This is a genomic window from Legionella shakespearei DSM 23087 (assembly GCF_000373765.1).
In the GTDB taxonomy this organism is placed as follows: domain Bacteria; phylum Pseudomonadota; class Gammaproteobacteria; order Legionellales; family Legionellaceae; genus Legionella; species Legionella shakespearei.
The window spans coordinates 4,806-62,476 of the sequence record NZ_KB892383.1 but is presented as its reverse complement, the minus strand read 5'-3'; the positions used below and the strand labels follow the sequence as shown (position 1 = coordinate 62,476).

Genomic DNA, 57,671 nt, shown 5'->3' with positions numbered 1-57,671 from the left:
TGTCTCTGCTTAACTCGATTTGATGTGTATTCAAATCCATACGCGTCCTTGTAAGACCATCCAGATATTGCCCCACAGTATCAATGTCTTTAACGCTCTTATTTCCAAGTTGAGCCACTGCGGTAAGATAGGCTTGCCGAACCGCTTCAAACCTGGTTCTGCCAGATTCTTCAGACAACTCCGCCTTGCTGAAGGATAAAGTCTTCTGGATATAACGTACCATAAGATTCTCAGGGGTAAATAGTTCAGATAATCCTAAAATAGTTAATGCTTCTGTTAATGTCATAATAATTCCGAATTTAAATAAAATTCCCAGTTATACGATAGATAACCGGAATTGATAAAGTTATGTTATAACCTAAGGCTCTTATTTATTGCTGAAGGACAATGAGCTAGTACTGGCTGTCGCACCTTCAGGCGCTGCTGCGAAAAATCGAGCAGGTAAATGCCTCATTCTAACGCTATCCATATGAGATTGAATTGCAAGAATATCTTCTGGACTAAATCGCATGGTCACTTCCCCTGCTTCAGCAACATAGTGTTCGCCAGTCAGATGAGTTTCAATGTATTCAGTAATATCGCTGTTTAATTTTCTGCGAACGTCCTCGGAGGGCTCTCGTCTTTGTCTGTCTCTTAAGTCTTGCAAGGCCCGTAAATGTGTTGGACTAACGTCTGATAATCTATCTGTCGTGACCGAACTTAAATGAGGAACCAGAACAGAGATTCGTTCATTACAGTAAAAGACATTGATTAACTGTCTTGGAGTTATTCCTTCAAATGCATAACGTATAAAACCAGGGATCATCCGGGCATTAGGAATACGATTGTATGATGCATCAAACTGATATCCCGTTTGCAATGGTTGAAGAGCTGGTGCATATGCAGGACTTGATTGAGGTGGTATACCTCTGCTGGAAGTATCATTAGGATCGCTGGTAATAACCCAATATCTTGCTTTACTTGTTTGCTCTGTTACTAAATGGAAGTTTTTTGGATCCATACCTAAAGTATAATAATCAACATTTACCGGGATATGCAAAAATAACATGCAAGGTTCATCCAGTTTCTTTGTATCTGCTATCCTGCAGTTAAAACGGGAAAGGCTAAGATCCGCTGATTGATAATGCTCTAAAAAATTACTTGCAGTCCAATCCGCAGTAACTACATTAAACGCTTCTTCAATTTCTGCGCGAGCAGGATTGCTTGAATCAGTAATGTAAGGTTGAGCTAATGCAACATAAGCCTGCATAGTATCACGTTGACTTGATTCAGACGTTAAGCCTAATATTTTTAATGCTTGTTCTAAATTCATTGTAACTCCAGAATTAAGAGGGGAATTCCTCGGTGGCACATTATAAACCGGTTGATCATTTTTAAAACACATAATTGTGTAAAGATTATTTCAGAAAAGACAAAAAGTCCTGAGAATTGAAGGAAGTGTAGAGTAAAGCCTGATTACTGGGGTTACAGCTTTACCGGTTTGATTGGTGAGGATCAAAAGCATCCCGGACCGCATCAGCAAATAAGTTGATTGCAAGAACTAAAACAAACATAAATAAGAACGCTGCGAATATTGGCCACCAAACCAGTGGATCACGGGCAAGCTCCAAACGGGCGCCATTGATCATATTGCCCCAGCTGATTGTCATTGGAGATACCCCTACTCCAACATAGGACAAAACAGCCTCAGCCATGACCAGAAAACTGAAATCCAAAACCAGAGTAATAACAACAATATGCATGACATTAGGTAATAAATGTTTGCGCATGATGGTAAACCAACTGCTGCCCAGCGCTCTTGCAGCGAGCACGTAATCCACCTCACGTAACTTCAAAGCTTCAGCCCGCAAAAGACGGCATAAACTGGTCCAGCTGGTCACCCCCAGAATCAGGCACAGTGCCAACAATCGTGCATCCGCACTTTTGGCTAAAGTGGTAAATTGTTCGGGATGGCTGGCAATATAGGTTTGTAAAGAAAGAATGGATGCCGTAATTAAAAGAACACCCGGTATTGAACTTAACGTCGTATAAACATATTGGATGATGTCATCAATGACACCGCCAAAATACCCCGCTACTATTCCCAGAAATAACGCCAGCGGCAACATAAACAGCGTGGTCAGTAAACCAATAATCAAGCCCGTACGAATACTTTTCACACTGAAATAAAAGATATCCTGGCCGATTTGCCCTGTGCCCAGCACATGAAACGATCGAGACAACCAGTAACTTAATAAAACAAGAAAACTTAAGACCACTATAGTGACCAAAGCACTGACACCACTTGCACTTAAAGCGAAAGGCTTCCTGGAATGAAGTGCAAGTTTAATCAGAACAACCAGCAGCCAGCTACCAAGCATTATACCTGCACTGTAAAGAAAAGCTGACTTCAGTGCCGCGTTAATAATGACTGATTTATCTGAGTCTGTTTTAACACTAACGGGTGGATATTTTAAGCGAGGATAAATTTGGGTAGCCACCCCATCAGTTAATTTGGTTTCAGTCACAAAGAGATTCAATGACATAGGAGCGGAATAAGTTTTTTCATAATTACTGCCAATGGGAGACAAGATTTTGTCTAAAAGCGATTGCATGTTATCACTGTCATCCGCAGCAGATTTTAAATGGATTGAATCCAAAACCCCAACCGTAAGAAACAGTAACAAAACTATGCCTGCACTCACAGCCAAAGGCCTGTGCACAATAATAGAGAATGATTGCCTGATATGCTCTTTACGCAGACTGTTTAAAATAATAAGCGCCCCGATGATCAGGACAGTCAGAAAACATTTGTCAGTCCACAAGAAGTCAAAGGTCATAAGCAAACCTCATAGCACCCGCTGTAATAATGCCAGGCGACGCTCCGCCGTCCCGTGGCTTGACCGTGGGATCCAGGAATCCAGGCTCGCAGTAAGTTCTCTGGATCCCGCGGTCAAGCCGCGGGACGGTGGAATTGGCGATGAACCTCATAGTATCCTGTGATAAAATCATGATAGCCTTACCCTCGGATCTACTAACATATAAGAAAAGTCAGTTAAAATCAGCCCTACTATATATAAAATAGAACCCAAAAATACCATAGCCCTCACTATAGCAAAATCCTGCTGCTGGATGGCGTCAATAATGTAACTGCCCAAACCCGGCACACCAAAAAAGGATTCCAGGACAAGGCTCCCCATAAACAACGAAGGGATAATCACCACTATCCCGGTCAAAATAGGCAACATGGCATTTTTCAATACGTGACGAAACAAAACCTGTTGCTCCGATAAACCTTTGGCTCGTGCTGTTTTCACATAATCTTTATGAATCTCTTCCAGAAATAAAGTACGATACCATCTCGCCCCCGCCCCAAGATTGCCAAGTACCGCAACCAGTACTGGTAAAATTATAAATTTCAACGCTTCAAAACCGCCATCATAGCCAGAGATGGGGAAGAGGCGCAGTAATTTACCAAACAAATACTGGCCACCAATAATGTAAAACAAACTCGAAATAGACATAAGGATAATACAAACAACTACTCCGGTTAAATCAAGATAAGTACTACGGAAAAAGGCCATGCTCATGGCAAAGATCACATTGATTAATAAGCCCAAAAACAATACAGGCAAAGCAATAGCAAGGCTTGGCCACATTCTGTAACTGATGTCATTACTGATGTCGCGCCCTGCATCGGAAACACCAAATTCAAAGGTGAACAGCATCAGTGATTTTTGAAAAAATAAAGTTTCTTTTATGGTATTCAAACCGGTTTCTTTATCATTATAAAACAAGGGCAAATCATAACCATGTACTATCTTCCATTCATCAACCACCTTTTGGCTTACATGCTTATTGCCCAAATGCATGCGCGCAATATCATCGGGGGTATTGATCATAAAAAACAAAACAAAGGTTAAAAGATTGATCCCTATAAGAATTGGAATAGCGTAAATGAGCCGGCGCACTAAATACTTAAGCATTATATTTTCATCCTCGGTGCAGGTTGCTTTTCCTTTTTGCGGTAAGCAATAACCAAAGGAAGAGTTAATGCCAACACCAGCAAAATTAAAACTCCCAAAGGCCAGAAAATGGGTTGGTTCCATTCAATGCGCAATTTGTTGCGTTCAGGTACATTGATGGACACGTACTTCAACGTGCTCAGTGAAATGGTATTCGGTTTTATATTTGATACCCAATCCTGAGACAAAACAAAATCTTCAGGGTGCATTCCCCATACCCATGGGGCATCACGGCGCACTATTTCCAGCATTTTCTCGATTAATTTTCCTCTTTGTTCGTCATTGCCGCGATTTTTCATCGCTTCAAATAAACGATCGAAGGTCTTATTTTCATAATTTGATGCATTCTCACCACCAAATTTTACCTTTCCATTTTTACTGTACAGCTGGAAAAGGAAATTTTCAGGATCAGGATAATCTGCATTCCAGCCCCAGCTGTATATTTGGGCGTTTCCTGTCCGCATTTTTTCCTGAAAACGGTTATAAAGCGTGGCACGTACGTTTAATTCAATACCAATACTGGCAAACTGTTTACGCATCCAGTCCAGGCGCGACTTATCATCCGGGCTGCCCGTTGTTGTCACATCATAATGAAGAATCAGCGCTTTGCCTGTTTTGGGATCAATACCGTTGGGGTATCCTGCTTCAATCATCAATTGCCGGGCATCAGATAAAGGACGGCGCTTTCTGGCATTATTTTTCCATACATAAACGTAAGGATTAATGCCTGCCTCCCCTTCTTTAAAACCATAAATTCCCGGGGGTATGGGCCCTTGCGCTGCCAACCCGCGACCATTGAAAAATATGGCAATGCTTTCATCGAAATTTACTGCTATTGAAATAGCCTGCCTTAATTTACGCGCCTTCTCGCTGTAGCCTCCGACAACATGATCCATCATATTAAAACCCATATAAAAAATTGACGGTTCCAGCGTTTGGGTTAAATACATTTTTTTATCTTTCATCTCTTGGCTGAGAATTGCCTCTCCCTGCTTATTGATGTGTATGGCCTGATCAAAACTGTCAGCACTGATACCGGATGCATCATAATAGCCTTGCAAAAACTTGTTCCAACGCGGAATGGACTCTTTTTCCAGAGTATAAACTGCTTTATCCATCAAAGGTAAACGCTCACCCACATTATGGACATAGCCCTCTTGTTTATCCGTTTTAGATGCATCAGCAGGAAAAAAGACTTCGCGATAATTAGGATTTTTCTCAAGAAGCATGCTTTTATTAGGATTATTTTCAGTGAGCATAAAGGGACCGGTACCGACAGGGTACCAACCAAAAGATAAATTTTTATCATCCATACCCTTTTGGGAATAAAAGACGTCTGCTTCCCAGGGAATGGGCGAAAAAAAGGGCATGGCAAGCCAGAACAGAAACTGCGAATATTGCCCTTTCAAAGTGATTTCAAAAGTATAATCATCGAGTTTTTTCACACCCTGTAAAGGAAAATTACGTAAATCAACAAACTGGCTGTTTCCCAGGGCAAATTTGGGCAAGGTATCGCCGAACTCTTTAAACCCAAGAATATAATCACTCATTAAACCATAAACAGGAGAACTTACCGCCGGATTCGCCATACGCTTTATCTGATAAATGAAATCATCAACAAGTACTTCTCGCGTGCCCGTATATTTAAAATCAGACAATTGGCTGATGTCGTTATCATCCAGATAATCTTCATCCAGCTGATGATAACGGTATTCTCCTTTCTTGTTTTTGGCAAAAGCCGGATGCGGCTGGAATAAAATTCCTTTTTTTATATTCAGGGTATACACACTGTATGCTGGATTCGCAGCATCCACAGGTAATTCGTTTCCTTTGGTATCGAGATATCTTAATCGTGGTAATTCTGTAGTAATCAGCGGAACAAGCTGATAGGGGCGGATAAAATAATCGTATTCAAGCAGGGGCTCATAGATCTGGGCTATAAAAAGGTATTCATTAGATGAATAAGAACGTGCCGGATCCAGGGTTTTCGGTTGCTGGCTAAAAGAAGAATAATAGATATTTTCATTACTTTCGCTTTCAGGATAAGGATTATTTAATATCCAGGAACCGGCATACAGGTTTCCCAGCATCAATAGGAACAACACTCCTGTTAAGGTAAGTCGCCGCACTTATTTTTCCCGTGCAAATTATTTTTATTATTCAAGCAGTATATCCTTTTTTTTAGCCATTTTGCGAGCATCATTTCGTATACGTGATCTGCTCAGGTTTGTAGCCTGTATTAGCGAAGCGTAATACAGGATCGAAGTGGCAATTTCCCGTATTACGCTCCGCTAATACGGGCTACGGCTCTTGCCATTCCCCGTTCCACGTCGTCCTGAGCGCGTCTTTTTGCGCGAAGGTTCTCCTGAAAGCGGCATGGTGCCAATATTTGGAGACGTAGATTTGAGAGGGGTAAATCAATCGCTTATTCCTTTCATCATCCTGATAAACTCCTCTTCTTCCAAAACACTCACCCCCAACTCCGTAGCCTTGGTTAACTTGGATCCCGCCTCACTTCCAGCTATCAGATAATCTGTTTTGGCTGAAACACTGCCACTCACTTTTGCCCCTAGAGCCAATAAAGCAGCTTTTGCCTCTTCACGCCCCATAGTAGTTAAGGTACCGGTTAATACCACCGTTTTACCAAAGAAAGGATTTTCCTGATTAATCTGCTTTTTCTCGGATTTCGGCCATTCAATACCTGACTCCAACAGGCGATTAATCACCTCAAGATTATGCGGCTGTGCGAAAAAATGCACTACTGAAGAAGCGCCTACTGGCCCTATATCATTTAAACTCATCAGCTCTTCTGCTGTTGCCAGTTTAATCGCATCAATATCAGGATAATGCTCCGCCAATACGCGTGCACTTGACTCCCCTATTTCCCTGATACCCAAGGCATAGAGAAAACGATTCAAAGTAGTCTTCTTACTATCATTCAAGGCAGCCAACAGGTTTTCGGCTGATTTTTTACCCATTCTCGGCAGAGCAGACAAAGTTTCCAAATTCAGTTCATACAGATCTGGCAAGTGGCGCACTATACCTTCATCCACTAATTGCTCAATAAGCACACTGCCCAAACCCTCAATGTACATCGCTTTTCGAGAAGCAAAATGCCACATCATTCTTTTTAATTGCGCCTTGCAAAATAATCCTCCCGTACAACGCGCTACAGCCTCGCCCTCTTCCCTGACCACATCAGAGCCGCAAACAGGACAATGTAAAGGAAGTTCAATAGCAGCAGTCACCGCTGGGCGATTAGCCAAAACAACAGAAACCACTTCTGGAATCACATCACCGGCACGCCGAATAATAACCGTATCGCCAATACGTATGTCCTTACGCGCAATTTCATCCATATTATGCAGAGTTGCATTACTTACAGTAACCCCGCCGACACTGACTGGATTCAAACGGGCAACAGGAGTTAAAGCCCCTGTTCTGCCCACCTGAAAATCAACAGACACTAATTGAGTCATTTCCTCCGATGCGGGAAATTTATGGGCACAGGCAAAACGTGGAGCACGAGAAATAAATCCTAACTGCTGCTGCAAGGGAATACTGTCAATTTTATAAACCACCCCATCAATTTCGAAAGGAAGCGTGTCACGCTTGGCCAACATAGTATGGTAATAATCAAGGCAACCCTCCATGCCCTTTTCCTGTTTGGTTTCAGAAGACACCCTGAAACCAAATTCCTTCAATAAATTCAATTGTGCCATATGGCTATCAGGCAATTTATACCCTTCGCAAGCTCCTATAGAGTAACAATAAATGGCCAGTGGGCGATTGGCGGTAATGGCCGGATTTAACTGTCTTAAACTTCCAGCTGCCGCATTGCGTGGGTTGACGAAAGTCTTTTCACCCAGTTCCCGCGCTTTTTGGTTATACGCTTCAAAACCCGCTTTAGGGATGTACACTTCACCGCGAATTTCAATAAATTTAGGTGGCTTGTCGGTTCTTAATTTCAGAGGGACTGAACTGATGGTTTTAATATTCGCAGTAATATTTTCCCCTATCGTGCCATCACCTCGTGTCGCAGCATGAGTTAAAACGCCATCTTCATAAGTGATATTAACTGCCAGGCCATCCAGTTTAGGTTCACAGGTAAATATCAACTGTTGATTAGGTTCATCCAGCTTATCCGTTGCCCTTTTGATAAAGGCTTGTAGTTCTTCATCAGTAAAGACGTTGGATAAAGACAACATCGGTTGTTTATGGGCAACGGGCATGAATGCATCTGATGAAGTGCCCCCCACCCTCTGGGTGGGTGAATCAGAACTGAGAAATTCAGGGTATTCTGCTTCTAAACGCTGCAACTCTCTGAAACAACGATCATATTCCACATCAGGAACCAGGGGTTCATCAAGGACATAATAATGATGGTCGTATCTGTTAATTTGATCTTTAAGTGCTTCGATTTGTCCTTTTATCGCATCATTATTCATCAAAAACGTTCCTAAAATTAAAATGAGGAGTTTATCATTTTTATTGCTCTTTGCCGATGTCCTTTGTAGCCTGTATTAGCGAAGCGTAATACAGGATCGAAGCGGCACTTTCCCGTATTACGCCCCGCTAATACGACACTGAATTTTCTGGATCCTGCGGACAAGCCGCAGGACGTAGGTGATTATTACTACATTCTCTCACGGTCGCGGGTCGGATTTGATCACGATACACCTGAACAGGAACTTGAATCTCATCTGAAAATCATGTTATAGATACGTCTCTGATTTAAATGAGGCATGACAGAAATGGATCTTCAACGCATTTTAGCGGTACTCTTTTCCTTTGTTTTCTCAACCCTAATCCACGCTCTTCCAGACCCAGGCTCTAATCCGGGAATTGCTTTTGTCCATGGTACCCGGGATCACCGTGAAGACGCATACGGTGGCTATTGGAAAGTTGATTTTATTCAAAATGTTTCTCAAGGCTTAAGTAAGCCTGAAAATCACTTTGTCGCCCATTGTGACTTCAACCAGTACATGTGGCACAAGGATGCAGCACTCTGTGTTGCAGATCAGTTACTGGAATTTATTTCCGACAAAAACATAAGCTCCCTCACTGTATATACCCACTCTGATGGTGCTAACATTATCCGTTGGATTCTTTCCAATCCAACCTATGATGGCCGCTTTATGGCATTGAAACGTAAAATCACTCAGGTTATTGCCATTGCCCCTTCCAGTGCAGGAACACCATTGGCCGATGAAGTATTAAATGGTGGTATGTTTGAAACCAGTTTAGCCTGGCTGTTGGGTTATATCTCTGATGCCGTCAAACAACAACGGGTGGGTGACATGCTCATATTTAATGAAGAAGTGCTATTAGGTGGTAAAGGCCGCCCTTCACTGTCCATTCCCTTTAAAGTCATCGTAGGTACTGATGTATACGCATCACCCTTTTCGTCAGACAGTTATTGCAACGGTTACTTCCAAAACAGCGGGCTGAAAATTGCCAAACTTTATCTCGATAAATGCGCTGATGGATTTTTAAATTGTACCTCCCAGGCATCAGCGGGTGATCTGTGGTTTTATGACATTGATAAAACCGAGAGAAATGCACCTTTAAGCCATAATCAAAGCCGACACTCCTGTTTCGGTCTGGATAAACTATTGATAAGTGCCTTAACTGCACAAGGAGCTGTACAATGAAAATGACTCAAGTTGCATTACTGTCCGCATTTTGCTTGTCGCAGGTTCATGCCTTCACTTTGCCAAGACAACCCACCAAATCTTATGAGTGTGATGTGTGTAACCAGTTATCCCATGAAGTGTTGCAGGATAAATGGGAAATCACCAATGAGCCGCTGAATCAGGAAATCAGCAATGCCCAGAAAAGCTATGGTTACAAAGAGCGCATTTCTCTGGAGCAATTACGTGCAGGAGTTGTTATATCCACTCGTGCGCCAGGAGCTGTGATTCGTATCACTCCGCTGCAAAATAAAACAGCACCGAAATTGATGATTACAACACCTGCCAATCAATTAATGAGCCTGAAAGATGCGTCTTCATTGTATAGTCTGGATGAAGAATTTGGTAACCCGCTGGTTGCCGCAAAACATCAGACCATGCTGCAAATCAAGCCTGAATTAGGGGCTGGCAAATTTATTATCAAAGGCACCGACAGCAGTATCAAAGATGCCAATGCGTACATAATTAATGTATATGACAAATATTCTGCAACGTATTTACAGGTTGAAACAGATTCAGTGCATTATCAATTTGGTGATAAATTAACTGCCACCATTACCCTCAGTGATTATATAAACCATGATATTGATGAAGTGGACGCACGACTCATTGGTCCCTCTGGTCAAAGCGTTGCTCTGGAAATCAATAAAATACAACGCAATAAATTTGAGGTAAGCGCTGTTCTGACTTCAGAATTAAATGATCATGGTGAAAACTGGTATATAGAAGCAGATGTGCTCTCTGAATCAGGAAATGAAATAATAAGACGCGCAGGTCATGCTGCTTTTTCCTATTCAGTTCCATCCGCAAGCATGATTAATGTTAAAAAAATATCATCCAAACCTTTAACCTTTGTGGCCACTCTGGATGTAGCAACTGCCAGCCGATATGCGCTGCAAAGTGTGTTGTATCGCCGCGATGGCAAAGGTGAAGCAGTGCCCATTGAAACATCACAACGGGCGCAATGGCTTGAGCCAGGAAAGCAAGTGATACAATTTACCTTTGACAATTCCAATCAATTATCAGACGATAGTCTTTATCTAGGTTATTTACGTCTGATTGATTATGGGCAATTAAAAACTGTATACCAATACAATCAGGCAACGAAACTGACCCAATTAGTGGAATAATGCATGATTTTTTTTTCGTCCATCACCCTTCTTGAGGGCGTAGCTTTAGCTATAGCCCTCCAACTCTTGTTATTCATCTGGTTTTTAAGAAAGCAGGATCAACAAAAAATCTTAAGTGAAATACTGCATGAAAAGATTCAGGCAGTACTGACTACTCAGTTGCATCAGGTCCACATGGATTTAAACCAATCCTATCAAAACAGCCAGCACGCGATTAACGAAAAGATAGCTCAGGGGCAATTAACCACCCACCAGCTCATCAGTGAAACCATGCAAAAACAAATGACGGATGTGCGGGAGCAAATGAGTCATAGTTTCCAGCAACATGCCAGTTCTCTTACCTCCCATTTGCAATTGCTTACGGAAGAAATTCGAAATCACCTGCATAGCCTGACCCAACAGGTAAATCATAAGTTGACTGAGGGCTTTGAAAAAACTTCGTCAACGTTTATCGATGTGGTCAAACGCCTTACGATTATTGATGAAGCACAAAAGAAAATTACCGAATTATCCAATCATGTGGTGAGTTTACAAGATGTTTTGGTTGACAAAAAAGCACGCGGTGCTTTTGGTGAAGTGCAATTATCCACCTTAATCAGCAACATGATCCCATCCACCCATTATCAAATGCAATACACATTGAGCAATCAAAAAAGAGCTGACTGTATTTTATTTTTGCCAGACCCGACAGGAAATGTGGTCATTGATGCCAAATTTCCGCTGGAAACCTATCAGAGGTTAATTAATACCGATGCCAGTTCAGTCGAAAAGAAATCCCTGCAACAGCAATTTCGCCAGGACATACAAAAGCACATCAAAGACATTGCTGAAAAGTATATTGTCCCCCATGAAACAAGTGATGGTGCAATGATGTTTATTCCGGCTGAATCCATTTTTGCTGAAATTCATGCCAATTACCCTGATTTGATTGCCTTGTCGCAAAGAATGAAAGTCTGGTTAGTATCACCCAGTACCTTGATGGCAGTGCTCACCACCGCTAAGGCCGTATTAAAAGACGATGCCACCCGTAAACAGGTACATATTATTCAAAAGCATTTACACGCATTGGCGGATGATTTCCAACGCTTTGAAAAGCGTATGGATAAATTATCCAAACATATTGATCTGGCACATCAGGATGTTAATGAAGTAAATACCTCTGCTAAAAAAATCACATCCCGATTCCAGAAAATCGAATCTGTGGAAATAGAACTGGACGAACAGGAATTAAAAAAAGTCGAGTTAATTGAATCAGAATAAAAGATGTTCAGGAGCTGTTGACCTGTAAGTTGTCCCTTGCTTTCAAGGCCACTGTTATGCCCGAAGGAGCAAGAAAACCGAGCCGCGACCGTAAGGGAGCGGAACAGTTGCATTGATGCAAGGCTCTTTTTGCGCTTATATGACTAAAATTTCCGCTCCCTTACGGTCGCGGCTCGGTTTTCCTGCTTCGATTTGAGTACAGTAGCTGTCCTTGGCAAGGTTGCCCGAAAGGCGGGTGAGGTTCTTTAGACCTCATCATACTTATATTGTAACAGGGAGAACTACCAGTGCTAAAACGTGATATTTCAACAACCAATATTTTAATTGCCTCAGCTGGCGGTATGATAGGTTCTGGCTGGCTCTTTAGCCCCTATATCAGTGCGCAAATGGCAGGAAGTAATGCCCTGATCAGTTGGGTCATTGCTGCAGTCTTCATGCTCTTTATTGCCCTGCCCTTATGTGAGCTGGGCTCAATGTTCCCGGTTTCTGGCGGCATGTCCAACTACCCTACTTATACTCATGGCCAGGAAGTCGGCTTTTTATTCGCCTGGACCTCATGGCTGTCTTATGTGGTCATGACGCCTATTGAAATTCAGGCCATACTGCAATATTCAAGTCATTTTTTCCCAAGCCTGATTATGGATGATCCGACCACCCTTAAGCTGTCAGGTTCCGGATATGTGGTGGCAATCACCATCATGTTGTTTGTAGTCATCATTAATTCATATGGGATTAAAATGCTGGCTGAATGTAATAAATACGCAAGCATCATCAAATTCGCCCTCCCCACCATCGCCATCGTTGCCCTGCTTAATAGCTCCCCCACGTTCTCCAACATTAATATCAATCTCAGTGACAAACAAAGTTGGGTGAATATTTTCTCAGCCCTTTCCTCCGGAGGCGTTATTTTTGCTTTTACCGGATTTCAAAATGGTCTGGTTTTAGCAGGTGAGGTAAAAAATCCGCAGCGCAGCATTCCTATTGCTATTTTGGGTGCGGTGTTAATCGGTTTTATTTTGTATTTTATGCTGCAGTTAAGTTTTATTGCAGCGATTCCACAAAAATACCTGACTCATGGCTGGAGCGCTTTAAGTTATCCAGGTGATAATGGCCCGCTGGTTGGTTTGACTGTATTGCTGGGTCTTGGGATAATCGCCACCATGTTGATGATAGATGCAGCCTTTTCTCCTTTTGGAACGACGCTGGTTTATACAGCGGCAACCTCGCGCATAGTCTACGGCATGGCCTTAAATAATCATTTGCCCAAATTATTTTTGAAAGTAAACCGCCATAAAATTCCCTATGTTACGCTCTACGCCAATTTTCTGGTCGGCATATTGTCCTTCTTGCCCTTCCCCGGCTGGCAAAAGCTGGTTGCCTTCTTATCATCAGCCAGTATTCTTTCCTACAGCATTGGCCCTATTTGCCTTTTAGCCATGCGTAAACTGCAACCAACAACACACCGTCCTTTCAGATTGTCATGGAGCTTGTTGTGTGCTCACATCGCATTCTATTTTTGTAATTTAATGCTGTATTGGTGTGGCTTTTCCATTTTATGGAAACTGGATGTAGCTTTGCTTATTGGTCTGGCTGTTTGCCTGGCGTACCATAGGAAGGGGTTCCTGATTCATAATTACCCATTGTACTGGTTCATATTTTACATGGTTTCATTGCTTGTTGTTTCCTACCTCGGTTCATTCGGCGGAATAGGTTACTTACAATTCCCGGTTGATTTGGTGTGTCTGATACCATTGAGTATGATAGTGCTGCAGCTTTCGCAATTAGTATTGAATCCAGACGAACATAAAGAAATTAACTGTGATATAGACGCCTATCCGGCGTAAATAAGTCCCTCCCGAACTACGCCCGATCCACGTCGTCCTGAGCGCGTCTTTTGGCGCGAAGGATCTCCTGAAAGCGGCATGGTGCCAGTATTTGGAGATCCTTCGCGCCAAAAGACGCGCTCAGGACGACGTGGATCGGGCTACGGTTGGGAATGCTCACCAAGAGTTTCTCAAACAGGTTCACAAACTTTAATATAGGGGTATAATAACATCCCTTCTCAGCATTGATGTTAAATCTCATGGCCACACACACTCTACTCTGCCAACCCACACAGGGCAAAGCAATTTGGGGACAACTTTATGGCAGCAGTCTGGCTCTTGCTCTGGCTGAGTATTGTCAGACTACCCCCGGCATAAAACTGCTCATCGCACGCGACAACCTCAGTGCCAGTCAATTGCAGGATGAGTTGCAGTTTTTCCTTGATCCCAAAGCCCCACATCAAGAGCTTTTATTTTTCCCGGACTGGGAAACTCTGCCCTATGATCAGTTCTCACCTCATCAGGATATTATTTCCGAACGGCTCTATACCTTAAGCCGGATGAAACAGGTATCTAATGCAATAGTCATCACGTCCGCCAGCACGTTGATGCATAAACTCTGTCCACCTGAGTTCCTTAACCAATTTGCCTTAATGCTTAAAGAGGGGCAAAAGCTGGATCTGGATTCGTTTCGTAACCAATTACAACAAGCCGGATACCATTGCGTTAACAAAGTGCTTGAGCACGGTGAATTCGCCTTGCGTGGTTCCATCATTGATGTATACCCAATGGGAAGCAAACGCCCTTTTCGTATTGAACTCTTCGATGATGAAATTGAAAGCCTGAGAGAGTTTGATACGGAAACACAGCGCACTATAGAAAAGATAAAGGAAATTAACCTGCTGCCAGCACGGGAATTCCCGCTTAATGAACAAAGCCAGGTCCTGTTCCGCAGAGCATTCCGGGAACTTTTTCCAGGCAACCCCAGCCAATGCCCTATTTATGAAGCCGTATCCAATGGACAATTCCCGGCGGGAATAGAATATTATCTGCCTCTGTTTTTTGATAAAACAGTAACCTTTTTTGATTATTTGCCGGAAAATGCCAAAGTATGCCTGATTGAAGACATCCAGGAAAATGCTGAGCAATTCTGGAAAGAATTAAACGAACGCTATGAACAAAGACGTTATGACATCAGCCGTCCTATATTACCCCCGACTGATTGTTTTATTAATCCTCTTGAACTGTTGACTAAAGCCAATACTTACCAACAGTTACGTTTGTTTCATAAACCCTCTGAAAAGAAATCCGCCCTTAATTTTGATATTGCCAAAGCGCCTCAACTACCTATAGACAGAAAAAGTCAGGAACCACTTCTGCATTTACGAGAGTACTGTACCATTCCCAATCGCCGTTACCTGATTGTGGTCGAAAGTGCTGGCCGACGCGAAGTCGTACTCGATTTGCTGAAAGTGAGCGGCATAACTCCCAAAGTGCAAGCCTCATGGTGTGATTTTATTAATGACAATTCCCTGATTAACATCACTACAGGCCCACTGATTTACGGCTGTGAATTAGTTGCAAATAACATTGCCCTGGTTGTTGAATCGCAACTCTTTGGAGAACAAAGCACACCGCAACGCAGGAGTTCTCAAAAAGCAGTTGATCCTGATTTAATTATCCGTGACATGGCTGAGTTAAGAATAGGCGCACCGGTTGTTCATCTGCAATTTGGTGTAGGACGATATCAGGGGCTGCAATACATCACTACCAATGACAGTTCCAGCGAATTTCTGGTTTTAGCCTATGCAGGTGAAGATAAAATCTATGTGCCTGTTACCTCATTGCATTTGATAAGCCGCTACACGGGAGTAGACAGCGAACATGCACCACTGCATAAACTTGGTTCAGATCTTTGGCAAAGGGAAAAGAAAAAAGCTGCCGAAAAGATTCATGACGTAGCCATTGAACTGCTCGATCTTTATGCTAAAAGAGAAGCACAACCTGGACATCAATATGAATTTAATCAAAGCGAATACATTAAATTCGCCAGCGGTTTTCCTTTCACTGAAACCGCTGATCAGCTCCAGGCTATAGAACAAATTGTCAAAGACATGGAATCCACCCGTCCTATGGACAGATTAATCTGTGGTGATGTGGGTTTTGGTAAAACCGAAGTAGCCATGCGAGCGGCATTTCTGGCCGTACAAAATGGCAAGCAAGTCTGTGTTTTGGTTCCCACCACCCTGCTTGCCGGCCAGCATTTTGAATCATTCAGAGATCGCTTTGCAGACTTTCCGATTAATATCGAATTACTTTCACGCTTTCGCAGCAACAAAGAGGCTGAGGCAGTATTGAATGGCCTGGCTTCTGGTAAAGTAGATATAGTCATTGGGACACACAAATTATTTCAAAGTAATACTCAGTTTAAAAATCTGGGCTTGCTGATTATCGATGAAGAGCATCGCTTTGGTGTGAAACAAAAAGAACACATGAAATCCTTGCGTACCCATGTTGATATTTTATCCATGACAGCAACTCCTATTCCAAGAACCTTGAACATGGCTATGGCGGGAATTCGTGATATATCCCTTATCGCAACCCCTCCTGCGAAACGACTGGCGATAAAAACCTTTTGGCAGGAGAAAAAAGACATAGTCATACGTGAAGCACTCTTAAGGGAAATTTTAAGGGGCGGTCAGGTATTTTTCCTGCATAATAATGTGGAAACCATTGAGCACGTCTGTCAGGATTTGCAAAAACTGGTGCCCGAAGCCAAGGTGCGCAGTGCGCATGGGCAGATGCGTGAACGCGAGCTGGAACGCATTATGTCTGATTTCTATCATCACCGCTTTAATGTACTGGTATGCACTACTATTATTGAAACGGGGATTGATATTCCAACTGCTAATACAATTATTATCGATCGCGCGGATAAATTCGGCCTTGCACAGCTGCATCAGCTCAGAGGAAGAGTCGGACGTTCGCATCATCAGGCCTATGCTTATTTATTAACCCCGAATGAAAAGTCATTGACCAGTGATGCAGTGAAGCGCCTTGAGGCCATTGTATCATTGGAAGATTTAGGTGCAGGCTTTACTCTGGCAACTCATGATCTGGAAATTCGTGGTGCGGGTGAATTATTAGGCGAAGACCAAAGCGGTAATATGCATGCCATAGGCTTTAATTTGTTTATGGAAATGCTGGATAAGGCGGTGCACGATCTGAAAGCAGGAAAAATACCGGAATTATCAGCCCCCATGCATCAAGGGCCTGAAATTGATTTGCGCATCAGTGCGATTATTCCTGAAGAGTACATAGGAGATATTCACAATCGCCTGATTATGTACAAAAGGATTTCCAATGCGAAAACCACTCAGCAATTACACGAGCTGCAAATAGAGCTTATCGACAGGTTTGGGCTCTTGCCGCAACCGGTGAAACATTTATTACTGATCACTGAATTAAAACTCAAAGCAGCACAATTAGGAATTCACAAAATCAGTGCGAGTGGACAACAGGGTAAACTGGATTTTACTGAAAAACCCTCCATTAATCCTGCCGTGTTGATTAACCTAATTCAGGTTCATGCAAAACGTTATCAGATGGAAGGACCTCAAAGATTACGCTTTACCCTGGATAAGGCCATTCCTGAAGAAAAAATATTTGAAATCAGCTCATTGTTGACGCAATTGGCATCATGACTGTAGCCCGGTTGCTCGCAAGCCGGAAAACTCACTTGAAGCACCAACCCTCTGAAAACACAATCAGGGCTTGACTCCGACATCCCTCGGCTTGTCCGAGGGAACCAGGGCTTCAGGGCAGAAAAACAGTCCCTGCCAGTATAACTGTTCCGCTTCCTGACGGTCGCGGCTCAGTTTTCGTGCGTTCGTCTTGACTTCATCGTGCACCGGAAACCGAGCCGAGACCGTCAGGAAGCGGAATTTTTGTTGCGGCACAGAGCATGATTTAGCATTGGTCTAAGGCATAAGGCTAAGAGGTGATCAAGAGACAGTTTGTGTAGCCCGTATTAGCGGAGCGTAATACGGGAAATTGCCAATGCGATCCTGTATTACGCTTCGCTAATACAGGCTACATTGGATAGAAGGTACTCCTGATAACCTCAAGACTCCCAAACAATCTGCTGATGTTGGCCTAGAGCATTTTGAATCACCCCATCAAAATCCTTTTCTATGACCTTTCTCTTAACTTTCAGAGTCGGAGTCAAGCGATTGTTTTCAGGTGTCCAGGGTTCTTTGGCCACAACGATATGACTGATTTTTTCGAATTTCACCAGTTTCGCATTTACTTCATGTAATGTTTCTCGCAAAGACTGTTCGATTTCATCACGCTTTTTATTCTTCAGTGTCGCTTCGTTCAAAACCACCACTAACACGTTAGTCGGCAAGGTGTTTCCTACCAGACAGAGTTGTTCAATCATTCCATTCGTTGTGAAACGCTTTTCTATTGGCGATGGAGCAATGAATTCACCAGTCTGGTTTTTAAAGTTTTCAGACAATCGCCCTAATATTTTCACTCGGTTCTGAGCATCCAGTTCAACCACATCACCTGTTTTCAACCAACCGTCCTCAGTAAAGGCTGCTTTGGTAGTCTTTTTATCTTTGTAATACCCAGCCATCAAACAAGGCGATTTAATCAATAACTCAGACTCATCACCTAATTTAATTTCCACATCCAGACGTGGAGTCCCCACATAGCCCCGCTTGATTTCATCCAGCAAAGACAAAGTCGCATAAGCCATGTTTTCTGATTGCCCATATCCTTCCTGAATTTTAATCCCTATTTTTTCAAAAAAGTCGATGATAGAAATAGGCAGATGAGAGGCGCCGGAAAAGCTGTTAGCACACTCTTCTAATCCAAGGCCATGGATAATTTTCTTTTTAATTAAGGAAGAAATCAAAGGTATTTTAAGTAAAAAATTCATTTTTGCAGGAGGCAGTTTTTGTTCGATTTTTTGCTGGAAGACGCCCCAGATTCGCGGTACGGCTGTAAAAAATGTCGGCTTAATTTCCTTTAAATTGTCCGCAAACTTATCGAGACTTTCAACAAAAGACACATCACAATGCATGGTTACACTTCCCAATTGCACTGCAGAGCGTTCATAAACGTGAGCCAAGGGAAGATAAGAAATCAGTTTGTAATGAGGAAGAACCCGGACTCGCAACAAATCTTTGGGGAAAAGAGTCAGATAATTAGCTATGGACTGATTGGTATACATAGCCCCTTTAGGAGATCCAGATGTTCCTGAGGAATAAATAATGGTATATAAATCATCAGCACCGGGCTCTGTTAAATCCATTAATGGCTCACATGCCAAAACATCGGACCACTGGTGATCTACTTTTAAATCATTGTGGTAACCTAAACTGGCTGTAACATATTGCTCTGGAATAAATTGACGCACACGCTGATGATCATCAAGCTTACCCACAAAGACCAATTTTACATCGCCATGCTCCAATACATAATGAGCGCTGTCTTCGTTTTGGTTGGCGAAAAGAGGAATATTAACCATTCCAGCCAAATGTATTCCAAAATCAGTAATAAACCATTCCGCGCAGTTTTTTGAAATGATTGAAACATGACTGCCTTTTTTAAGTCCTGCCTGTTGTAGAAAACGGGCTACCTTACGCGCTTGAAGCATCACTTCAGCCCAGGTAAAAGTATGCCAAACACCATCACGAGGCTGTCTCAAATAAACACGGTCACTGGCTTCTTTCTCATTTTTTAAGAGTAACTGGAATAATGAATTAGGCATCGTTTCTTTTGTCATGGCTCACCCCTCTTAAGCTGATTTTTTTTGATATCGTTGGTTCATAATTTTTAGTTTAGACCAACTGTCTGTAAAATATTAGTTTTTTTATTATTCAGGGGAAAAAAGAACTGTGGGGTTGGTAATCCGATCCACGTCGTCCAGAGGAATCCTCACGAAATTTCCCCTTGAGCCTGTATTGTGACTCACTACTCAAGAGTACAAAAGAGCATCATGCTAAGAAAACCGAGCCGCGACCGTAAGGAAGCGGAACTTTTGGATGTACACCTAATGAGTAATCCACAATGGAGTGCATCGAACTGTTCCGCTCCCTTACGGTCGCGGCTCGGTTTTCTTTAAGTAATGAGAGAGCAAACAGGAAATGTAGTGCTCAGAACTGTAGCCCGTATTAGGCGAAGCCGTAATACGGGAATATCTTGCACGGGCTCCCGTATTACGCTTCGCTAATACGGGCTACGATCATTTAGATTAATTAGTACCACCAACGGTTAGGGCATCAATTTTCAAAGTAGGCTGACCTACACCCACTGGAACAGATTGACCGTCTTTACCGCATACGCCAATACCTCTGTCCAAAGCCAGATCATTGCCTATCATGCTGATTTTTTTCATTACATCAGGACCATTACCAATCAAAGTGGCTCCTTTGACCGGTTTGGTTACCTTGCCATTTTCAATGAGATACGCCTCGCTGGCTGAGAATACAAATTGGCCTGAAGTAATGTCCACCTGACCCCCGCCAAAATTGACGGCATACAAACCGTTTTGAACGGATTTAATGATTTCCTCAGGATCATGCTGTCCTGCCAACATATAAGTATTAGTCATCCTTGGCATGGGAACATGAGCATAAGACTCGCGGCGGCAGTTGCCTGTGGATTGCATCCCCATTAATTTCGCATTTAACTTATCCTGCATGTAGTTCACCAAAACGCCATCATCGATCAATGTGGTGCACTGGGAGGGAGTGCCTTCATCATCTATAGTCAGAGATCCACGCCTGTCTGGCAAAGTACCATCATCAACTACAGTTACTCCTTTTGCAGCGACTTGTTGACCCAAACGACCGGAAAAAGCGGATAAGCCTTTACGGTTAAAATCACCTTCCAAACCATGACCTACAGCTTCATGCAATAAAACCCCCGGCCAACCTGGGCCTAAAACTACAGGCATGGTTCCTGCAGGTGCAGGCTGGGCTTCAAGATTGATTAAAGCTTCACGTACTGCTTCACGGGCATAACTTAAGGCATTTTCCTTTTGGGTGAAATAAGAATAAGCGACTCGACCACCGCCACCGGAACGAGCCGATTCACGACGGCCATTTTTGTCTTCAACGATAACACTCACGTTCACGCTAACCAGAGGGCGCACATCAGCAATCATTTGACCATGCATTCCGGCAACCATCACCACTTCGTAACAGCCGCTGAGAGAAGCATTGACCTGAATCACTCGCGGATCAAGCCTGCGCGCTTCTTTATCTATGGCTTCCAATAAAGCAATTTTTTCCTGCTTGTTCATGCCTTCAATAGGATTTAATGACTGATAACGGCTTGTAGCAGCGGTATTCACATGAACAGACTGCACCGCTTTAGAACCAGTCAAAGCAATAGAGCGAGCTGCATCTGCGGCGCGCAACATGGAAGGCAACAAAATATCATCACAATAAGCAAAGCCGGTTTTTTCACCGCTTACAGCTCGAATCCCTACACCTCTATCAAGAGAAAAACTGCCGCTTTTTACTTCCGAATCTTCCAGATACCAGGATTCATAACTGCAACTCTGAAAATAGAGATCAGCATCATCAATGTGATGGTTCATCATTGTTTTAAATAATTTCTCTATACCCGATTCATCCAGAGATGCTGGTGCCAGGAGTATTTGTTTCGCTATAGCCAGAGCATGTGTCATGTAATTACCTTTATTAAAAAATAGTCAAATCTAAAGTACGTGATGATCAACACAGGGAAAATGCCTTCTTAATTGCTGTAGTCGTTGCAAATCAATATCAGCAATCACAACCCCGGCCCCTGTGTCCTTTTGTGCCAAAACCTTGCCCCATGGCTCTACAACCATACTGTGTCCATGAGTATTACGCCCATTCTCATGATACCCTCCCTGATTTGGTGCTAAGACGTAAGACAAATTTTCTATAGCTCTTGCTCGTAACAGGGTTTCCCAGTGTGCGAGACCAGTAACCGCGGTAAATGCCGAAGGTACTGTAAATAACTGCGCCCCGGATGACTGCAAATGCTGATAGAGTTCAGGGAAACGCAGATCATAACATACGGTTAATCCAATTTTACCCACGGGCGTGTCAACCACAACCAGTTCGTGTCCACGCTCTATCGTTAAAGATTCCTGATGAGACTCTTGCTCGGAAACACGAACATCAAATAAATGAATTTTATCGTAACGGGCAACCTTCATACCCTGCGCATCAAAAACAATACTGCTAGCCCGGGCTTTAGTACCGCCACTTTTTAAAGGAATAGTACCTGCTACTATCCATATTCCCAATTGTTTAGCTAACTGGCTGATTTTATCCTGAATAGGACCATGCCCATAATCTTCAGCTATTTTAAGCTTGTCTGTTTCATTCAAGCCCATGAATGCAAAGTTTTCGGGTAACACAACGAGTTTCGCCTGGTCTTCGTGGGCCTGAAGTAAAAAATGTTCGACCTGACGCAGGTTTTCAGCAACATTAGCCGATGAAACCATTTGTACCAGTGCAACTCGTGTCATAGTGCTCCCCTGATTTTTTTATTATTCATATATTAATTATATTACTATATTGGGATTAAGAAGCCCAAAACAAAATTGACAGGAATATCTTTTCCTCTTAATAATAGTGCTTGCCAACCGGCTAGATGTAAATTGGCACTGATATTTTAGGTAAGAACTTGAAATACAGGAAACTTATCCACATATATGCTAAACTAATTAATAAATAACCTGGAGTTCTAAGTATGAACCGAAACGATGTTACTGTCCTTACTCAACGTAGTGAGTCTGCCCTTGCTACCAATAAGGTATTAAGAAATACCTATATGCTATTGAGCCTGACCTTTATATTCAGTGCTTTTACTGCATATATGTCTTATGCAAGTGGTGCAGGACCAATGAATCCTCTGTTGATGATTGTTGGCGTTTACGGATTGATGTTTTTAACTCAGGCATTGAGAAACAGTGTTTGGGGACTGGTTAGCGTTTTTGCTTTCACTGGCTTTCTTGGCTATACCCTGGGTCCGATACTTAATTTTTACATGACTGGTTTTTCTAATGGTCCTCAGTTAATTGCTACTGCATTAGGCGGAACAGGTATGATTTTCTTCGCCCTGTCAGGTTATGCTTTAACGACCAGAAAAGATTTCAGCTTCCTTGGTGGATTCCTTTTTGTAGGTGTAATGGTAGCCTTACTTGCCATGATAGCCGGTATTTTCATTCAAATACCTGCTCTGCAATTAGCGATTTCTGCAGCCTTTGTGTTGATTTCTTCTGGCTTGATTTTATACCAAACCAGCGAAATCATTCATGGCGGTGAAACAAACTACATCTCTGCAACAGTTGGTTTGTTTGTATCCATATATAATCTGTTCGTCAGCTTGTTGAATCTGCTTAGCGCATTCTCTGGCCGCGACTGATAAACGTCTCCTCTACCTGAGTCCCGGTATTATGCCGGGATTTTTTTTGATGCAGAAAAATCCCCCCACCCGCCCTGTCGGGCACCCTCCCCCGGAGGTGGAGGGGCTACTTGCGAAGCTCAGTGCTAACTTATAAAAATTTAACTCTTGGCACAATGTATAGTTAGTAGCCCCTCCACCTCCGGGGGAGGGTGCCCGACAGGGCGGGTGGGGGGATTAAAAAGAACCCTCTGACAAGGTACAATATGTTGAGTCTTGAAAAAGGAAGTCCAACATGTCCAACATCAAAAACGCCAGAATTTTGCGTAAAAATCTTACCCCACAGGAACAAAAAATATGGGGATTACTTAGAAAGAAACGTTTCCATACCCTCAGATTTAGAAGACAAGAACCTATAGGACCTTATATTGTGGATTTTCTTTGTGTTGAAAAAAAGCTGATTATTGAAATTGATGGGGGGCAACATAATACCCCGGAGCAACATATTTATGATAAAGAGCGTACACTTTACTTGGAACGCTTAGGCTATCACGTGTTGAGATTTTGGAACAATGAGGTTAATTCTGATGTGGAGATTGTGATGGAAACTATTTATAAGGTTGTGGCCGAGAATTGATCCCCCCACCCGCCCTGTCGGGCACCCTCCCCCGGAGGTAGAGGGGCTACTTGCGAAGCTCTGTGCTAACTTATAAAAATTTAACTCTTGGTACAATGTGTAGTTAGTAGCCCCTCCACCTCCGGGGGAGGGTGCCCGACAGGGCGGGTGGGGGGATTTAAACAGTAAAGTCTCCACTAATTACGAATAACAACCTCACTCATCAACATAAAGTCTCGCTTCCTGCATGAGTTGGCGCATATGTCTTACCGCATCCTTCATGCCACAAAACAAAGCGCGTGCAATAATGGCATGTCCTATATTAAGCTCAAGTAACTCTTTAATCGCAGCTACAGGTTTCACATTATGATAATTCAATCCATGACCCGCATTAACAATCAGGTTTAAACTAGCCGCGTATTCTGCCGCTTCTTTAATCCGTCGCAACTCATCATTTTGTTGCTCTGCATTAGTAGCATCAGCGTAACAACCAGTATGTATTTCAATTACCGGAGCACCAATTTCAGCAGCAGCTTTGATCTGGACTTTATCCGCATCAATGAATAAAGACACCTCACTGCCCATACGTTGTAAACGTCTTACAGCCTGCTCTACCACTTTCTGGTGGGTTAAAACATCCAGACCACCTTCCGTAGTTAATTCTTCCCGTTTTTCAGGAACCAGACAGGTATGCTCAGGTGAAATTTCTTCTGCAAAATCCAGCATAGCCTCTGTAACGGCTAATTCAAGATTCATTCTTGTTTGTAACACTTGCTTAATCAGGCGTACATCACGAGCCTGAATGTGGCGCAGGTCTTCCCGCATATGCAAGGTAATCCCATCGGCACCAGCTTCTTCAGCATCCATCGCAGCCTGGACGGGATCCGGGTAGCGAGTACCTCGTGCCTGCCTTAAGGTTGCAATGTGGTCAATATTAACGCCCAATAATAATTCTTTACTCATCGTACATCCAAAAAATAGAAAATGTGGAGTATACCCGAGATACTCGGTTTATGTCTCGATGCTGTATAAAGATCGGGCTTTTATTTCCTTGCCGCCAACCAGATGATCTATAGCCTGGCGCATAATAATCTTTGCCGATTTCAGATAAAGGGGCTCATCCAGATTATCTTCCGCCAGAGCCAAAAGATGCTCTCCTGGAATTCCTTTGTTGCACAGGACTATCCCCTCCCCCGCAACAAATTGATAATAAGCATGGGCAATCACATCCTCTCCGCTTCGGGCATCTTCAGTCAATGAAAATGAATGGCCGCAGGCATTCAGCAAGACCCATTCGAAGCGGCGCAAAAATCTTTCAATTTTTAATCGCTCTTGAGTCAAGGTTAAGCTGTTAAGGGTTAACAGATACGCATCAAACAAATTTGAATCGGCATCCATTGGCCGCAAAGCATGGTAAAGGAGTTCATTAAGATATAAACCGGAAAAAAGAGAATTCCCTTCAAGATGCAGTATAGGGGCAGCGCTTTCCACTGTTCGCGTGTAATAATGGTTATAGCGTTCGTCAACACTAAGCCATAAAGAAGTAAAAGGCTGTAATAAAGATTGTTTTTTAGGGGTTCGCCCGCCTTTGCATAAGCAATTGAGCAAACCCGCTTCACGCGTAAAAAAAGTGACTCTGGCACTGGTATCACCAGACCATTGTTTGTGTATTACCCAAGCCTCTAAAGACTTAGTTGTCATAACCTAATTGCTTTAACATACGATCATCGTCCGCCCAGCCTGATTTGACTTTACACCAGCATTTCAAAAAAACCTTTTTGCCTAGCAGTTTTTCCATGTCCAGTCGTGCATTAGTCGCCATTTCTTTTAATTTTTGCCCTTTATCACCAATAACCATACGTTTGTGATTGTCTTTTTCAACTAAAATTAAGGCGTGAATACGCACCAAATCACCTTCGTCCTTATAAGATTCAATATCCACTGTAACGGAATAAGGTAATTCCTGGCCACAAAAACGGAAGATTTTTTCTCTTAATAATTCCGCACACAAGAATTTGATGGAACGGTCAGTAAACTGATCATCTGGAAATAAATGAGGGCCTTCCGGTAAATAAGGAATGAGCATGGTTTTAAACTCATCAACCTGCACTCCGGTTTTAGCCGACAAAGGAATAATACCCACAAAATCATGGCGCTGATTCATTTGCTCAATCCAGGGCAGTAATTGTGCCTTATCAGCAATTTTATCTACTTTATTGACGACCAGGATGCAGGGCACTTCGGATTGTTTAATCAGGCTGAATACGTATTCATCCTCTTCTTCCCAATGGGTTCCATCAACCAGAAGGGCGATAACATCTACATCACGCAAAACCCTGATTGCGGTTTTATTCATCAGCTTGTTCATTGCCCTTTTATTGCCCTGATGAATACCTGGGGTATCCACGTAAACGTATTGATACTCGCCTTCAGTACAAATTCCCAGAATACTATGCCGCGTGGTCTGCGGCTTTTTAGAAGTAATACTCAGTTTTTGCCCTAAAATTCGATTCAATAAAGTTGATTTGCCCACATTCGGCCGGCCAACCAGAGCAATATATCCACAATAACTTGTCATTAAGCTTAATTCCTGTTTATTTTTAAAACATTTCATTAATCATAACATAAAAGCAGGAATTACGGGAAAAGCCCATAAAAAAAACACGAAGTAAATACTTGCCATGTGATGCTCAAACAAAGTACTCTGGACGCTTTACGAGAGACAATGAGCGGTCCTCTCAAGGAGCACAATATGGATTTTATGCCCGAGTTTATTACAACAGAGGAACAAACACAGCTTGTCGTCCCATTACGTGTGACGCCCTATTCCCATAAAGCAATGCCAACCATCACCGGCAGCGCGTTCAGTCATGAAGCCGGTACCGTTATGTACGGCAATTACACTATGGAATACCTGCTTCCCAATGAGGACAGGCTAAGGTTAATAGCCAACCATAATAAGAAAACCGTGCAGTTATTATTGTTTACCCATGATACTGAACTGATAAAACTGCTTCCCGGTGATCGCCCTTCTTCTCTGGTAGCGGATATAATCAGCAGAATTCACCGTTATCGGATACGTTCAGCCAGTTATGAACGGCCATTAAGCCCCGAACAAACGCAAAAGCTAAATCTGGCTAATGAGTGCATCAACTCCCTGAATGGGCTGTTAAAGAAAGAACGAAAATTAAATCCGGATGATTTCAGCGGACATGAAGAGCTGCGTAAAGCAGTATTGACCCTGATTGAGAATTGCCGCGATGGCAATCGCATGATTGCCAATAATCCTGTCGTATCCGAAGGAACTTTAGGCTCCATACTCTACGATGCTCACAAAGCAGCATTGCATTATCAATTCAACCGCGCTTATAAAACATCACGTCACGATCAGTTAGATTTTAGCAAGGAATCATCTCAATCCTGCTTTGTCTGGGACAGTGAACTTCATATAGGACATAACAGTAATGATCTGGATGATGCATTAAGAGTATTGTGCCAACATTATCAATTAACCCCTGCCCATAAATTAAATGAAATTCCAGCAAACCGCTTCGCCAAACTGGCTGGCTTTTTCCGCTCTTTATGGCACGATGGCCGGGATTGGATTAATTATCTGGCTATTGATACTCAACCCACTCATAAAACAGAAGTCCAGGAGCGCTCAGATGGTGTTTCTATAACCAAAATCACACCCTATTACACCTTAAAGGGCGTGCCTCAGAAAGCTTATAACTCCCTCAAAGAGTTAGCACACAGCCTTAACGGCACCACCATGGAACCAACCCTGGCCAATACCATTACAGAGGCAGAAAAAGTACTAGCCCATGCCCATGATGGCCATTGGGCAATTATAGCAGAGCGGCAACAGCTGGTATTCCGGTTGAATAACAAACTGACTGTACTGCATTATTTTGTGAAAGACCAACAGTTTTATCCACTTCCTGATGGAGAGGATTTATATACTCTAAGCCAAATCAGTAAACGCCATCTTTATTTACCAGAACGCATCAGTTTAAGATTTAAGGCATTTATTTCACGTATTCCTACTTTTTTTCAGAATTTCTACCAAAGCATGCGCCATTTTATTGTTCATGATTTGCATCAGGATTTTATAAATCACGTCCATGCCACACATCGTTCTGAAGAAACAGAACGTTTGGAAGAAGAAATCAAAGCAGCCTATAACAAAAAGCGAGGCTCAGTGCATGATGCTTTAGAAAATAAAGGCTTATTGGCTAATGGTCAGACCCTGGAAGAATTTATCCGTGAACACATCAGCAATAGCCCCTACATTATAGCTCAGGCCAATCATCCACCCAGCCCACATCCCTATGACAATCCATTACATCGAATTTTAGGTGTGCTACGCCATATAGGTGGCTTTTTTATAGATACCAGTGAGCGAAATCCTATGGTCGGTTCGCTGGCAATAGCTGCCTATTTATACGGTGGCGGCGCTGTGCTGGCACCTAATGCACTGGCCAGCCTGTTAACCAAACTGCACTTGAACGGGTTAATTGCAGGAATAGAACCCATCCAGAAACTGGCTCATTTCATGAGCCACGGAACCACTTCAGAGGCGATTTCTGCATCGGTTACTTTATGGCAAGGAATGGTGGCTGGCGGTAATCTGGATAAATTCTTTGTTGAGGCAGTATCACTCCTGAAAGAAGACCCGGGCGAAATCGCTATTATTGCTGCTTTAGCCCTTAGCCTTGGTTATGGCATTACCAAAGCAATTCCCTCCTTGCAAAAAGAAATGGGCGATTTTCCCTATACCAATTACGCGGCCTTAGGTGGGAAAGGTGGTGCAGCACTCTATGACACCATCATGCACCCAGGCGATGACTGGTTATTGGGTACCTGCAAATGGCTTTGTAAACATGTAATCACGCTGGGAAAATTGATTGTTGCCCCCTTTGTTGAAGCCTATTACTACGGTTATGAGAATGGCTTTATTAATGGTTGGAAAAAAAGCTGGGCTTTGGTTAAAAAATCAGCCAGGCAAACAGTGGCAGCCCTGGGTGATTTTGCTCTTGCCCTATGTACGGTTCCCTTCACGGAGCTCAGTTCCCTGCTGTTTCATATACCCTTTAGAGGAATAACTAATTTCATTCGTCTGATATTGTCGACTCTGGGTAATCTCAGCGCTATTGGAGAGCTGTTCATCTCTGTTGGTGAGTCTGAGACAGAAAATTATCTGGCTGAATTTCGCTTTTCTCCTCTTTATGGTTTTAGCAAACCCTGGGGACAATTCTCTTCCAATTTATTCCTCAATCTGGCGCTTAACGCTTTGCGCATTGTTTTTTTACCGCCTTTGCAGCTGATTAAGAACATCATTATCCTTCCTTTAATCGATATTCTGTCCTTAACTGTGCGCCTGACCTTGACTATCTTTGCTCCCATTTTTTCCATGCTTGCTTATAGTTCTGGCTACGTGCTTTGGGCTATAGGTCAATTTTGGGATAATTCTGCAGGTATTTTGTTTTCGTCCAGCGCAACCGGGCTCACTGTAGCCTCCAACTGGCTGGACAATCAGGCCGGAGAATTAAAACAAAGCCTTTTATCACAGATTGAAGTAAGTCGGAGTGAATTATACAGTTGGGCATTTCAGGAAGAGGATCTGCTGTTGCATAAAACAGTCAATGATGAGCACTATTATTTAAATGCACCAAGACGTTGTGAATTACTGCCTCATTCGGAAAGCCATTGTCTGTTAAATAATCTTCTCACCAATAACTCCCTGGATTCCCATCAGGACGATCCTCCTTCACCTCTCCATACACAACTGTTCAAAGAGGAACACACGACAGTTTATGAACAAGATGAGTTGCTCTTTTTTAATTTGCAAAATCAATAACTTAAATCTAAGATTAAATACCCGGTGCAAGGAACAACAGCGTGTACCGAAGAACAGCGACCTGTATGGCTTAGTATAGTATTGAAAAAACGATAAAATTGATGATTTATTAATCACATTTGTGTATAATTAACTTAACCGAGTGCAAAAAAGGATCCAACTTATGGCTAGAAGTAGAAAATCACCCGTGGTTGAACAACCTGTTGACTTTTTTAAAGAGGAAGAATCAAAACGCCTGGTTGAGAAAAACTCATCTGAGTCCAAGGTAGCGGTTGAATCTGAACGCACGCCACAAGTTAAAACACCAGCCCCTGTTGTTGAAAATAAATTGACATTGGATCAATGGGTCGATTCTATTCTGTTCAGGCAACAAGACAAAGATGATCCTGAAAGTAAAAAAGATTACCGACCAACTGTCGAACTGAGCCGCTTTGGTTTAAAAACTCCTGAAGATGTGAAAAAATTTCTTCACTCACCTGCTGGTGAAGCAGTAATAGGCGAAATGGGAGCTAAATTAGCCCTGGAGAAAGCCATTGTTCAAGACCAACAATTACAAGCCCAAGAACACCGATTATTAATGAGCCGCTTGAAAGCTTTGCTGTTTATGTGGTATCTGGCAGATAAGGCAGATGCAGCAGACAGAATAAGGGAAATAATTATGCAACAAAGCGAACTTGCTGCAGAACAGGTAAAACCTACAGCAGCCAGTTCACCAAAAACGGACACCAAACGCTACGAGGCACTTGCTGAATCAATAGCCAAATATGAAGATGCGGTAAGAATGGCACAAAAAAATGTCGCTAAAGGTGAAGTACTTCAGAAAGAACGTGATGAACTGGTTAAAGAAGGCGAGCATCTGCAAATTAAATACGCAGAATACGATGCAAGTCTGGAAGAGTTCGAAAAGTCTGATGCTGCACGTATTAAGCTGACCCCTGACGAAATCAAAGTTCAGGCAAATCAGCTGTCTCCTGAAATGAAGGAAATGATTCACAGCGCGATTGAGGGTGCAGAAGGTGAAAAAAATCCTGAGGCAAGACGTAAAAAATTTCGTGACGCAAGAGGTCTGTTGTTAAAAGCCCAAATAGCTAAATTGTCCAAACAAATGGATGCTCAGGCAGATAAAATCAACGATTTGCTCATTGCAGGCAAAGATGATGAAGCCAGAGCGCTGTTAGAAGAACAAAATGCGCTGAACTTAAAAGCCGCAAACCTTCATGATTTGCTTGCAGTCAACGAGAAAAGAAAGTACTACGTCAATGATCAGGGCGAGAAAACCCATAATTTTCATGAAGCACAATTTATTCTGGCAAGAGGCCAGAGAATTGTGAAAGATGGACAAGGGGAAATTTATTTATTACAACCCAATCAGGACTGGGAGTCAGTAAAGAATGATAGCGCTGCTAAAGCACGTGCCCTTCAGGATTATAAAGACTTAAAACCACAATTAATGTGTGTAAAAAAAGTAGTCGCTCACAATAAAGGTCTGGAAACCGCAATGAATCAGGACAACATCGCAGAGAAGGATAAACTGATTAAAGAAAACCGTGCAGAAGGTTTACTGATTGCCAATATGATATCTCAGCAACAAGCGGCAAGAAGCAGCGCTCAGCATGAGTTGAATAATCCAGGTCCTGCTCGCAACAACGTTCCAAGGCCTACACCTACGGCTGGAAGTGCTGCTGTACCAAAACCAAGCCAGGCGTCAGCTACTTTGTTTTACAGAGAGCAAATCCAGGAATTAAAACTGGCTCAGAATATCACATACGAACAGTTACACTCACTTGCAGATAATCTTCCACAAGGTCCCAACCAGGAAGCCGCCAAAGAGTATTTGAAACAGATGCCCAGAACTGGAAATATTCCTCATTTACAAATGCAAAGTATGCTGCAAAATATGGAGCGTTTTGGCATCGATGCAACGAAACCTGCAGTGACGAAAATACAAAATCCGCTTGAAAAACAGGCGAACACTGCACCAACACCATTAAGCATGATGCCAGATCCTACCCGCGGATAATCGTATCCGCTTAATGGCATTTGCTTAAGATGTTTTGTAGCCCGGTCTGCTTGCAGCCGGGATCTCAGTGGCACCATGCCGCTTTCAGGAGATCCTTCGCGCAAAAAGACGCGCTCAGGACGACGTGGGTTTGGGAAAGCGGCCGGAGAGAAGGAAGGAGATTTAAGCATAGTTCTGAGTGTTACTCAGAATGACGTCACAACAAAAATGGATTAATTTGTACAAATTGAAACATCTGTAACTGCCTGTCATCTTATCATTGCATATATTATTACCAATTCACTTGCCAACTGCGTCCAAGTCTTCTAACATTGAAAAATAATGTGGCACTTGCGGAAAAAAACATGATCATAGAAAAGCTACTGGGTAATCAATCAGTAATCGTTTCATTAGATGTAGATAATTTTCTCTTTGAACGACTGGAGCAGATTACCGAAGCCGGCTTTACCACTATTGAGATAAACTCCTCAGATGAAAAACTGTTGGCACAAATTGTTGCCCAATGCACCAGAATCAGGATAGGAGCAGGCGGTATTATTGACACGCAACAATTGGAAAACTGTTATCAGGCAGGTGTTCACTTTGCTTCCAGCCCCGGATTTTTACCCTCCATAGCGCAAACAGCCAATGTCTATTCCATGAATTATTTACCCAGTGTAGCCACTGTATCTGAAGCAATGGCCGCAATGAGCATAGGTTTTAACCAGGTAAGACCCTACCCTGCTGACCTTGCCTTTTGTACCGTACTGAATAAATGTTTTCCCAATCTGAAATTATATCCTGCGGAAATCGAATGGGAAAAGGCAGAACATTTTCTTAATTTATCTTCAGTTACGGCAGTTAGCATACATAACCCTGATAAAAAGCAACTGACCGCTTTAGCATCAGGCGTATCAGCTTAGTATTCAAAGGATGCGGCCTGTATTAGGCATTAGCCGTAATACGGGAGCGGCAGTGAACTCATTCCCATATATTACGGCTATACGAGCTACCCCCGATCTACGTCGTCCTGAGCGCGTCTTTTGGCGCGAAGGATCTCCCGAAATCGGCATGGTGCCACTTCAATCCCGGCTGCAAGCAGGCCGGGCTACGATTCAGTACGAAATTTTAATTACCATATTGAGGTGGTTCATGGTTTTTCTTTGGAAGATCTTCAGCCATATCAACGTCTTCTTTAAAAAATTCTGGCTCATATTCTTTTCTCTTTCGCTTATCGCGAAGCTTATCGTACGCCAACAATCGTGCTTTAACGTCTGGAACTACCTTCTCTATTCTTGAAAAATCATGTTCATCCTTTAAACAGACTTGAAATAACTCTTTTCTGGCAAACACCCTGCTTAAAATTCCTTCTTGCTGCTCAGGTGTGCTAAATACTTTAAGCAGATTATCCAAATCCCAACTGGATTTAAATACTCGAGAAAGTAATACATCATCTCCTATCAGACGAGTAAATAACTGCTCTTTAAAGACTGGGGCTGCATTCGCTAGTGTTTTAAAATCATAAGCATTCTTTAAACAAGCTTGAAATAACTCTTTATTAGCGACTACTCTAGTCAAGATGCGTTCTTGTTGGTTTTCATCAGCAAATATTTTGAGTAATTTTTCCAAATCAAATACATGTTTCACTCTCTTAAGCAACACAGTATCCAAATTCATCGCAAGAAAATTAAAAAATAATTCACAGTGTTGTGGATATTTCTTTTTAAACTCCTCTAATCTGGTTTCAAAATTATATTCACCAAAAAAATGTTCTAAAATAAATGCATTATTCTCATTAAATAATAAGGAAAAAACCTGCTCTTCGTTGAGTTTTTGCAGTGTAACCGCTTCATAGGTATCCTGAATGTGTTTCATTAAGGAGTCCCAATTAGAGTGTGAAGTGCCACGAATAAACGACATCAGAATTTTCTCTTCCAGTGGGAATGAGCCAGAGTTGGCCAAGTCAGAATTATGTTGTCCTCTTTCCCTTTTTATAAGGTGATAAAGCTCTTTGAGTTCATTAAGCGATAATTTATCGCGATAGTTATCGTAATATATTGTTGCTGACTCCAGAAGATCAAAAAGTCGACCCGCAATCTGTGTGTAATGTAAGACCTGATTTTTGTGTAAATCGAGCGTTACTAATGCATTATGCAATTTCTTTAAATTGATATCTTTCGTTTTACCATCAAGCAATTTTTGAACCGCTGCCACACTGCTCTCAGCTTGTTGATCAGGTATAAAACCCCTGAAAAAAATGGAATGCTTTCTGGTATTATCTTCGTCAATATCCATAAATTCAGATGAATGTTGTTCTTGTTGCTGAAGACGACTGACCAAACCAGAATGACCTCGTTGTGCGGCAATCTCTGCCGGTTTTAAGCCATAAATACTTTTGATATTTGCATCGGCACCTTTTTCCAGTAAATAATCAACTACCTCTGTATGGCCATTATAGGCAGCAAGATACAAGGCAGTGGCATTATCCTGTCCCGGTATGTCAATAAACTCAGGTTTTAGATGTATCAACTCCCTGATACAATCCAGATGCCCATAAAAGACAGCGAGGGTTAGTGCTGTATTACCATAATCATCTGTAACCAACGAAGGATCTATGCCATTTTCAAGATATTGCCTCAATAGCTCCGTATTTCCCACCGTTGCTGCCCTTAAGAAATCAATACGAATAGACTTGAGCATTTTGGGATTGTTCCGTGACTCCTCCACATTATGCCTGATAATTTCTACTGTTGATTTTCCAGAAGGATAAGTCCCATATTTTTTGACATGAGCAAAGTTGCTCATCCCTTTTAATACCTCATCCACTAACTCATCCGGAGCATAACCATCGAGATAATTGGGATCTTCTAAAATAACAGGAGGTAATTTATTTTGTAATAACATCAGATTAAGTAAGGCATAGGCTGTTCTGCCATTACCGTCCCTAAAGGGATGATCCTGCTCAATTTTCTGGACACAGGTAACAATAATGCGAATGACTTCCAGATAGTTCTCTTCTTTGCCTTCCAGGGCAGCCATATCTTCATAATATTTAGCTAAAGCATCAACTACTTTCTGACGAATTGTCTCTTCTGGCTCTACTTTAGCCCAGTGTGAATAAAGCGATGTGCCCTTTTCGCTTAGATGCTCCCCCCCCCCCCCGAGTTCTCGGCGTTGTGATAATAAATTTAGCCCATTCTGGGTCGCGTTGTGCCCTAGATAAAGATGAAAACCAACTTCAGTCGTCCTGTATTCTCCTCCCTTGACTAATTCATTACCTGTAGCTTCACGACCATTTAATCCACTAACACCTTGCATTGCAATGCGGTGTAAATTGCGTATGGTGTCCTCACCTACAGGCTTATTGCCATAAGTTTTAATATAAGAAAATACATCATCCATGGCTTTGATTGAGCCAGGCTCTCTACTCTCCCAACCTAACCATCCCTGTTCAAGCATATCACTTTGCTGCGCACCATCTACATACAAGCGCCAATTATCTAAAGTGCTAAAACCATTCCAGCAAGACTGAGTAAATGACTGGTAAGAACTTTTAGCCTTGTCAGGTACTTTCATGGATAAGCGTTCATAGAGTGCTTTTTTGCTGAAATCAGTGCTATCTATCAGCTTTCTTAACTCATTTTGTTCGGATTGTTTGTAATGCAGAACAGGTGTAGGAGAACCTTGTGCTAATTTATTTTCACAGCGTTGTATGCCGTTGACGTAATTTTTTTTGCCTTGATAGGTTTTAAAATAACTGTTTTGGCCTTGACGATACAGTTCAAGCGCTCCTTCATAATTTCCACTTAATTCGAGAGATGATGCAGCTAATAAACAAGGAAGTTGAAAGAAATTATCCGTTTCAGATTGCTTGTTTTTCCGGGGGTAATTCATGGCGATGTTAAAACATCGAGCGGCTTCATTATAATTTTCCAATGCTAAATAGAGCGCACCCAGGTTAAGAAAATAGAAGTAGTATTCGTGGTTATTACGCCTATAACCTGACCACTGATCCCGCACCACCTCTTGTTCGGATTTTTCTAAAAAAGCCGCATAATAATTTAAATATTTGGTAAGTACTTTATTTAACAGCTCTTTGTTTTCTTCTCTATAAGTTTTAACTCTCTGACTGGGGTTAAGAAGACAATCAGTGAGTAAATCGGGCCGCTTCACAACAAATTCAGATAAAATCGTGTCAAGCATATGCATAGGGGTAGTACAATATTGCAAAGCTAGTTCTTCATCAGTTTCAGATAGAAATTCATTTTCGTACATGATTTGCCTTATTAACTAGTAATGGTTAAATTATATGCACCACGAGCTACTCATGCAAATATGGATCAAATTAAATTCATATTGGAATTGTATTACCGTGTATCTATCCCATATTAACGATAGCGTAATACCCGATCTACGTGGATCTGTTAGTGAGGAACGAGTTTTGGATGTAGCACAATGCCGTAGCCCGGTCTGCTTCGGGATTACTCTCTGTGAATCAACAGATCTAAAACCAGGAGGGCTGCACCGATGCATATGGCGCTGTCTGCCACGTTAAAGGTTGCGAAGTGATAATGCTTGTAATAGACATCGATGAAATCGACTACATAGCCATGTAGTCCTCTGTCGATCAGATTGCCCAGAGCGCCGCCGAGAATGAGGCTGACGCCTGCGGATTGCAAACGGGCCTGGTTGGGGGTTCGCCAGAGCCAGATGATTAAAATAATGCTGACTAAAAGGCTAAAACCTGCGAAAAACCAACGATGCCAATCACCGGCTCCGCTTAAAAAACTAAAAGCAGCACCGGTATTGTAAGCCAGAGTGAAATTCAGCATAGGGAAAATGGGCACAGGTTTATAGGGAGTTAATGAAGCACCCACCCAGTACTTACTTGCCTGATCGCAGATAATTACAATAATACTGAGTACAAACCAATGCCATTTTTTCATATGAAATGCCTCGCCTCATCTTGACCGCTGATATTGCCAACACAACGTAAACATAACTCGGGATGTTCTTTATTCTGCCCTATATCGGGTCTTCTATGCCAGCATCGCGCACATTTTTCATAAGAACTTGCTGACACATCAATAGCCACGCCGTATTCCGTAGTTACCAAACCACCCGTTGCCAGGTTCACAGAATGAACATCTGCACCAGAAGTCATTAATAAAAAGCGTAGCTCCTCTCCCAAACGGTTGAGTTTTGGCAAGACTTTATCATCAGCATAAAGGGTCACTTCCGCTGCCAGTGCCGACCCTATTTCGCCCTTCTGACGCTTTTCCTCTAAAGCCTTGTTCACTTCATCGCGAATCAAATGCAATTGTTCCCAATCAGCCATATTTACTTCATCAATAGCAGGCCACTGACTGTACCAAAGCTCTACGAAAATGGATTCTTTGCCATGTCCTGGAATGACCTGCCAGATTTCTTCTGCAGTGAAGGACAAGATGGGAGCTAACCATAAGGTAAATGCCTTGACTATGTGATACATGGCTGTCTGACAAGAGCGTCTTGCCTTGCTTTTCTGAGCAGTCGTATATTGTCTGTCTTTAATCAAGTCCAGATAAAAGCCTCCCATGTCCACAGCACAGAAATTATGAATTTTCTGATAAATGACATGGAACTGGTATTGTTCGTAAGCAGCAACAATTTCTTCTTGCAGCAACTGGCTGCGTTGCAGAGCCCATCGATCAAGCTCCAACAACTCTTTGGCATCAACGCTATCGGTGGCAGGATTAAAATCACAGAGGTTGGCTAATAAAAAGCGAGCCGTATTACGAATTCTACGGTACGCATCAGCATTACGTTTAATGATTTCATCAGAAATGCTCACTTCATGGCGATAATCAGTGGAAGAAACCCACAAACGTAAAATATCTGCCCCATGCTGATTAATGAGTTTATCCAGGGCTACATAATTGCCTTTTGATTTGGAAAGCTTCTTGCCCTCAGCATCTACAGTATAACCATGAGTTAACACGGTTTTATACGGAGCAACGCCATACATGGCTACTGAAGTGGTTAATGAGGAATTAAACCATCCTCTATGCTGATCGGAACCTTCGAAATACACATCGGCAGGGAACGCCAAATCTTTGTTATGGTATAAAACGCTGTAATGCGATACTCCGGAATCAAGCCACACATCCATGGTGTCAGAGATTTTATCGTAATTTTGTGCGTCATCACCAAGCAGCTCCGACGCATCAAGTTCAAACCAGGCATCAATCCCTGCTTTCTCAATCATCAATGCTACTTTTTCAATCAACTCCAAAGTATTAGGATGAAGTTCCCGGGTTGTATTATGGACAAACAAAGGCATGGGAGTACCCCAGGCTCTTTGTCTGGAGATACACCAGTCAGGCCTGTTTTCAACCATATTACTGATACGCGCTTTACCCCAGTCCGGAACCCAGTTCACTTTATCAATTTCATTGACTATGGACTGCCTCAGATTGCTTTTATCCATTGCAATAAACCACTGGGGAGTCGCGAGGAAGATCATGGGTGATTTATGGCGCCAGCAATGAGGATAGCTGTGTCGAATGCTTTCTTTGGCTAACAGTACGCCCTTTTCAGTTAAAGCTTCCAGAATAGGCTCATTGGCTTTTAAAACAGAAAGCCCGGCGAATAATGCCACGTCTTCCGCGTAACAGCCATTAGCCTTGACCGGATTAACCAAAGGCAGGTTATATACCTTTCCAACCATATAATCATCAGGTCCATGCGCAGGAGCCGTATGCACAGCACCAGTACCGGATTCAGTAGTTACATGCTCACCTAAAACCACAGGTACGTGTCGGCTGTAGAGTGGATGATTGAGTTTAAATCCTTCAAAAGACCGCCCTTTGGCTACCGAAAGAGATTTATAATCAGTGATTTCATAACGGCTCATCACGGATTCGACCAATTCTGAAGCGATGAGGAAATAACGGGATCCCGCATCGATTAAAGAATAATCTATTTCAGGATGCAGACATACCGCTTCGTTTGCTGGTAATGTCCATGGAGTCGTGGTCCATATGGGCAGGATCAGAGGTTTAGCTTCTGCTTTTATGGAAAAACGCTCTGTGAATTCATTAGCATTTACGGCAGTAAAAGCCACATCAATAGAAGGTGAGGTTTTATCTTCATACTCCACTTCCGCTTCAGCCAGAGCAGAACCGCAATCGATACACCAGTGAACAGGTTTAAAGCCTTGTTGCAAATGGCCATTTTTAATCATCAAGCCCAGAGCTCTGACAATGTTCGCTTCGTAACGGAAGTCCATAGTGACATAAGGATTATACCAATCGCCAAGCACGCCTAAGCGTTGAAATTCTTCGCGTTGAATATCAATCTGGCTGGCAGCATACTCGCGGCATTTGGCACGGAATTCCCGTGCTGTGATTTTAGCCCCTGCCTTACCTACTTTTTTCTCGACATTCAGTTCTATAGGTAAACCATGGCAATCCCAACCAGGAACAAAGGGGGCATCGTATCCGCTAAAGGTCTTGGATTTGATGATAATGTCTTTAAGAATTTTATTTAACGCATGGCCGCAGTGCAGATGGCCATTGGCATAGGGAGGACCATCATGCAGAATAAAGCGTTTGCTTCCCGCACGAGCCTCACGGATTTTTTCGTAGATACCTTTGGCTTGCCAATCAGCCAGCATTTCTGGCTCTCGTGTAGCAAGGCTTGCCTTCATTGGAAATGAAGTATTGGGTAGGTTCAATGTATCTTTATATTCTGCCATAAATGCTTACTCTGCGAAATCGTTAAACTTTTGACGGTTAAGCTGTGCACCCTGCCGCACATTTAAATTTAAAAATGCTTTCGCCGCCTCAATATCCTGATGTATCTGCGCAATTAAAGCCTCAACCGAGGCGAATTTCACTTCATCACGCAATTTGTGCAAGAAGTACACTTGCACTAATGTACCATAAATGGATTCATTGAAGTCAAACAAATGTACTTCAAGAATGTTCTTGGTCCCATCTACGGTTGGGCGCTTTCCAATGTTGGCAACACCCTGAACCATTTTCGAACCTATTTGAACTGCAACAGCGTAGACACCGGTTAAAGGTAATGATGCCCGATGAAGGCTCAGGTTTGCAGTAGGTATGCCCCATTGACGGCCTCGTCCATCACCGCGGATTACACGGCCGCACAAACTGTAAGTTCGACCCAGTAACTTTGTCGCTAAATTTAAATTGTCCTGTTGTAAGGCTTCTCTTATTTTTGTTGAACTTACCCGTTCATTTTCGATGAGAAAATCTGAATAGGTTTCAACCTGACAGGAATGTTCCTGGCCTGATGCTTTTAATAATGCCACATCACCAGCTCGGTTTTTGCCAAATCTGAAATCTGCGCCAACGAGCAGATAACGTACTTTTAAGGTAGAAAACAGATAATGTGAAACAAAATCAGCTGCTGTAGTCTCGGCCAGAGCCTTGTCAAATTTGATGCAATAAACATAATCAACCTGGCAGTCACGTAATATATCCAGCTTTTCCCGTAAACTGGACAATCTGGCTGGAGCGCTGTCCTGATGAAAATACTCTCTGGGTTGTGGTTCAAAAAGAACGACCACCAAAGGTAAATTCATGCTGTCTGCTTTAGCTCTTAAGACTTTAATCAGGTTCTGGTGCCCTAAATGCACCCCATCAAAATTACCGATGGTAGCGACGACGCCTCGATTAAATTCAGCAGGATGTTGAACACCACGTAGCAATTTCATTAATAGTTCAAATCATCAAAATCAAAACGACATAGTATACTGCTTTTATTGTGTATTGAGAATATTAGTAAGTGTTCAGCCCTATTGAAGGAACAGCCATATTTGGCTCATCTTGAGAGAAAAACCCGCGAAATGATGCTCACATAGCCACCTATGCTCCGCTCATTTCGCGGGTTTTTCTCTCAACCTGAGCTCAAATCTGGCTGTTCGAGTACACATAAGCCCATACCCCCTGAACGGTTACGAATATTATGCTGTCACCGATCCACGTCGTCCTGAGCGCGTCTTTTTGCGCGAAGGACGACGTGGATCGGGGAATGGCATCGATCCCGGCTGCAAACAGGCCGGGCTACCACAGGCCAATTGGTACTAGTGGTCTACCTTGGGTCTGACAATCAATACATCACATTCTGCACCATGTAATATGGCATTGGCAGTTGAACCTAACAATAAGGAAAGGCCGTGCTTGCCATGGCTTCCTGTCACAATCAAATCTATTTTATGTTCTTCGGCTACCCTTAGAATTTCATTTTTGGTGGAACCAAACTCAATAAAGCGATGTTTGGCATCGACACCAAGTTTTTCAGCCAATTCATCCAGTTCTTTTTCCGCTTGTTCACGGATAGATAATTCCACTTCAGCAAATCCGGCAAAGCCTGGGTATGCATAAGCAGGAATGGGTTCGACAACGTGAACTAATATAAGATCAGCCTTATTTTCATCAGCAATCTTTTTTGCTTTAGCGGCGGCTTTAACGCCTACCTCGTCAAAATCGGTAGCAAATAATACCCTCTTATACATCATGTTCTCCTTAAAATTCCGATGTCTAAATTAAGAGTAGCAGATTAAGGGGTATTTTCCCAGCGGGTCTAATGAAGTCACATCGTCCTGAGCGCACTATTTTACGCGAAGGATTTCCCTGATTTGGCATGGTGTGCTACTTCGATTTCGTAGCCCGTATTAGGCGTCAGCCGTAATACGGGGATTAGCCTATTGCCACTTCGATCCCGGCTGCAAGCAGACCGGGCTACGTACTGTGCTATTTCGGATCAACTTCATCCAGATTGTTAACCAATATTGGAAAGGCCTGCTGTAACTGGTCTTATCCATGGGTTTAATTTTGCCAAATCGGCTGGCAGTGCCTTGGCTTTACTCTGCGCTTTGGCTCTGCTATCGAACTCACCCAAGGTTAATATATACCAAGTGCCCTTCGCATTCGTGAAATGCCTTACTTTTGCGTTGGCAAAGAGTTTATTACTTTGTCGGAACCTGTGTACATCGCTTACTCGGTGACTTGCTACCAGTTGGATAGTATATAAGTTGCCATGGGCTTTTTTAACTACAGGAGCTTTAGCCACTTTAACTTCTTTAGCTTCTGCTGGCTGGGCGAGTTTAGGAATTTGCACCAGCGTGGTTTCAGAAGAAGCGGGTACCACAGCAACATCAGGTTGTGCCTGAACCAAGGTTTCCCGTGTTCTTTTAACAGTAGGTATAACCACAACCTTGTCTACAATAGCAACAGTATTGATGTTATCTTCCTCATCAAACATATCATCCAGAATTTGTTTTTTAGGCAGGGCATAATGCACCAGCTGCCTTGTTGATGAATCTTGCCATGAAGCAATGAAACTGGCTAATTGCTCCCTTTGAGCTGCCGCTGGAATATCACCCAGTATATTTTTTATTGGTGCAGAAGCAGTCAACTGAGCGATTTCAGGAAATTGGTCAAGGCTGAATCCACCTTTAAAGTAAAGATAGGATGCTCCTGCAATGATCGCAGCGCTGGCAGCAATACCTGTTCTTTTTAATAGCTGCATTTTATTGCTTTTCTGCTGTTCGGAACATTTTAAAATAAAAGGTTCCAGACTTGAGTTGATTTTGGCCAGGTTACCTTTGGTCAACTGATAAAACTGTTTAAACTGAACATCTGACAGCGGTCTGTTAATCAGACGTGCATTCATAGCACGTTGTAACACATAAGTCCTTGTCTCGCTCTCGTTAAGGACACCCAATTCTATAGAATGAATTAAATTGTTGAAGTGCTCATTAGCCAGATTATTCAAAGTTGCTACTACAGAATAATCAGACATCATGCACATATGAAAGAAGCCAAACTCGCCCTGATTTTTAATAGCCAGCATGGCTTCTTTAATTAAAGATTCAGGAACATGTTGCGCATCATCAATAATTAATAATACATGTGCTTTTCGCTCATTTACTTGTGACACTATGGATTGAATGTTGGTTTGGGCATCATTATTCAAATGCAGCTGAGCAGCTATGTGATTAATCATTTCCTGTCTGTCACAAGGAGCCTTGGCCGTCATTGCAATTGATTTAATTTGCTGGTCCAGGTTGTTCTGTAGCAAGGTGCTAAATGAAGTTTTTCCGCCTTCTTTTTCCGATAGAACTGTAATTAATACATTATTAAAAAGAATCAAATGATTAATGAAATCTATCTTTGAAAGCCAGGAACCAGGTTTAAAAAGTGTTCTGGGTTGATTTACAGCTCCTGTTTCAAGCTGAATCGTTCCATTTGTCATTTTTTATTCTCCTTCTACCGCAGTAATAAGTGTGTTGTTCAAGCAATTTTCTGTTACTTTATCATCAAGATAACAGTCACCTGGTTTTTTAATCACGACAAAACGTAAAGAATTATTTTTAATTTTTTTATCCAGCCCCATTAAATCCTTTAATTTACCCAAATCAATGGATGCGGGAATTTTATGAGGTAAACCGGCATAGTCAAGCATCTGTTCTACTAATGTTACTGTTCCTGCATCAATCAAGCTCAATTTATACGATAATAGTGCAGCACAATACAATCCTATAGCTACTGCTTCACCATGCAGCCATCGTTGATAATCAGTGTATGTTTCCAATGCATGCGCAAAAGTATGGCCAAGATTGAGCAAGGCACGCTGCCCTGTTTCTCGCTCATCATGCTCCACAAAATGTGCTTTAATCCGGCAACACTGGGCAATCAGTTCCGGTAATTGCGGACTGTCAGCCCTTAACCCCTGCTTCAAGGCATCAAAGAGCTCTTGTAAAAAATCCCCACCAACCAGAAGACCGTATTTTATTACTTCTGCAAGCCCTGCTCGAAACTCTCTTTCGGGCAAAGTCTTTAAAGTATTTAAATCAATAATTACCGCTTTGGGTTGATAAAAGCTGCCTATCATATTTTTTCCCAAAGGATGGTTAATCGCAGTTTTTCCTCCGACTGAAGCATCAACCTGGGCAAGTAAGGTGGTAGGAATCTGGATAAAAGGCACACCGCGCTGATAAGTTGACGCAGCGAAGCCCACCATATCCCCAATTACTCCACCGCCCAAGGCAATCAGAGTCGTATCCCTGTGATGACGATTTTTAATCAAAGCATCATAAATGACAAATAAATTCTCTTGGTTTTTATGCTCTTCACCATCGGGAAGGACAACTACATCACATTGAACAGATGTAAATAAGGCTTTTAATGGTTCCAGATACAATGGCGCAATAGTTGTATTGGTCACTATAAGAACTTGTTGCGAAGAGAGAAATCCACTCATCACTTCTGGCGTACCAGCACCGTTACGACAAATAATTATCGGATATTGATATCCTGGTAATGAGACATCAACCTGAGCACATAACTCAAACTTCGCCATATATGTATTTTATTATGTTGTTTGCTACTGCTTTCACTGTTAATTTATCTGTTTCAAAACTGACATCAGCTAATTCATCGTAAAAAGGTTCGCGCTCATCTCTTAATGACTCCAACCGACCTTCCAAATCTTCTGTTTGCAGGAGAGGACGTTTGGTATCACGCTTGGTTCGTTCAAATTGCTGTTGTAAGGATGTTTTCAGATAGATAACCGTTCCCCGGCCTGCAAGAGCATTTCTGTTTTCAGGAGTGATCACGACACCGCCCCCTGTCGCCAACACGATATTGGTCTTTTGGGTCAGCTCATCGATAACCTTTTGCTCTCTGCGCCGAAATCCTTCTTCACCTTCTATATCAAAAATCCACGATATGTCGGCACCAGCACGCTCTTCTATGACTTCGTCCGAATCAAAGAATTCTAATTTGAGCTCCTTTGCCAAAGCACGGCCTATAGTGCTTTTTCCAGCACCCATGGGGCCAATGAGGAAAATATTTCGTACTTTAACTATGCTCATTTTTTCTTACATACCTCTTTAACTGTAGTGTCATAATTAACCAATTGAATCCTTCGCCTTCAATTGCATGATATTCTACAACGAATAGAAGCTAAAATCCCATAAAATTCTTTATTATGAGTATTTATACGTTCGCTATCAGGATGAATCGGGACTAAGGAAGCTCCATAGCCCGAACATATTATAGCAGGATTATACGGTGATACCCACTGCCATTAAGTTAAGCGATACTCCACCGTACCGCGGCTTGTCCGCGGTATCCAGAGATCTACGTTCGGAGAGAGATTCCTGGATCCCGGGGACAAGCCGCGGGACGGCGGAGTAGCTCTTAACTTAATGGCAGTGCCCTGCCTGCTCACACTTCATTAATATCGTATCAGCAAGCTTATTTGTAAGTTCCTTTTTCTCGTCCTTCAATAGTAGTTATAGATAACGAATTGGTTATAATCCTTGGAGTAATAAAAATCAATAACTCATCGTTATTTAAAGTAATTTGTTTATTTCGGAATAAAGCCCCTACAACTGGCAACTCGCCAAAGAAAGGTATTCTTCTCAGCGCTTTGTTTTTATCTTGTCTGTATATGCCGCCAAGAACAATAGTCTGACCATTATTAACCAGTACATTAGTCTGAATCTGCTTGGTTAAAATTGCAGGAACACCAAGGAATCGCTCGGAAGAAGGCGTATCCTGATTAATCTGTAAATCCATCAATATTCTGCTGTCTGGCGTTATTTGCGGCGTTACTTTCAAGCTCAGAACCGCTTTTTTGAACGCCACAGCAGTAGCACCACTTGATGTGGATTCCTGATAAGGAATCTCTTGTCCCTGTTCAATCACGGCTGATTGCTGGTTAGTAGTAATAAGCCTTGGGCTTGATATCAATTCAGCCAGACCTTCACTCTCCAGGGCAGATAACTCCAAATCAAGTAAAATGCCATCACCCAGTTTCGCCAAGGCAATACCCATGGATGCTGGTGAGGCTCCACTGCCCGGCACCGCGGCCAAATCCAGATTCAAACGCTGAGCCACAGGGATTGCTGCCGGGTTAGCCAAGCCGGCAGGTAACTGGAGCTGGTTCGCACCATCAAGGGTACCACTTAAATGCGTGGGTCTGGAAACACCCCATCTGATGCCTATATCCTGACTGAAATCTTTGGTGACTTCTACGATACGGGCTTCGATGAGTACCTGTTTCACAGGAATATCGAGCTGCTTTATCAATTCTCTGACTTCTTCAATTTTTGTTCCGGTATCCTGTATCCAAATGGTGTTGGTTCTGGCATCAACACTGATTTTACCATTAGGGGATAATAATGAATTTTGCTTGTCTTTAATCAGAATAGCGATATCGGTAGCTTTGGCATAATTGATTTGTAATAAATCAGAACGAACCGGTTCCAGTTTCTGGATAATCTGTTGGCTCTTCAATTCATCCTCTTCCATTTTATCCATGGAAGCTTTGGTATCAATGAGCATCACATTACCGGTTTTACGCTTATCCAGGCCTTGGGTAGTCAATATAATATCAAGCGCCTGATCCCAGGGAATGTCATTTAATCTGAGAGTAATATCTCCCTGCACTTTGTCACTGACTACCATGTTTATCCCGGTAAAATCAGCAAGTAACTGCAGCACTGCCCTGATGTTGATATTCTGGAAATTCAGGGAAATACGCTTTCCAGTGAACACTTGTTTTTTAAGTTTCGCCTGTTGAATTTCTTCGGCCGTCAGAGGGAATATATCAATCATAAATTGTTTATTGACCTGATAAACAAAATGGCCATAATCACCTTTGCTCAGAATGGTCATACGCACATTCTTTGCGTCCTGTTGCAGAGTAACTACCTGAACAGGGCTATGAAAATCGGTCACATCAAAACGTTTCGCAAGTCTGGTGGGAATTTTGGTATTGAGAAAATTAACCACGACTTCTTTACCAACCTGGGTCACATCGATTGGAATACTGGTATCAGAAACATCAACCAGCACTCGACCACCCTGTTTGTCTATGCCGCGAAAATCCAGACGATTTATCTCATGTTTGGCGTTAATCACCTGGTTGGTTATAAAAATCTCTTTCGTATTTTGAAATATCTCGTTACTTTTTCCATTTATAACAAGGCTGTAAACGTTCCCTGCAGAACTTCCTGAATAGGAAACACTACGTTGTAAATCCAGTATGGCTCTGACGCGATCGGCGACAGACACTACAGTATAATTATTCAGCGAACCTAATTGAATTTTTTGTGTTCTTTGATCGACAGGTAATTGCAGATCAGTGCTGATGAAATCAAGAACTATCCGGGCAGGTTTTTCAGTAATGAAACTTGCAGGCAATTGTTTCAGAGGCTTGGCAAACTCAAAATCCACTCGAACCCTGTTTTCAGGTAAGGGAATTATCTTCACAGAAATCAGTGAATTATCTTTAGCAATTGCAGCACCAAAGCCAGCACTTATCAAAATCAAAATAGCGATAATCTTTCGCACATGTTACTCCTGCTTGCCGGTATCTAAGTTAATTGTGGTAATTTGCTTTTCCCACTCCCCAGTATTTTTTGTGGTTTCTTCAAGCTTAATCAACTCTCGCTTGATAAGAATAATACGACCATAATTTTGACCCATATAATCGCCAACTCTGACGCGGGAAATTTGCCCGCTAGGTTGTCTTATCAATGCCCAAATCATACCGTCTTGTTCCAGGATACCTACAAACTTCAGGGCATCCAAAGGAAAAGCTTCCAGCGGCTGTTTCATTCTCTTTTGATCGGGAGCATATTGATCAGTATTTTTCTTCACCTCTACCGGTTTAAATGGACTCCGTCTGTTGTCATTTTCCGGAAATTTAAAAATGGGCAAAGGAGCAAATTGTGGAATTGGTTCAATTTTTTTAGCAGGTCTCGCCTTAATTTCATTAATGTATTTCATCAAATCACTATTATCACCAGAACAGGCACTCAATAACAGGGATATCAATCCAGCCAGTAATGTGTGTAATTGCCGTTTTAAGTTCATCATTGTGACCGATATCGGTATATTTTAGCAGTGATGTTCATCACTAATTCATCCTCTGAAAACGTTTTATTATCTTTAGAGGACACCCCTTGAATACTAAACTCGTGTAGCGTAACAATCCTGTTCATTTCGGCGACCCGGCTTAAAAAGACAGCCAATTGCATGTAGGTACCTACCACAGTAATTTTAATGGGTAATTCAATATAAAAGTCATGTTCTACTTCGGGTTGGGGAGCAAACAATTCAAATTTCAATCCCGAAGCAACCCCTGTCTTGGAAATCTCTTCCAAAAGGCCTGGCATTTCATTTTTAGCAGGCAGTTGCCTTAACATGGTTCCAAAACGCTCATTCATTAATTGCAATTGATTGCGGTATGCCTGCAGGTTGGATGCCTGATGTTGTTTGGTTTCAAAATCCTGCCTTAAGGTTGCTTCTCGTGCCTTCAGAGTATCAAACTGTTCAAAATTAGACTTGACAATCAGCCAATATCCTAAAGCAATAATCAGAAGGCTTACACCAGAAATGACACCAAGCCTCACCGCCAAGGGCCATTGACCTACATTTTCCAGTGTTAATTCACTTAGATTGACTGTATTCATTATTAATTACCGGCCTAATATTTGGGTTTAAGTACAAAGCTTAATTTAAATTCATTGTTTGCAAGCCGTTTGTCGTCATCCATCTTTTTAATTTCAGTCAGAACAGGCGCTTGTATCCATGCATTGCTCTCTATACTTCTCATAAGCAGTGAAATGTTGGTATTCGATTCTGTATACCCCCAAACGGTAACAATATCATTTTGCCTTTCCAGTTTAGTAACGTAAATTCCTGTGGGCATTACTTTAATTAACTCATCAAAAAGATGAACCATAAGTGTTCTTGTAGATTGCAGGTTCTGGACTATAGACATACGGGAAATCAGCCCATCCCTTATTTGTTTTAATGCTTTAATCTCTCTTATTTGGTCATCCAGACTACTTATTTCCTTTTCAAGGATCTGGTTTCTCGTTGTTTGATTGCTTATCAGGTGTGATGCATAGGAATTAATTAAAAACACTACCACAGCTGCTGCCGTAACTCCTATTAATAGCATAGTGGTGAACATTTTTTTCTCTTGTTCACGTTTTTGTTCACGCCATGGTAGTAAGTTAATTTCTGTCATTTTTTACTCTACATGCCTTAATGCCAACCCGCAAGCCACCATAAGAGCAGGAGCATCATTATTTATTGAGTCAAGATGAACCATTTTACCCAATGACATGTGCGCTAAGGGGTTTGCAACCGTAGTCGTAACACCTAATTGCTCCTGAATTAACTCTGCCAGTCCTGGCTTCCTGGCCAGGCCACCTGCTAATAAAATGTGGTCAACGAAACCATGCTGACTTGTCGAATAGAAAAATTGTAAGGTTCGTTTAATTTGCAGCAGCACCATTTCTTTAAATGGCTCCAGAACCTCAACCTCATAATCGGGAGGGAGTGTTCCTTCATTTTTTGCTGTCAGTGCTTGTTCAGTCGTCATTTTATAATGTTCTGCAATTGCCTCTATCAGTTGCATACCACCAAATTTTTCTTCTCGTGAAAAGATGAGGCGCATACCATGTAATACAAAGAGATGGGTGTAATGAGCACCGATATCGATAATGGCGACAATTTTATCTTGTCCCCCGGCAGGCAATTCGCTGGTCAGTTGTTGTGCTGCCCTTTCTACTGCATAAGATTCAACGTCTACGACACGGGTTTCAAGACCGGCACGTGCTATAGCCTCTACCCTGCTGTTCACGTTTTCAGCTCGTGAAGCAACAATCAAAACATCCAGCATCGCTGAGTTTTTTGTAGAATGCCCCAGGACTTCAAAATCAAGATTAATTTCATCAATGGGATAGGGAATGTATTTGTCCGCCTCTATAACTACCAGTTCTTCCATTTCAGCATCAGTCAAACCATCGTTGATCTGTACTATTTTGCTGATAACTGCAGAATCGGGAACGGCCAGAGCAACTTGCTTGCAGGAGATCTTTTGGCGTTCACATAGTTTTTTAATGCAATTGGCAACCGCTTCTATATCTTTAATCACATTTCCATCAAGTGCATCGGGAGGTAAAGCTTCTCGTCCGTAACCTTCAACGCATAGCTGATCACCAGAACCTGAAAATTCCAGTATTTTCACGGCTGATGAACTAATATCAATACCAAGAATAGAACGATTCTTATTCTTAAACAGTTTGAGCACTTGTCTTATCTCCCTGTATCTCCCATGCGATCAAAAAACGCTCCTTTGGTGACGTGCTACTGCATTATTTCTATTATTAAATATGATGTTATCTTAAGCTGTTAAAAATTGGAATCATTTTGCCAGTAATTTAAATAGTCTTTTTAATAGATAAGCTTTCTCAGGATACACATGGGTAGCCCCGATTCACGTCGTCCTGAGCGCGTCTTTTTGCGCGAAGGATCTCCAAATACTGGCACCATTCCACACTTTCAGGAGATCCTTCGCGCAAAAAGACGCGCTCAGGACGACGTGGATCAGGACGACGTGGATCGGGGTGTGCAGAAGAGACACCTGCAAGCATCATTTTATGCCAATAAATTACACTTGTCGATTGTAAAATAGACACTCTATTTGTATCAAATTTCCTTATAATGTACGAGTAAATAAACACTTGCACTTGCCCAAAACATTCAATATAGTGAAAAGCCAAGTTGTTAGGGATTTCCACATTTTAAAATAGATTTTAGCTTTAAAAGGAGTTTTAAATGACTAAATTAGAAGAATTACTTTATTCGCTAACCAACATTATAGTCAGCTATCATGACAGTCAAAACGGTGTTACAAAAATAGTTCCATACGATAAAGATTCTATTGAACAGAGAAGAAAATTATCTGTTTGTGTACTCAATATTATTGATAATAAAGAGAAAGACTTTAATGCACATTTGAAAGACTTAATTGAAGAATGTACTGTTAAAATAGGATACCCCAATCGAAAGCCTTTCCTGCATTTCATTTTAAACGAAATTACTGTACTTAAATCTCTGATAGATAAAAAGGAGGCAGTTACAATTGGAGAGTTGGATCAGTACGAAGACCAACTCAAACAATTACTTACCGTGTTCAAAACACTTTTAAAAACGGGTAAATCCACCACGTGTGAAGTTAAGTACAGTCAATCCCATGAACCCATATCGCTTTCTGGATTGAAAAAGGATTCTTATCTAAGCTACGGAAGTCCTTGGTGCAATTCAGGTGATCTATTACAAAAAGAAGTGTTGGAAGCGTTAGACATAACAGTAGGCAAGAAAGATAAAGCTGATACTACAGACGAAGAAATCAAAATCATCGCAGCACAATTATGTGCAAATTATAAAAAGGAGTTACGTAGTTCACAGCTGGAAGCAGAAAACGCTGTCTTGCGCAAAGAAGTTATGGAGTTAAAACAAACACTGACAACTCAAGAAGGTACGATCAAAAGACAAGATGATGAAATCAGTCGACTAAGGCAACAACTCAGTGATTTTCGTAATGGCATTATAAGTCCCAGAATACCTCTTGGTATGGCTGCGGCAGCAATCCCTGCCTCATTCTTTGGTTTGAACCGTTTTGCACAATCAAGAAGTACAACATCTATTGAGAAAGAGCCAGATTTTCGATTTGATGGTCCGGAATAACAGGGCGACGTAGAGCGTAATACGGGCGGCAAGCAGCTGTACAGGTGCAAGAAATAAAGTACGTGCCAATAGAACTGTTCCGCTTCCTGACGGTCGCGGCTCGGTTTTCGTGCGTTTGTATTTACTTTATCGTGCACCAGAAAACCGAGCCGCGACTGTTAAGGAGCGGAATTTTTATTGAGACACAGGGCTGGCATTCATGTAGATACCAATAGGACAAGCTGCGGGACGGCAACTTAACGTGAATTTCGGATAACAAGCTTCTTATCCGAAACTCACGTTAACTTAATGACAGTGCCCTGTCGGGCACCCTCCCCCGGAGGTGGAGGGGCTACTTGCGAAGAGCATCCTGTTTATTTGCATCCTTTTTACAGGATTAAAATACAGCCCTTCGCTAATACGGGCTACGATCTTGATAGAATTAAAACAAGTTCTCTTCAACAGGCGCCAATTGCTGATCACTGTTGTCCGCATTGTAAACAGGTGCGGCATCTTGTTCCGCCGGAATTTCATTGTTTCGGAAATACTCAATAATGCCATTTTCCTGATTCGGCTTGGCTAATAAGCCACTGGCTTTATCAATACGCACGGCGACCACATTATCTGGCTGTTTGAGTTCGTGCTCGGGTTTACCTTTCAATGCTTCCTTCATAAAATCAATCCACAAAGGCAGAGCCAGTCCTGCAGCGTATTCATGTAAGGATTTGGGATTATCAAAACCTATCCATGTAGTAACAACCAAATCGGGACTGAATCCGGCAAACCAGGCATCAACCTGATCATTAGTCGTTCCGGTTTTTCCTGCAATATCCTGACGGTTCAGAACACGAGCAGCTCTGGCTGTACCATGCTGAACCACATCCCTTAAAGCAGTATTCATTAAGAAAGCAATATCTTCCGGAATAACACGTGGTGCCATTGTAGACGTATCTACTTTATCAGGATCACAGGAATTACAAACCACTGTGGGTTTCGCTTGTAACAGAATCTTGCCATCAGTATCGGTAATGTGATCTATAAGATAAGGTTCAACTTTATAGCCACCATTAGCGAATACAGCATATGCAGCAGTCAAGTCCATTGGGCTGACTGACAAGCTTCCCAAAGCAAGGGACAAGCCTTTAGGCAGTGTTTTTTTGCTAAAGCCAAAGCGGGTCAGAAAATCAATAGTGTAATTAATTCCTATATCATCCAGAATACGAATGGAAACCAGATTCTTGGACTGAACCAGTGCTTGTTTCAATCGCGTAGGTCCATTGAATTTAAGATTAACATTATGAGGGCGCCAGAGATTAGGCTGACTTGGGTCATCAACTACTATAGGTGCATCATTAATTAAAGTTGCCAGGTTATAGCCATTATTTAAAGCAGCAGCATAAACAAAAGGTTTAAAACTGGAACCTGGTTGTCTGCTGGACTGAGTGGCCCGGTTAAATTTACTTTTCTGGAAATTAAAGCCACCAACCAAAACTTCTATCGCACCATTTTGGGGATTAAGCGCAACCATAGCTGATTCAGCTTCTGGAATCTGAGCCAATTCCCAATACTTTTCTGTTGAATGAACATAAACTATATCGCCGACAGCAACAACCTGTTGTGCCTTGACGGGCGACTTTCCAACCCAACCTCGTTTAAGAGCAGGTCTTGCCCATGATAAGCCTTCCCAGGGAATAATAAATGTTTGTCCATTCTGTAATGCAGCCGTAGCTTCTTTTTCACTGACTTCAGTAATCACAGCAGGAACAAGAGTATTAAGCTCAGGATATTGTCTGAGATATTTTTGTCTGACTTCAGGTGATTGGCTGTCTTTTTCACCAATAGTCGCAATTGGTCCCCTATAACCATGTCTGTGATCATAGGCAACCAGATTCTTTTCAACAACCTGATTGGCTGTATTTTGCAGTCTACCATCAATAGTAGTGTAAACCTTATACCCTTTTGTATAGGCATCGGGGCCAAAGTTGTCGTATAAAGACTGACGGATCATTTCAGCGACATATGGCGCTCTGACTTCTATATGAGTACCGTGTAACTTGGCAGTAATCGGCTGGTTAACTGCATTCTGATATTGCTCTTCATTGATGTAATGCTCTTCCAGTAAACGCTCCAACACATGATCACGTCGCTTTTTAGCAGCGAGCGGATTAGCAATAGGATTTTGCGTTGAGGGTGCCTGAGGTAGTCCTGCTATCATGGCAAGCTCGGCCAGATTCAATTCTTTAAGCGGTTTACCAAAATAAACCATAGCAGCAGCCCCAACACCGTAGGCACGGTTACCCAGGTAGATGCGGTTAAGATACAGCTCCAGAATTTTTTCTTTACTTAATTCCCTGTCAATTTTAATAGCTAACATAATTTCATTAAATTTACGTAAAAAAGTCTTTTTACGGCTTAAAAAGAAATTACGCGCAACCTGCATAGTGATGGTACTGCCACCCTGAGATTTGGTACCCGTTTTTAACATACGGACTGCAGCACGACCCAGCCCCATGACATCCACACCAGGGTGTTCAAAAAAACGTTGGTCTTCAGTCGCTATCAGTGCATGAACCAAAGTCTGCGGGATTTCATCATAAGTAACAGGGATACGTTTCTTCTCACCATACTCCTGAATCAATAAGCCTTCCTTACTGAAAATCTGTAAAGGTACCTGTAATTGTACTGTTTTTAATGAATCGACATTAGGGAGCTGGCTTTCCAGATAAAGATATAAAAGACTACCCGCCACTAACAGAAGAAAAAACAGACTCATCAGCGCCCAAAGACCTTTACGCCAGAAGTATGCCATTTTTTTCATAGAATATTTTAGTTGAAAGAGATTAGTCCAACATTATACAGCGAAACTTTATCATATTGCGAGTTTTGTCAGGAAAAAGGCTGTTTTTTAGAAGGGATTTTCTTTTACTGTCCAAAAAATTCAGACTAAAACATCGTATTAGCTGAATAGTGGCAGTAACGACTGGATAAAACAAGCTTCTTATCCATAACTCACATTATTTAAGATGTTTTTGTAGCCCGGTCCGATCTACGTCGTCCTGAGCGCGTCTTTTTGCGCGAAGGACGACGTGAATCGGGATGTGTAGAAGGGGCAGCTGCTTGCAGCCGGGATGGTGCCACTTCGATCCCGGTTGCAAGCAACCGGGCTACAGCAGACCGGGCTACGAATCCAATTAAAAACCTTAAGTATTCTGCGCTTATCTACCTGCCAATGCTACCGCGGCCGGGGTATATTCATAACCTAAGTCCCGGGCTACTGCTTCATAAGTAATCTTCCCTTGATGAACGTTTAAGCCATTCAACAAATGGGGATTATCCAGTAAAGCCAGTTTGGTTCCTTTGGTTACTATGCTTAAAACAAAAGGTAAAGTCGCGTTATTCAGAGCGAAGGTAGATGTTCTTGGCACTGCTCCTGGCATGTTTGCCACGCAATAATGAACCACATTATCAACTACATAGGTTGGTTCCTGATGCGTTGTGGCGCGGCTAGTCTCGAAGCACCCCCCCTGATCAATAGCAACGTCAACCAATACAGAGCCTGGGCGCATGGAGCTTAACATAGCGCGGGTTACCAGTTTGGGAGCAGCAGCACCTGGTACAAGCACAGCACCAATGACCAGATCGGCACTGGAAACATATCGCTCAATGGAATCAGCAGTAGAATAAACGGTATTAAGCTTGGAACCAAATTGGAAATCCAGTTCGTTTAATCGTTGTAAAGAGCGATCAAGGACTATAACGCGTGCTTCCATACCCATAGCCATACGGACTGCGTTAGTACCAACCACACCACCACCGATGATAACAACATTCGCAGCAGCAACACCTGGTACACCGCCCAAAAGAACACCACTACCGCCTTGAGCCATTTCTAAACAATGAGCTCCAGCTTGTATCGACATTCTACCAGCAACTTGCGACATTGGAGTAAGCAAAGGCAAACCGCCATCGTCCTGAGTTACAGTTTCATATGCTATAGCGGTTACGCCAGATTCTTTGAGCAAACGAGTTTGCTGTGGATCTGGAGCCAAATGTAAATAAGTGAATAAAGTTTGGCCTTCACGCAATCTTTTGCATTCTATAGGTTGTGGTTCTTTAACTTTGACAATTAATTCTGCATTAGCGAATACGTCATCAGCAGTATCAACTACTTCAGCTCCGGCATTTCTATAATCATCATCAGAAATACCAATGCCAAGACCTGCACCGCGCTCTACCAAAACCTGACTACCCGCTCTGATAATTTCACCAACACTTGAAGGAACCAGCCCTACTCTGTTTTCCTGCGATTTTATTTCCTTTGGAACGCCTACTAACATAACAACTCCTCTTATCGGATGTTTAGGGTCTGATGACTTTTCTCAGCCTTGCTCAAAATAGTTTCGCCTTTTCAAGAAAATAAAAAGAAGCAAAACTATTAAAAACAAGAAAAATGAATTATCAAACAGACTTTAATTGTTCGATTAATTGCGGAACTAATTCAAATAAATCGCCCACCAGGCCATAATTGGCGATTTGAAAAATGGGGGCATCTTCATCTTTATTAATTGCCACAATTACCTTGGAATCTTTCATACCCGCTAAATGCTGAACTGCACCGGATATACCCACAGCTATATAAAGTGTTGGAGCAACGACTTTCCCTGTCTGTCCCACCTGGTAATCATTGGGAACAAAACCAGCATCAACTGCAGCGCGGGAAGCACCAACAGCAGCACCAAGAGCATCTGCCAATTCTTCAATTAATTTAAATTTCTCAGCGCTTTGCAAGCCTCTGCCGCCTGAAACAACAATCTTGGCACTCCCTAAATCAGGCCGTTCAGACTTGCTTAATTCATGTCTGATAAACTGGCTGTTTTTAGCTGTGAATTCCTGAGGCATACTTTCAATACAGCATGCTGTCTGGCTGCCTGTGACCGGATTAAATGCTGTAGTTCTGACGGTCAGAACTTTTATGGGATCTAAAAGTTTAACAGTTTCTATAGCATTACCGGCGTAAATGGGATGTTCAAAAGTATCTGCATCCAGGACTTTGGTTATATCAGAAACCTGGGCAACATCCAAAAGTGCCGCAATGCGTGGGGCAATATTTTTACCATAAGTGCTGGCTGGAGCAAGAACAGCATTAAATGAACTGGCGAAAGAAACAATCAAATCACTGATTTGCTCTGCCAACTGGTGTTCATAACAAGGATTATCAACATACCAGACTGCATGTGCCCCTTCCAGGGCCGCTACTTGTTCGGCAACTGTCTTGCACTGATGACCAACAACAAGTAAGGTCGGCTTATCGTCTAAATCCAAAGCAGCCGCCAGTGTATTACGTGTTGATGGATGCATGGTTTGGTTATTATGTTCTACAAGAACTAAAGTGCTCATCGTTTCTCCTTATCAAAGCACTTTGGCTTCATGTTGTAATTTGTCCAACAATGCGGCCACTGATTCAACCTTTATTCCGCCACTACGAGTCGCGGGCGCATTCACTTTCACTATTTCAATGTGCTTTTTCAATGTCAGTCCCAAAGTATCCAGTTCTACAATATCCAGGGGCTTGCGTTTGGCTTTCATAATATTGGGAAGGCTTGCATAACGTGGCTCGTTTAATCGTAAATCTGTACTGACCACCGCAGGTAATTTAATGTTTATTGTTTCCAGCCCCCCGTCAATTTCGCGAGTTACTTCAAGTTGATCAGCACTCTCTTTGATTTGAGATGCATAAGTTGCCTGAGGCCAGTTCAACAAAGCAGCGAGCATTTGTGGTGTCTGATTGTTATCGCCATCGATGGTTTGCTTACCCATCAATATTAATGAAGGTTTTTCATCTTCGCTGATCTTTTTCAGAACTTTGGCTACGTTCAGACTTTCCAAAGATTTTTCTGTACGTACGAGGATAGCTTTGTCGGCACCCAAAGCAAGGGCATGGCGTAAGGTTTCTTGTGAGCTGTCGTCACCAATGCTGACCACAACCACTTCAGACGCCCAATTTTTTTCACGTAAACGCAAGGCTTCTTCTACAGCGATTTCATCGAAGGGATTCATAGCCATTTTTATATTTTGCGTTTCGACTCCTGAATTATCCGATTTGACACGAATTTTGACATAAGGGTCTATTACACGCTTCACTGCCACGAGTATTTTCATGGTTCCTCACTGGAATATCAAAACAGTCTGCATCTTGCCAAGATATGATTTTAAATTCAAGGGTTTATTCTTGTCAAAATCGCAAATGAACATATAAGCAATTGAAAAATAATAATAAATTAAAATATCCCCTAATGGGTCGTAGCCCGGTCTGCTCGCGACC

At 42.3% G+C, this 57,671-nt stretch carries 40 protein-coding genes (1 of these 40 only partly in view); 11 read left to right on the top strand and 29 right to left on the bottom strand.

Annotated elements, in window-relative coordinates:
- The 6 genes from B094_RS0102385 to ligA all read right to left on the bottom strand — a co-directional run.
- Positions 1-286 carry the beginning of a hypothetical protein gene (locus tag B094_RS0102385; protein ID WP_018576194.1) on the bottom strand. Its footprint begins 668 nt before the window's first position, so the window shows 286 of its 954 coding nt (coding positions 1-286); the start codon lies at positions 284-286; the stop codon falls past the left edge of the window.
- 81 nt (positions 287-367) lie between these two features.
- Positions 368-1,312 carry a hypothetical protein gene (locus B094_RS0102380; protein ID WP_018576193.1) on the bottom strand — a complete coding sequence of 315 codons (945 nt, stop codon included), beginning with the start codon at positions 1,310-1,312 and terminating at the stop codon, positions 368-370.
- A 160-nt stretch (positions 1,313-1,472) separates the two neighbouring features.
- The gene (locus B094_RS0102375; protein ID WP_018576192.1) at positions 1,473-2,819 is read right to left on the bottom strand and encodes an ABC transporter permease; all 1,347 of its coding nucleotides are present in this window, start codon (positions 2,817-2,819) and stop codon (positions 1,473-1,475) included.
- 168 nt (positions 2,820-2,987) lie between these two features.
- Positions 2,988-3,965 carry an ABC transporter permease gene (locus B094_RS0102365; protein WP_018576190.1) on the bottom strand — a complete coding sequence of 326 codons (978 nt, stop codon included), beginning with the start codon at positions 3,963-3,965 and terminating at the stop codon, positions 2,988-2,990.
- Positions 3,965-6,094 carry an ABC transporter substrate-binding protein gene (locus B094_RS0102360; protein WP_018576189.1) on the bottom strand — a complete coding sequence of 710 codons (2,130 nt, stop codon included), beginning with the start codon at positions 6,092-6,094 and terminating at the stop codon, positions 3,965-3,967. Before B094_RS0102360 ends, B094_RS0102365 begins: the two co-directional genes overlap by 1 nt.
- A 327-nt stretch (positions 6,095-6,421) precedes the next feature.
- Complete coding sequence (ligA, locus tag B094_RS0102355) at positions 6,422-8,452, bottom strand: NAD-dependent DNA ligase LigA (protein ID WP_018576188.1); 2,031 nt, start codon at positions 8,450-8,452, stop codon at positions 6,422-6,424.
- Positions 8,453-8,758: 306 nt separating this feature from the next.
- Here ligA and B094_RS0102350 point away from each other — a divergent pair, with 306 nt between their 5' ends.
- The 5 genes from B094_RS0102350 (at position 8,759) to mfd (ending at position 17,614) form a co-directional block, all read left to right on the top strand.
- Positions 8,759-9,658 carry a hypothetical protein gene (locus B094_RS0102350; RefSeq protein ID WP_026253848.1) on the top strand — a complete coding sequence of 300 codons (900 nt, stop codon included), beginning with the start codon at positions 8,759-8,761 and terminating at the stop codon, positions 9,656-9,658.
- Positions 9,655-10,827 carry a DUF4785 domain-containing protein gene (locus B094_RS0102345; protein ID WP_018576186.1) on the top strand — a complete coding sequence of 391 codons (1,173 nt, stop codon included), beginning with the start codon at positions 9,655-9,657 and terminating at the stop codon, positions 10,825-10,827. The genes B094_RS0102350 and B094_RS0102345 overlap by 4 nt, the downstream gene beginning before the upstream one ends.
- 3 nt (positions 10,828-10,830) lie before the next feature.
- Positions 10,831-12,087: a DNA recombination protein RmuC gene (locus B094_RS0102340; RefSeq protein ID WP_018576185.1), complete on the top strand. Its 1,257-nt coding sequence runs from the start codon at positions 10,831-10,833 to the stop codon at positions 12,085-12,087.
- A gap of 287 nt (positions 12,088-12,374) precedes the next feature.
- On the top strand, positions 12,375-13,931 hold the full coding sequence (locus tag B094_RS0102335; RefSeq protein ID WP_018576184.1) for an APC family permease: 1,557 nt from the start codon (positions 12,375-12,377) through the stop codon (positions 13,929-13,931).
- Between the two features lie 239 nt (positions 13,932-14,170).
- The gene (gene mfd / locus B094_RS0102325; RefSeq protein WP_026253847.1) at positions 14,171-17,614 is read left to right on the top strand and encodes a transcription-repair coupling factor; all 3,444 of its coding nucleotides are present in this window, start codon (positions 14,171-14,173) and stop codon (positions 17,612-17,614) included.
- Positions 17,615-18,033: 419 nt separating this feature from the next.
- Here mfd and B094_RS0102320 read toward each other — a convergent pair whose 3' ends face one another.
- From B094_RS0102320 to B094_RS0102310, 3 genes are all read right to left on the bottom strand, one after another.
- The gene (locus B094_RS0102320) at positions 18,034-19,704 is read right to left on the bottom strand and encodes an AMP-binding protein (RefSeq protein ID WP_018576181.1); all 1,671 of its coding nucleotides are present in this window, start codon (positions 19,702-19,704) and stop codon (positions 18,034-18,036) included.
- A 468-nt stretch (positions 19,705-20,172) separates the two neighbouring features.
- Positions 20,173-21,615: a metalloprotease TldD gene (gene tldD / locus B094_RS0102315; RefSeq protein ID WP_018576180.1), complete on the bottom strand. Its 1,443-nt coding sequence runs from the start codon at positions 21,613-21,615 to the stop codon at positions 20,173-20,175.
- 30 nt (positions 21,616-21,645) lie between these two features.
- Positions 21,646-22,449, bottom strand: a complete 804-nt coding sequence (locus tag B094_RS0102310; protein WP_018576179.1) for a carbon-nitrogen hydrolase family protein — start codon at positions 22,447-22,449, stop codon at positions 21,646-21,648.
- A 224-nt stretch (positions 22,450-22,673) separates the two neighbouring features.
- Between B094_RS0102310 and B094_RS0102305 the strand changes: the two genes are divergently transcribed.
- Together B094_RS0102305 and B094_RS0102300 are read left to right on the top strand one after the other, a co-directional pair.
- Positions 22,674-23,348, top strand: a complete 675-nt coding sequence (locus B094_RS0102305; RefSeq protein WP_018576178.1) for a Bax inhibitor-1/YccA family protein — start codon at positions 22,674-22,676, stop codon at positions 23,346-23,348.
- 274 nt (positions 23,349-23,622) lie between these two features.
- Positions 23,623-23,964, top strand: a complete 342-nt coding sequence (locus B094_RS0102300) for an endonuclease domain-containing protein (RefSeq protein ID WP_018576177.1) — start codon at positions 23,623-23,625, stop codon at positions 23,962-23,964.
- A 195-nt stretch (positions 23,965-24,159) separates the two neighbouring features.
- On the opposite strand, the gene pdxJ is transcribed toward B094_RS0102300, so the two are convergent.
- The 3 genes from pdxJ to era are packed head-to-tail and all read right to left on the bottom strand — an operon-like array spanning position 24,160 to position 26,521.
- Positions 24,160-24,906: a pyridoxine 5'-phosphate synthase gene (gene pdxJ, locus B094_RS0102295; protein ID WP_018576176.1), complete on the bottom strand. Its 747-nt coding sequence runs from the start codon at positions 24,904-24,906 to the stop codon at positions 24,160-24,162.
- A 48-nt stretch (positions 24,907-24,954) separates the two neighbouring features.
- Positions 24,955-25,644, bottom strand: coding sequence for a DNA repair protein RecO (gene recO / locus B094_RS0102290; protein ID WP_018576175.1), 690 nt, complete (start codon positions 25,642-25,644; stop codon positions 24,955-24,957).
- Positions 25,634-26,521, bottom strand: coding sequence for a GTPase Era (era, locus tag B094_RS0102285; RefSeq protein WP_026253846.1), 888 nt, complete (start codon positions 26,519-26,521; stop codon positions 25,634-25,636). The genes recO and era overlap by 11 nt, the downstream gene beginning before the upstream one ends.
- Before the next feature lie 183 nt (positions 26,522-26,704).
- Between era and B094_RS0102280 the strand changes: the two genes are divergently transcribed.
- From B094_RS0102280 to B094_RS0102270, 3 genes are all read left to right on the top strand, one after another.
- Positions 26,705-29,803: a hypothetical protein gene (locus B094_RS0102280; protein WP_026253845.1), complete on the top strand. Its 3,099-nt coding sequence runs from the start codon at positions 26,705-26,707 to the stop codon at positions 29,801-29,803.
- Positions 29,804-29,966: 163 nt separating this feature from the next.
- Positions 29,967-31,823: a hypothetical protein gene (locus B094_RS0102275; RefSeq protein WP_018576172.1), complete on the top strand. Its 1,857-nt coding sequence runs from the start codon at positions 29,967-29,969 to the stop codon at positions 31,821-31,823.
- A 344-nt stretch (positions 31,824-32,167) separates the two neighbouring features.
- Positions 32,168-32,725 (top strand): bifunctional 4-hydroxy-2-oxoglutarate aldolase/2-dehydro-3-deoxy-phosphogluconate aldolase, encoded by a 558-nt coding sequence (locus B094_RS0102270; RefSeq protein WP_026253844.1) that lies wholly within the window; start codon positions 32,168-32,170, stop codon positions 32,723-32,725.
- A 205-nt stretch (positions 32,726-32,930) separates the two neighbouring features.
- Here B094_RS0102270 and B094_RS0102265 read toward each other — a convergent pair whose 3' ends face one another.
- The 13 genes from B094_RS0102265 to B094_RS0102205 form a co-directional block, all read right to left on the bottom strand.
- Positions 32,931-36,077 (bottom strand): ankyrin repeat domain-containing protein, encoded by a 3,147-nt coding sequence (locus tag B094_RS0102265; RefSeq protein WP_018576170.1) that lies wholly within the window; start codon positions 36,075-36,077, stop codon positions 32,931-32,933.
- Between the two features lie 206 nt (positions 36,078-36,283).
- Positions 36,284-36,748, bottom strand: coding sequence for a signal peptidase II (gene lspA / locus B094_RS0102260; RefSeq protein ID WP_018576169.1), 465 nt, complete (start codon positions 36,746-36,748; stop codon positions 36,284-36,286).
- Complete coding sequence (gene ileS / locus B094_RS0102255) at positions 36,745-39,540, bottom strand: isoleucine--tRNA ligase (RefSeq protein WP_018576168.1); 2,796 nt, start codon at positions 39,538-39,540, stop codon at positions 36,745-36,747. The genes lspA and ileS overlap by 4 nt, the downstream gene beginning before the upstream one ends.
- A 6-nt stretch (positions 39,541-39,546) precedes the next feature.
- A complete protein-coding gene (gene ribF, locus B094_RS15545; protein WP_018576167.1) occupies positions 39,547-40,524 on the bottom strand; it encodes a bifunctional riboflavin kinase/FAD synthetase in 978 nt (325 codons plus the stop codon).
- Positions 40,525-40,893: 369 nt separating this feature from the next.
- Positions 40,894-41,325 carry a universal stress protein gene (locus tag B094_RS0102245; protein ID WP_018576166.1) on the bottom strand — a complete coding sequence of 144 codons (432 nt, stop codon included), beginning with the start codon at positions 41,323-41,325 and terminating at the stop codon, positions 40,894-40,896.
- Between the two features lie 266 nt (positions 41,326-41,591).
- The gene (locus B094_RS0102240) at positions 41,592-43,067 is read right to left on the bottom strand and encodes an SPOR domain-containing protein (RefSeq protein ID WP_018576165.1); all 1,476 of its coding nucleotides are present in this window, start codon (positions 43,065-43,067) and stop codon (positions 41,592-41,594) included.
- A gap of 3 nt (positions 43,068-43,070) precedes the next feature.
- Positions 43,071-44,174: a 3-dehydroquinate synthase gene (gene aroB / locus B094_RS0102235; RefSeq protein ID WP_018576164.1), complete on the bottom strand. Its 1,104-nt coding sequence runs from the start codon at positions 44,172-44,174 to the stop codon at positions 43,071-43,073.
- The gene (gene aroK / locus B094_RS0102230) at positions 44,161-44,688 is read right to left on the bottom strand and encodes a shikimate kinase AroK (RefSeq protein ID WP_018576163.1); all 528 of its coding nucleotides are present in this window, start codon (positions 44,686-44,688) and stop codon (positions 44,161-44,163) included. Before aroK ends, aroB begins: the two co-directional genes overlap by 14 nt.
- Positions 44,689-45,073: 385 nt before the next feature.
- Entirely contained in the window at positions 45,074-47,176 is a 2,103-nt protein-coding gene (locus B094_RS0102225) for a type IV pilus secretin PilQ (protein WP_018576162.1), read from the bottom strand.
- A 3-nt stretch (positions 47,177-47,179) separates the two neighbouring features.
- Positions 47,180-47,704: a pilus assembly protein PilP gene (locus tag B094_RS0102220; protein ID WP_018576161.1), complete on the bottom strand. Its 525-nt coding sequence runs from the start codon at positions 47,702-47,704 to the stop codon at positions 47,180-47,182.
- Positions 47,701-48,300, bottom strand: coding sequence for a type IV pilus inner membrane component PilO (locus B094_RS0102215; protein ID WP_018576160.1), 600 nt, complete (start codon positions 48,298-48,300; stop codon positions 47,701-47,703). The genes B094_RS0102220 and B094_RS0102215 overlap by 4 nt, the downstream gene beginning before the upstream one ends.
- 14 nt (positions 48,301-48,314) lie before the next feature.
- Positions 48,315-48,863 (bottom strand): PilN domain-containing protein, encoded by a 549-nt coding sequence (locus tag B094_RS0102210; RefSeq protein WP_018576159.1) that lies wholly within the window; start codon positions 48,861-48,863, stop codon positions 48,315-48,317.
- Positions 48,864-48,866: 3 nt separating this feature from the next.
- Positions 48,867-49,931: a pilus assembly protein PilM gene (locus tag B094_RS0102205; RefSeq protein WP_018576158.1), complete on the bottom strand. Its 1,065-nt coding sequence runs from the start codon at positions 49,929-49,931 to the stop codon at positions 48,867-48,869.
- A gap of 527 nt (positions 49,932-50,458) precedes the next feature.
- Between B094_RS0102205 and B094_RS15540 the strand changes: the two genes are divergently transcribed.
- The gene (locus tag B094_RS15540) at positions 50,459-51,370 is read left to right on the top strand and encodes a hypothetical protein (RefSeq protein ID WP_018576156.1); all 912 of its coding nucleotides are present in this window, start codon (positions 50,459-50,461) and stop codon (positions 51,368-51,370) included.
- Between the two features lie 421 nt (positions 51,371-51,791).
- Here the strand turns inward: B094_RS15540 and B094_RS0102190 are convergent, their stop codons facing one another.
- The 4 genes from B094_RS0102190 to B094_RS0102175 form a co-directional block, all read right to left on the bottom strand.
- Positions 51,792-54,167: a penicillin-binding protein 1A gene (locus tag B094_RS0102190; protein ID WP_018576155.1), complete on the bottom strand. Its 2,376-nt coding sequence runs from the start codon at positions 54,165-54,167 to the stop codon at positions 51,792-51,794.
- Positions 54,168-54,564: 397 nt separating this feature from the next.
- Positions 54,565-55,686 (bottom strand): alanine dehydrogenase, encoded by a 1,122-nt coding sequence (gene ald, locus B094_RS0102185; RefSeq protein ID WP_018576154.1) that lies wholly within the window; start codon positions 55,684-55,686, stop codon positions 54,565-54,567.
- A gap of 121 nt (positions 55,687-55,807) precedes the next feature.
- The gene (locus B094_RS0102180) at positions 55,808-56,746 is read right to left on the bottom strand and encodes an electron transfer flavoprotein subunit alpha/FixB family protein (RefSeq protein WP_018576153.1); all 939 of its coding nucleotides are present in this window, start codon (positions 56,744-56,746) and stop codon (positions 55,808-55,810) included.
- A gap of 12 nt (positions 56,747-56,758) precedes the next feature.
- Entirely contained in the window at positions 56,759-57,508 is a 750-nt protein-coding gene (locus B094_RS0102175) for an electron transfer flavoprotein subunit beta/FixA family protein (RefSeq protein WP_018576152.1), read from the bottom strand.
- Positions 57,509-57,671 lie beyond the last annotated feature (163 nt).

Coding starts and splice junctions, on each gene's coding strand:
- B094_RS0102380 (WP_018576193.1), bottom strand. CDS start 1,312: ATGAATTTAGAACAAGCATTAAAAATATTAGGCTTAACGTCTGAATCA.
- B094_RS0102375 (WP_018576192.1), bottom strand. CDS start 2,819: ATGACCTTTGACTTCTTGTGGACTGACAAATGTTTTCTGACTGTCCTG.
- B094_RS0102365 (WP_018576190.1), bottom strand. CDS start 3,965: ATGCTTAAGTATTTAGTGCGCCGGCTCATTTACGCTATTCCAATTCTT.
- B094_RS0102360 (WP_018576189.1), bottom strand. CDS start 6,094: ATGCTGGGAAACCTGTATGCCGGTTCCTGGATATTAAATAATCCTTAT.
- ligA (WP_018576188.1), bottom strand. CDS start 8,452: ATGAATAATGATGCGATAAAAGGACAAATCGAAGCACTTAAAGATCAA.
- B094_RS0102350 (WP_026253848.1), top strand. CDS start 8,759: ATGGATCTTCAACGCATTTTAGCGGTACTCTTTTCCTTTGTTTTCTCA.
- B094_RS0102345 (WP_018576186.1), top strand. CDS start 9,655: ATGAAAATGACTCAAGTTGCATTACTGTCCGCATTTTGCTTGTCGCAG.
- B094_RS0102340 (WP_018576185.1), top strand. CDS start 10,831: ATGATTTTTTTTTCGTCCATCACCCTTCTTGAGGGCGTAGCTTTAGCT.
- mfd (WP_026253847.1), top strand. CDS start 14,171: ATGGCCACACACACTCTACTCTGCCAACCCACACAGGGCAAAGCAATT.
- B094_RS0102320 (WP_018576181.1), bottom strand. CDS start 19,704: ATGACAAAAGAAACGATGCCTAATTCATTATTCCAGTTACTCTTAAAA.
- tldD (WP_018576180.1), bottom strand. CDS start 21,615: ATGACACATGCTCTGGCTATAGCGAAACAAATACTCCTGGCACCAGCA.
- B094_RS0102310 (WP_018576179.1), bottom strand. CDS start 22,449: ATGACACGAGTTGCACTGGTACAAATGGTTTCATCGGCTAATGTTGCT.
- B094_RS0102305 (WP_018576178.1), top strand. CDS start 22,674: ATGAACCGAAACGATGTTACTGTCCTTACTCAACGTAGTGAGTCTGCC.
- B094_RS0102300 (WP_018576177.1), top strand. CDS start 23,623: ATGTCCAACATCAAAAACGCCAGAATTTTGCGTAAAAATCTTACCCCA.
- pdxJ (WP_018576176.1), bottom strand. CDS start 24,906: ATGAGTAAAGAATTATTATTGGGCGTTAATATTGACCACATTGCAACC.
- recO (WP_018576175.1), bottom strand. CDS start 25,644: ATGACAACTAAGTCTTTAGAGGCTTGGGTAATACACAAACAATGGTCT.
- era (WP_026253846.1), bottom strand. CDS start 26,521: ATGACAAGTTATTGTGGATATATTGCTCTGGTTGGCCGGCCGAATGTG.
- B094_RS0102280 (WP_026253845.1), top strand. CDS start 26,705: ATGCCCGAGTTTATTACAACAGAGGAACAAACACAGCTTGTCGTCCCA.
- B094_RS0102275 (WP_018576172.1), top strand. CDS start 29,967: ATGGCTAGAAGTAGAAAATCACCCGTGGTTGAACAACCTGTTGACTTT.
- B094_RS0102270 (WP_026253844.1), top strand. CDS start 32,168: ATGATCATAGAAAAGCTACTGGGTAATCAATCAGTAATCGTTTCATTA.
- B094_RS0102265 (WP_018576170.1), bottom strand. CDS start 36,077: ATGTACGAAAATGAATTTCTATCTGAAACTGATGAAGAACTAGCTTTG.
- lspA (WP_018576169.1), bottom strand. CDS start 36,748: ATGAAAAAATGGCATTGGTTTGTACTCAGTATTATTGTAATTATCTGC.
- ileS (WP_018576168.1), bottom strand. CDS start 39,540: ATGGCAGAATATAAAGATACATTGAACCTACCCAATACTTCATTTCCA.
- ribF (WP_018576167.1), bottom strand. CDS start 40,524: ATGAAATTGCTACGTGGTGTTCAACATCCTGCTGAATTTAATCGAGGC.
- B094_RS0102245 (WP_018576166.1), bottom strand. CDS start 41,325: ATGTATAAGAGGGTATTATTTGCTACCGATTTTGACGAGGTAGGCGTT.
- B094_RS0102240 (WP_018576165.1), bottom strand. CDS start 43,067: ATGACAAATGGAACGATTCAGCTTGAAACAGGAGCTGTAAATCAACCC.
- aroB (WP_018576164.1), bottom strand. CDS start 44,174: ATGGCGAAGTTTGAGTTATGTGCTCAGGTTGATGTCTCATTACCAGGA.
- aroK (WP_018576163.1), bottom strand. CDS start 44,688: ATGAGCATAGTTAAAGTACGAAATATTTTCCTCATTGGCCCCATGGGT.
- B094_RS0102220 (WP_018576161.1), bottom strand. CDS start 47,704: ATGATGAACTTAAAACGGCAATTACACACATTACTGGCTGGATTGATA.
- B094_RS0102215 (WP_018576160.1), bottom strand. CDS start 48,300: ATGAATACAGTCAATCTAAGTGAATTAACACTGGAAAATGTAGGTCAA.
- B094_RS0102210 (WP_018576159.1), bottom strand. CDS start 48,863: ATGACAGAAATTAACTTACTACCATGGCGTGAACAAAAACGTGAACAA.
- B094_RS15540 (WP_018576156.1), top strand. CDS start 50,459: ATGACTAAATTAGAAGAATTACTTTATTCGCTAACCAACATTATAGTC.
- B094_RS0102190 (WP_018576155.1), bottom strand. CDS start 54,167: ATGAAAAAAATGGCATACTTCTGGCGTAAAGGTCTTTGGGCGCTGATG.
- ald (WP_018576154.1), bottom strand. CDS start 55,686: ATGTTAGTAGGCGTTCCAAAGGAAATAAAATCGCAGGAAAACAGAGTA.
- B094_RS0102180 (WP_018576153.1), bottom strand. CDS start 56,746: ATGAGCACTTTAGTTCTTGTAGAACATAATAACCAAACCATGCATCCA.
- B094_RS0102175 (WP_018576152.1), bottom strand. CDS start 57,508: ATGAAAATACTCGTGGCAGTGAAGCGTGTAATAGACCCTTATGTCAAA.